This is a genomic window from Streptosporangium sp. NBC_01810, assembly GCF_035917355.1.
GTDB lineage: Bacteria > Actinomycetota > Actinomycetes > Streptosporangiales > Streptosporangiaceae > Streptosporangium.
In genome coordinates, this window is sequence record NZ_CP109070.1 from 6,337,817 (window position 1) to 6,392,467 (window position 54,651).

Genomic DNA, 54,651 nt, shown 5'->3' on the forward strand with positions numbered 1-54,651 from the left:
CCGCCTCCACGCGTGCGTGCAAGAGGGCGAAATGGTCCCATGACATGGTGATTCCTCCTGGAGTGTGCTGTCCGGGAGGAGTCTACGTGCACATACAATATTTGCTTTGCCATGCAAGCAACGTCGCGAAACAACCACGGAAAACCTGGATCTGCGTTGCCGCCGAGCCGGACCGGGTCCTGTCCTGGACCGGTGGTCAGCCGGAGCGCTCGACGACGTAGTCGCAGAGTGCCAGGTAGGCGGCGCGAGCCGGGATGTCGGGAAGGCCCGCGAGATCCTCGCGAGCACGGTCGGCCCAGTCGAGCAGCTCGGCGCGGGCATGTCCCATGGCGGTGTCGGCGCGGAGCAGACGCAGGGCCTCCTCGATGTCCTTCTCCGCCACCGGACCGGCCAGCAACTCACGCAGCCGGGCACTCTCGGGGTTGTCCGCCGCCAGGACGTAGAGCACGGGCAGGGTCCGGATGCCCTCGCGCAGGTCGGTGCCAGGCGTCTTGCCCGACTCGGCCGTCTCCGCGGCGACGTCCAGCAGGTCGTCACCGAGCTGCCAGGCGACCCCGATGGCCTCGCAGGCCCGGGTCAGTCGCTCGACCACTTCGGGCGTGGCACCGCTGAGCATGGCGCCGAACCGGCCGGAGGTGGCGATCAACGAGCCGGTCTTGTCGGCCAGCACCCCGATGTAGTGGGCCACCGGGTCCTCACCGGAGCGGGGGCCGATGGTCTCCCGGATCTGGCCGCGGACCAGGCGGGAGAACGTCTGCGCCTGGATCCTGATGACGTCGGAGCCAAGGTCGGCGAGGATCTCCGAGGCCTGGGCGAACAGGTAGTCGCCGGTCAGGATGGCCACGGTGTTGTCCCAGCGGGCGTTGGCCGACGGGGAGCCCCGGCGGACCGGGGCCTCGTCCATCACGTCGTCGTGGTAGAGCGTCGCCAGGTGGGTCAGCTCGATCACCACGGCCCCGGGCACCACTCCCGCCGCCGCGGGTGAGCCGAACTGGGCGGCGAGCAGGACCAGCATGGCCCGGAACCTCTTGCCGCCCGCCTCGATGAGGTGCTTGGACGCCTCCGTGACGAAGGCGTCCTCACTCTCCACCGAGGATCGCAGCAGTTTCTCGACCTCGGCCAGGCCGGTAGCGAGGTCCTGCGCCAACCGTTCGTCGGCAAACGGAAGATCAACAACCGGTGGCGCAGCCATGAACCGTTACTCCTCTAGCGTATGAACAGCGCGGACGCAGCCTGATCCGCGAGATCGAGCACCGGCTGCGGGAAAATCCCCAGCACTACCGTAGCCGCTGCGGCGAGAGCGACCACAGCCGAGGTGCCCACCGTGGGCGTCGCGATGGACGGCCCGTCGACGACAGGCTCGTTGAAGAACATCAGCACGATCACCCGGACGTAGAAGAACGCGGCGATCGCCGAGCTGACCACACCCACGATGACCAGCGGCAGAGCGTCTCCGGCGACCGCCGCCGAGAAGACGGCGTACTTGCCGAAGAAGCCGCTCGTGAGCGGGATGCCGGCGAATGCCAGCAAAAAGAAGGCGAAAACACCCGCGAGAACGGGAGCACGCTTGCCCAGACCGGCCCAGCGGGACAGGTGCCCGGCCTCGCCGCCCGCGTCACGGACCATGGTGACGACCGCGAAGGCGCCGACCGTGGTGAAGCCGTACGCGGCCAGGTAGAACAGGATGGCCGACAGGGCGAGCTTGTTCTGCTCGGCGGCGCCGATCGCGACGACGCCGGTGAGCAGGAAGCCCGCGTGCGCGATCGAGGAGTAGGCGAGCATGCGCTTGATCTCGGTCTGGGTGATGGCCAGGATCGCACCGACGATCATCGTCAGGATCGCGATGCCCCACATGACCGGCTTCCAGTCCCACTCCAGGCCGCCCAGGGCGACCCAGAAAACCCTCAGCACGGCGCCGAAGGCCGCCACGAGCACCGTGGAGGCCATCAGAGCGGTGACCGCGGTGGGCGCTCCCTGGTAGACGTCGGGCTTCCACGCCTGGAACGGCGCGGCTCCGATCTTGAAGAGCAGGCCGACGCCGAGCAGCGCCAGGCCGACCAGCAGCAGCGTCTCCTGGCCGCTGACCACGCTGAGCGCGGCGCTGATGGCCTTCAGGTCCACCGACCCGGCGTAGCCGTAGACCAGGGCCGTGCCGTACAGGAAGAAGGCCGAGGAGAACGCGCCGAGCAGGAAGTACTTGACCGAGGCCTCCTGCGAGAGCAGGCGGCGGTGGCGGGCCAGGCCGCAGAGCAGGTACAGCGGCAGGGACATGACCTCAAGGCCGACGAACATGGCCAGCAGGTCATTGGCGGAGGCGAAGAGCAGCATGCCGCCGACCGAGAACAGCAGCAGCGGGTAGACCTCGGTCTGGGCGTATCCGCTGAGGATCGCCTCCTCCTCGTCCGGGCTTCCCGGTACCGCCGCCGCCTGCGCGACGAACTGGTCCTCGTCGTTGATCAGAAGCGTGCTGACCAGCGCCAGGACGAGGATGATGCCCCAGATGAACAGGGAGGGCCCGTCCACCGCGACCGAGCCCATGGCCGCCGGGGCATCCGGCAGGCCGGTGACGCCGTTGAGGACGGTCATGACGAACGCGCCGAGCAGGGCGAGCAGCGTGAGCGGCATCTGGATCGACTTGCGCAGGTAGCGGGGCGCGAACGCCTCGGCCAGCACCCCGAGGACAGCCGCACCGAACACCAGCAGCATCGGCGCGAGCAGCGCGTACTCGATTGTCGGGGCTTGGATGGTGCCGTTCACTGGCCGGCCCCCTTCTTCTCTGCCACGGCGGGCGTGAACGGTTCGATGTGGACGCTGGAGATCGTCTTGTCGACCGCGGGATTGATCACGTCAAGCACCGGCTTGGGGAAGAAGCCCAAGGCGATGATCACCGCGACCAGCGGGCCCATCACCCAGATCTCACGCCGGTTGAGGTCGGGCATGACGTAGGCCGACTCCTTCGAGGGGCCGGTCATGGTGCGCTGGTACATCCACAGGACGTAGACGGCCGCCAGGACGACACCGCTCGTCGCGATGATCGCCGCGACCGGATAGCGCTCGAAGGTGCCGATCAGGACCATGAACTCGCTGACGAACGTGGACAGTCCCGGTAGGGAGAGCCCGGACAGGCCGGCGATCAGGAAGGTGCCGGCGAGCAGCGGGGCGACCTTCTGCACGCCTCCGTAGTCGGCGATCTGGCTGGAACCCCGGCGGTAGATCAGGAATCCGGCGACCAGGAAGAGCGCGCCGGTCGAGAAGCCGTGGTTGACCATGTAGAGGGTGGCGCCCGCCCCCGCGTCCTTGGTCATCGCGAAGACGCCCAGCGCGATGAAGCCGAAGTGCGAGATCGAGGTGTAGGCGATCAGGCGCTTCATGTCGGTCTGGCCGATCGCCACGATCGCGCCGTAGACGATGCCCACCACCGCCAGCACGATCACCAGCGGGGTGAAGAACTTCGACGCGTCCGGGAAGAGCTCCAGGCAGAAGCGGAGCATCCCGTACGTGCCGACCTTGTCCAGCACGCCCACCAGCAGCACCGCGGCACCGGCCGGAGCCTGCGCGGCGGCGTCGGGCAGCCAGGTGTGGAACGGCCAGAGCGGCGCCTTGACCGCGAACGCGATGAAGAAGCCCGCGAAGAGCCACTTCTGCGTGGTCGGGTCCTGGATGACGCCGATCAGCTCGGGGAACATGAACGTGCCCTTGTCGGCGATCACGTAGAGCGCGATCACCGCGACCAGCATGAGCAGGCCGCCGAAGAGCGAGTACAGCAGGAACTTCACGGCCGCGTAGGACCGCTGAACTCCGCCGTACGACCCGATCATGAAGTACATCGGGATGAGCATGGCTTCGAAGAAGACGTAGAAGAGGAAGACGTCGGTCGCCGCGAAGACGCCGATCATCATCGCTTCCAGCACCAGCAGCAGCGCGAAGTAGGTCTTCACCGAGCGCTTGGGCGTGGCCGCGGCCCCGGTTCCGTCGGCGTCGTGCCAGGAGGCGAGGATCACGATCGGCACGAGCACCGCCGACAGCGCGATCAGCACCAGGGCGATGCCGTCCACGCCGACGCCGTAGTGGACGCCGAACCTCGGGATCCACTCGTAGACCTCGGCGAACTGGAAGCGCGTCTCGGAGACCGGTTCGAACAGGTACGCGAGGGCGCCGGTGAGCGCCAGCACGACCAGCGAGACCACCAGGGCCAGCTGCTTGGCGAGCTTGTCACTCTTGACAAGGGAGACACCCACCGCGCCCAGAACGGGCACGGCAATCAGGGTCGAGAGCCAGGGCATCACATGTTCCCTACGTAGAGCAGCGCGCCAACGACCACGGCGGCACCGAAGAGGATGGACAACGCGTAGGACCGCACGTAGCCGGTCTGGATGCGGCGCAGCCGCCCGGAGGTCCCGCCGATCCCCGCCGCCAGGCCGTTGACCAGGCCGTCGATGCCGCGGTTGTCGAAGAACACCGCGAACCGGGCCAGCCACTGGCCGGGGCGCATGAACAGCGCCTCGTTCAGGGCGTCGCCGTACAGGTCACGGCGGGCGAACGTGGTGAGGAACGAGCCGCGCGGGGCGACCCGGGGCACCTCGGCGGCACCGTAGCGGAACCAGGCGTAGACGACGCCGACGGCGACCAGCGCGAGCGTGGTCAGGCCGGGGACGCTGAAGGGGTGGAACCCGGGGAGATGCTCGGGCAGACCGACCGCCGGGGCGAGGAAGCGCATGAGCCGGTTGTCCAGGATCAGGAAGGCGCCCAGGAAGACCGAGCCGATCGACAGCAGGATCAGCGGCACGGTCATCACGGAGGGCGACTCGTGCGGGTGCGCGTCGTCGGCCCAGCGCCGCTTGCCGAAGAAGGTCATGAAGACCATCCGCGACATGTAGAAGCCGGTGATGCCCGCGCCGACGACCGCGAGCCAGCCGAGGATCTGGTTGTGCTCCATGGCCGTCTCGATGATGCCGTCCTTGGTGAAGTAGCCGGACAGCAGCGGGAAGCCGATGATCGCGAGGTAGCCGATCATGAAGGTGGCCGCGGTGACCTTCATCACCGAGAACAGGCCACCGTACTTACGCATGTCGACCTCGTCGTTCATGGCGTGCATGACCGAGCCCGCCCCGAGGAACATGTTGGCCTTGAAGAAGCCGTGCGCGATCAGGTGCGCGATGGCGAAGGCGTAGCCCACCGGGCCGAGGCCCGCGCCGAGCATCATGTAGCCGATCTGCGACATGGTCGAACCGGCGAGGCCCTTCTTGATGTCGTCCTTGGCGCAACCGATGATCGCACCGGCGAGCAGCGTGGCCACACCGACGATCGTCACCACGAGCTGCGCGGTCGGGGCGGCCTCGAAGAACGCGCCGGAGCGGACGACCAGGTAGACGCCCGCGGTGACCATGGTCGCGGCGTGGATGAGTGCCGAGACCGGGGTCGGGCCCTCCATCGCGTCCAGCAGCCACGACTGCAGCGGCAGCTGGGCCGACTTGCCGCAGGCGCCGAGGAGCAGCAGCAGGCCGACCGCGGTGATCGTGCCCTGGGAGGCGGCGCCGGAGGAGATCGCCCCGCCGACGACACCCCCGGTGAGCTCGTTGAAGGCGACCGAGCCGAACGTCGTCCAGATCGTGAAGATCGCGATCAGCAGGCCGAAGTCGCCGACGCGGTTGACGATGAACGCCTTCTTGGCCGCGGCCGCCGCCGTGGGCTTGAACTGCCAGAAGCCGATCAGCAGGTACGAGGCGAGGCCCACACCCTCCCAGCCGACGAACAGGACGACGTAGTTGTCGGCCAGCACCAGCAGGAGCATCGCGGCGACGAACAGGTTCAGGTACGCGAAGAACCGGCGCCGACCCGGGTCGTGCGACATGTAGCCGATCGAGTAGATGTGGATCAGCGATCCCACACCGGTGATCAGCAGGGCGAAGCCGATCGACAGCGGGTCGATCAGCAGCCCCATGTCGGCGAGGCCGGGAATGAACTCGTAGAGCCTGACACCCTGGCGGCGCTGGGCCTCGGGCAGACCGAGCAGCTGGACGAAGGCGGCGACCGCCACCGCGAACGCGCCCAGGGACATCGCGACACCGAGGAGGTGACCCCAGCGGTCGGTGCGGCGCCCGAACAGCAGCAGGATCGCGGCACCGAGCAGCGGGAGCGCGACCATGAGCCAGGAGACTCCGATCACACCCCCGGAATGCTGGATGATCTCAGCGGGTTCCACGGCCACCTCTTAGTACTTCAGCAGGTTCGCGTCGTCCACCGACGCGGACCTGCGGGTTCGGAAGATCATCACGATGATGGCGAGGCCGATGACGACCTCGGCCGCGGCCACCACCATCACGAAGAACGCGATGATCTGGCCGTCCAGGTTGCCCTGCTGCCTGGCGAAGGCGACGAACGCGAGGTTGCAGGCGTTGAGCATGAGCTCCACGCACATGAACACCACGATCGCGTTGCGCCGTACCAGCACGCCGATGGCGCCGATCGCGAAAAGCAGCGCGGAGAGCACCAGGTAGTGAGTGGTCACTTGCCGTCCTCCTGCTGGGGCGCCGCGTCCTCCACCTGGACGGGCTTGTCGCCTGAGTCGGAATCGCGGTCTTGCTCCGCGTCCTTCTCCAGGACCTGCTTGATGAGCGCCGCCTTCACCGGGTCGGTCGGCGCGAAGCCGCCCTCCATCTCGTGCCTGGCGAGCACCCGGTTGATGGACTTGTCGGAGACCGTGCCGTCGGGCAGCAGGGCCGGCATGTCGATCGCGTTGTGCAGCGCGTAGGTGCCGGGTCCCGGCAGCGGCGAGGGCTGCGGACCGCTGAACCGGGCGCGGGCCAGGTCACGCTGGGTGGCCTTGGGCCGGATGCGCTCGCGGTGCGCCAGCACCATCGCGCCGAGCGCGGCGGTGATCAGCAGCGCCGAGGTGACCTCGAAGGCGAAGACGTACCGCGTGAAGATCAGCTGTGCCAGGGAGGGCACGTTGCCGCCCGCGGCCTTCGTGGCCTCGGCCAGGCCGGCGGGCGCGGCGAAGGTGGCGTTGCCGACCCCCAGGGCGAGCAGGAAGGCGAAGCCCAGGCCCGCGATCGCCGCCCAGATGCGCTGCCCCTTGATCGTCTCGACCAGCGAGTCGGCGGAGTCGACGCCGACGAGCATCAGGACGAACAGGAAGAGCATCATGACCGCGCCGGTGTAGACGATGATCTGCACCGCGGCGAGGAAGGGGGCGTCCTGCACCGCGTAGAGCACGGCCAGCGACAGCATGACGACGCCCAGCATCAGGGCCGAGTAGACCGCCTTGCGGCTGAAGACGAGCCCGAGTGCGGCCGATACCGAGACGACCGCCAGGATCCAGAACGTGATGGTCTCACCCATTGTTGCGTCCCAGCCGGTAGTAGTCCTCTTCGGTCTCGCCAAGGCGCATGGGGTGCGGCGGGATCTCCATGCCGGGACCGAGCGGTGCGAGCAGCATCTCCTTGGTGTAGATCAGGCTCTCACGGCTGGTGTCGGCGAGATCGTACTCATTGGTCATCGTCAGCGCCCGTGTCGGGCAGGCTTCGATGCACAGGCCGCACAGGATGCACCGCAGATAGTTGATCTGGTAGGTGCGCCCGTAGCGCTCACCGGGTGAGAACCGTGCCTCGTCGGTGTTGTCGGCACCCTCGACGAAGATCGCGTCGGCCGGGCAGGCCCAGGCGCACAGCTCACAGCCGACGCACTTCTCCAGACCGTCGGGCCAGCGGTTGAGCTGGTGCCGGCCGTGGAAGCGCGGAGCCGTGGGCCGCTTCTCCTCGGGGTAGTTGACCGTCTCGACCTTCTTGAACATCGTGTGGAAGGTCACGCCGAATCCCTTGATGGGATTCAGCCAATCAGTTGCTCCCACTGGGAACCTCCTTGCGCTCTACCCCGTGGTAGTGCGGCAGGTCGAGCGGCGGCACAGGGAAACCACCCGCGGTCGGCTCGGCTTGGAGTTGCTCGAACTCGGCTTCGACCAAGGCGGCCTTGGCCTCCTTGCGCTTCTGCAGCACGCTGTCGAAGCGCCACCAGATCCCGAGGCAGCCGATCATCACGAGTGCGGCCAGGATGAGCACGAACGACCGGTTGACATTGTCGATCTGCAGGGCCCTGACGGTGGCCACGAGCATGATCCACGCCAGGTTGATCGGGATGAGGACCTTCCAGCCGAGGGCCATGAGCTGGTCGTACCTGACGCGCGGCAGCGAGGCGCGGCACCAGACGAAGAAGGCGAAGACCAGCACCATCTTGGCGAAGAACCAGAGCAGCGGCCACCAGCCGGTGTTCGCCCCGTCCCACATGGAGATCGGCCACGGGGCCCGCCAGCCGCCCATGAACAGGGTGATGGACACCGCGGAGACCACGAAGACGTTGACGTACTCCGCGAGCATGATGACCGCGAACTTCAGCGAGTTGGAGTACTCGGTCTGGAAGCCGCCGACCAGCTCGCCCTCACCCTCGGGCAGGTCGAAGGGGACCCGGTTGGTCTCGCCCAGCATCGTGATGATGTAGATCAGGAAGGACGGGATCAGCAGGATCATGTACCAGGAGGGCATCGGGATCTCCAGGCCGCCCAGCCTGAACACCCCGCCCGAGGCCTGCGCCGCGACGATCTCCGAGGTGGACAGCGTCCCGGCGAACAGGAACACGCCCACGAACGACAGGCCCATCGCGATCTCGTACGAGACCACCTGGGCGCTGGCCCGCAGGCCGCCGAGGATCGAGTACGGGGAGCGCGAGCCCCAGCCGGCCAGCACGATGCCGTACACGCCGATCGAGGCCATCGCCAGCACCAGCAGCACCGCGACCGGGAGGTCGGTGAGCTGCAACGGCGTCTGGACGCCGAACATCGAGACCATCGGGCCCATCGGGATGACGGAGAAGGCCAGGAAGGCCGGGACCGCCAGGACGACCGGGGCGATGAAGTAGATCACCTTGTCGACGGTCCGGGGCATCAGGTCTTCCTTGAGCCCCATCTTCAGGCCGTCGGCCACCGACTGGAGCAGCCCGAACTTGCCCGCCCTGTTGGGGCCGTACCGGTTCTGCATGCGGGAGATGAGCTTGCGCTCGAACCACACGCCGAACAGCACGCCCAGCATCAGGACGATGAAGATGACGACGGCCTTGATGATGCTGATCCAGAGCGGGTCCTTGCCGAAGTCGGCGAGGGTCGGATCGGCCGCTAGAAGAGTCCGGGCATTCATTACCGCTCCTCGTTAGCTTCGCCGGCGGCGCTTGCCTCGCCGGCCGTAGTGCCCACCGCGCCGACCCTGACCACGTCACCGGCGACGGCGTGCAGGTCACGGGTGACCGAGCGGCCGTCGGAGTTGGCCGGCAGCCACACCACCCGGTCGGGCAGGTCCGCGATCCGCACGGGCAGGCTCAACGAGCCGTGCTCGGTGCCGACGACCACCTCGCCGCCCTCGGTGAGGCCGCACTCGGCGGCGGTGGCCTCGGACACCAGCGCCACGCCGGGACGGGCGGTGCCCGCCAGGTACGGCTCGCCGGCCTGCAGGCGGCCGTCGTCGAGCAGCAGGTGCCAGCTGGCCAGGACCGCCTCCCCCGCCTGCGGCCTGGCGGCCTCCTGACCGCTCACCCTGGGAGCGGGGGCCCTGGGGCCGCGCCACGCGCCGATCGCACCGATCTCGCGGCGGGCCGCGGCGGGGTCGGGCAGGCCGAGGTGCACGTCCATGGCGTCGGCGATCGCCGAGACGACCCGCAGGTCACTCATGATCCCCGGAACCCCGAGTGCCTCCTCGAAGGAGCGCCCGCGCCCCTCCCAGTCGACGAAGGTGCCCGACTTCTCGGCCACCACGGCGACGGGGAGCACCACGTCGGCGCGGTCGGTGACCGCGCTGGCGCGCTGCTCCAGGCTCACGATGAACGGGGTGTTCTCCAGGGCCAGCAGGGCCGCCTGCGGCGCGGCCAGGTCGTAGGGGTCGACACCCGCGACGACGAGGGCGTCGAGTTGCCCGTCGAGCGCCGCCGCCAGCATGGCGGTGGTGTCGCGGCCCTCGCCCTCGGGCAGCGAGGTGACGTCCCAGGCCCTGGCCACCTCGGCGCGGGCGGTCTCGTCGTCGACCGGGCGGCCGATCGGCAGCAGGTTCGGCAGCGCCCCGGCCTCGATGGCTCCGCGCTCACCGGCGCGGCGCGGGATCCAGGCCAGCCCGGCACCGCTGGACTCGGCGAGCCGCAGCAGTGCCGACAGCGCACCGGGCACGGTGGCGAGGCGCTCACCGGCCAGGATGATCGCTCCCGGCTGCCTGATCGCCTCGGCGGCCATCACGTCGACGGCGGCCAGGTCGTCCAGGACGGCGGTCTCGGTGCCCGGCACCGCCGGGATCAGCGTGCCGCCCATCTTGGCCAGCCCGGGGCCGGCGAACGGCGCGACGGAGAAGACCTTCAGCCCCTTCTTCCGCCATGCCTTGCGCAGGCGCAGGAAGACGATCGGCGACTCCTCGTCGGGCTCGAAGCCCGCCAGCAGCACCGCCGGAGCCTTCTCCAGATCGGCGTAGCGCACCTCGATGCCCTTGCCGGCGACGGCGTGCGCCAGGAAGCGCGCCTCCTCCTCGGAGTGCGGCCTGGCGCGGAAGTCGATGTCGTTCGTCCCGAGCGCGAGCCGGGCGAACTTCGAGTACGCGTACGCCTCCTCGACGGTGACGCGACCGCCGACGAGCACGCCCGCGCGCCCGCGCGCCGCGGACAGCCCCTTGGCGGCGGCGGCGAACGCCTCGGGCCAGGAGGCCGGGACCAGGCGACCCTCCTCGTCACGGACGAGGGGGGTCTTCAGCCGGTCGGGCTGGGTCGCGTAGGTGAAGGCCCAGCGACCCTTGTCGCAGTTCCACTCCTCGTTGACCTCGGGGTCGTCCCCGGCCAGGCGGCGGGTGACCTTGCCTCGCCGGTGGTCGGTGCGCAGGGAGCAGCCGCCGGCGCAGTGCTCACAGGCACTGGGCGTGGAGACCAGGTCGAACGGGCGGGCCTGGAAACGGTAGGCGGCACCGGTCAGCGCGCCGACCGGGCAGATCTGCACCGTGTTGCCGGAGAAGTAGGACTCGAACGGACGTCCGTCCGCGGCTCCGACCTGCTCCTTGGCCCCGCGCTCGAAGAAGTCGATGAGCGGGTCGCCGGCGATCTCGTCGGAGAAGCGGATGCAGCGCGCGCACTGGACGCAGCGCTCGCGGTCGAGCAGCACCTCCGAGGAGAGCGCGACCGGCTTGTCGAAGGTCCGCTTCTTCTCCACGAAGCGGCTCTCGCCCTGGCCGTTGGACATGGCCTGGTTCTGCAGCGGGCACTCGCCGCCCTTGTCGCAGACCGGGCAGTCCAGCGGGTGGTTCAGCAGCAGCAGCTCCATGACACCGCGCTGCGCCTTCTCCGCGACCGGCGAGGTGAGCTGGGTCTGGACGACCATGCCCTCGGCGACCTCGATCGCGCAGGAGGGCTGCGGCTTGGGGAACCCCCGGCCGTTGCCGGCGTCGGGGATGTCCACCAGGCACTGGCGGCAGTTGGCGGCCGGCTCCAGCAGCGGATGGTCGCAGAACCGGGGGATCTGGATGCCGAGCAGCTCGGCCGCCCGGATGATCAGCGTGCCCTTCGGGACGCTCACCTGGAAGCCGTCGATGGTGACGGTGACCAGGTTCACCGGCGCCTGCGCCGGAGTGGTGGCTTCGACGGTCATGGCGTCTCCTCCGTCGGCCTGGCGACCGAGACGGTGCTGTGCTTGCCGGTTGCCTTCCCGCGCGCGTTCACTTCGCCCCCCACACCGTGGACGGGGCGTGATCGAACGGGCAGCCGCCGATCTCGAAGTGCTTGAGGTATTCGTCGCGGAAGTACTTCACCGACGAGTGGATGGGGCTGGTGGCACCGTCACCCAGGGCACAGAAGGAGCGGCCCAGGATGTTGTCGGCGATGTCGGTGATCGTGGTCAGGTCCTCTTCGGTGCCCTGGCCCTTCTCCAGCCGCTTGAGCACCTGCTTGAGCCAGTAGGTGCCCTCCCGGCAGGGGGTGCACTTGCCGCAGGACTCGTGCGCGTAGAACTCGGTCCAGCGGAGCACGGCGCGCACCACGCAGGTGGTCTCGTCGAAGATCTGCAGTGCCCGGGTGCCGAGCATCGAGCCCTTGGCGCCGACGGACTCGAAGTCCAGCGGGACGTCCAGGTGCTCGTCCGTGAAGATCGGGGTGCTCGACCCGCCGGGGGTCCAGAACTTGATCCGGTGGCCCTCCCTGATGCCGCCCGACATCTCAAGCAGCTCGCGCAGCGTGATGCCGAGGGGAGCCTCGTACTGGCCTGGCCGGGTCACGTGGCCGCTCAGCGAGAAGATGCCGAAGCCCTTGGACTTCTCGGTGCCCATCCCGGCGAACCAGTCGGCGCCGTTGGCGATGATCGAGGGAACACTCGCGACCGACTCGACGTTGTTGACCACGGTGGGCGAGGCGTAGAGACCCGCCACGGCGGGGAAGGGGGGCTTGAGCCGAGGTTGGCCGCGATAGCCCTCCAGCGAGTCGAGCAGCGCCGTCTCCTCGCCGCAGATGTAGGCGCCCGCCCCGCTGTGCACGACGAGCTCCAGGTTGAAGCCGGTGCCGAAGAGGTCGGTGCCGAGGTAGCCCTTGGCGTACGCCTCGGCCACGGCCGCCTGCAGGCGGCGGATGACGTGCAGCACCTCGCCGCGCACGTAGATGAAGGCGTGGTTGGCCCGGATCGCGTACGCGGTGATGATGATGCCCTCGACCAGCGCGTGCGGGTTGGCCATCATCGTCGGGATGTCCTTGCACGTGCCGGGCTCGGACTCGTCGGCGTTGACCACCAGATAGTGCGGCTTGCCGTCCCCCTGGGGGATGAAGCCCCACTTCATGCCGGTGGGGAAGCCCGCGCCGCCTCGGCCGCGCAGCCCGGAGTCCTTGACGACCTGAATGACCGCGTCGGGATCCATGCCCAGCGCCTTCTTGGCCGCCGAGTAGTCGCCGTAGCCCTCCAGGGTGAAGGAGTTCGGCTGGTCCCAGTTCGCGGTGAGAACCGGGGTGAGAGTGGTCACTTCGTCTCCTCGCCTGGCAGCCCGTCGCTCCGTGACGAGGCCGCGCCGTGCCTACCTGCTCGCCCGTCGCGCCCGCACGCGCCGGCTCGCCCGATCATGTCGACCTCGCGCCCGTTCACGCCTCGGGAGCCTTCCACCCGTTGGCCTTAGCGATCTTCAGGCCCTCCAGTGAGGGACCCGCCGCCGAGGGGCCGTCACCGGCCAGACCGTCTGGCAGGCCCGAGAGTACCCGCGAGGCCTCCTTGAACGTGCAGAGCTTCTTCGGACCCCGGGTCGGCGAGGGCTCCTTGCCGTCCCTGAGGTCGTCGACGAGTTGCTTGGCCGAGGCCGGTGTCTGGTTGTCGAAGAACTCCCAGTTGACCATCATCACCGGAGCGAAGTCGCAGGCGGCGTTGCACTCCAGCCGCTCCAGCGAGATCTTCCCGTCCGGGGTCGTCTCGTCGTGACCGACACCGGCGTGCTCGGAGAGCTCGTCCCAGATCTGGTCGCCGCCCATGACCGCGCAGAGCGTGTTGACGCACACGCCCACGTGGTACCGGCCCATCGGCCTGCGCTTGTACATCGTGTAGAAGGTGGAGACGCCCACGACCTCGGCCTTGCTCAGTCCGAGTATCTCGGCGCAGAACTCGTGGCCGTTGTCGGAGACGTAGCCGTCCTCGGACTGCACCAGGTGCAGCAGGGGGAGCAGTGCCGACCGCGGCCTGGGGTAGCGGCCGATGATCTCCTTGGCGTCGCGCTCCAGGCGCTCGCGCACTTCCGGCGCGTACCCCTTGGTCATGGTCGCGCTCACCTCCTCGTTGCTCGACGGGGTGCTCTGCCCGCCCACCGGCGCACCGCCGGCAACCGCTCTCTCGTCGGGCGTGCTCATCGGTCGACGCCTCCCATCACCGGGTCGATCGAGGCCACCGCCGAGATGACGTCGGCGACCATGCCGCCCTCGCACGTCGCGGGCATGGCCTGCAGGTTCGTGAAGGACGGATCGCGGAAGTGCACGCGGTAGGGGCGGGTGCCCCCGTCGCTGACCACGTGGGCGCCGAGCTCGCCACGGGGCGACTCGACCGAGGCGTACGCCTGCCCCGCCGGGACCCTGAAGCCCTCGGTCACCAGCTTGAAGTGGTGGATCAGCGCCTCCATGGAGCCGCTCATGATGTGCGCGATGTGGTCGGGCGAGTTGCCCAGGCCGTCGGGGCCGAGCGCGAGCTGCGCGGGCCAGCCGATCTTCTTGTCGTCGACCATCACCCGGCCGCCCTTGAGCGGCCCCGAGAGACGGTCGAGAGCCTGCTCAATGATCTTGAGCGACTCCTCCATCTCGGCCACCCGTACCAGGTAGCGGCCGTAGACGTCGGCGGTCTTCTCCGTCGGGACGTCGAACTCGTAGGTCTCGTAGCCGCAGTAGGGCTGTGACTTGCGCAGGTCCCACGGCAGGCCCGCGGCCCGCAGCATCGGGCCGGTGACGCCCAGCGCCATGCAGCCGGTGAGATCGAGGTAGGCGACGTCCTTGGTCCGGGCCAGGTAGACCGGGTTCGCGTCGAGCATCTTGCGCATGTCCTTGATGCGCCCCGGCATGACCTTGAGCAGCTCGCCGACCTTGTCGACGGCGCCGGCCGGCAGGTCGACGGAGACGCCGCCGGGCCGGACGTAGGCCATGTTCATCCGCAGGCCGGTGATGTACTCCATCACGTCGAGCACCATCTCGCGCTCGCGGGACCCGAAGAGGAACGGCGTGGTCGCGCCCAGCTCCATGCCGAAGGTGCCGATGGCCACCATGTGCGAGGAGATCCGGGTGAGCTCCATCATCATCACCCGGATGGCCTGGGCCCGCTCGGGGACCCGGTCGGTGATGCCCAGCAGCCTCTCGACGCCCATGCAGTAGGCGGTCTCGTTGAAGATCGGCGCCAGGTAGTCCATCCGGGTGACGAACGTCGTCCCCTGGGTCCACGTCCGGAACTCGAGGTTCTTCTCGATGCCGGTGTGCAGGTAGCCGATGACCGTGCGCGCCTCGGTGACCGTCTCGCCGTCCAGGTTCAGGATCAGGCGGAGCACGCCGTGCGTGGACGGGTGCTGGGGCCCCATGTTGATGACGAGCTGCTCGTCCTGCTGGCCGGTGAGGGTTTCGAGCAGTTCCGACCAGTCGTTGCCGGAGACGGTGTAGACCGTGCCCTCGGCGGCCTCCTCGTTAAAGGTGCTCACGTGTAAGACCTCCTCTGGTCCGGCGCGGGAATCTCGGCGCCGCGGTACTCGACCGGGATGCCGCCGAGCGGGTAGTCCTTGCGCTGGGGGTGGCCGTCCCAGTCGTCGGGCATCATGATGCGGGTCAGCGCCGGGTGTCCGTCGAAGACGATGCCGAAGAAGTCCCAGGTCTCGCGCTCGTGCCAGTCGTGCGTCGGGTAGACGGAGACCGTGGAGGGAATGTGCCGGTCGTCGTCGGGGCAGGAGACCTCGACGCGCAGGCGGCGGTTGTGCGTGATCGAGCACAGGTGGATCACCGCGTGCAGCTCCTGACCCGCCAGGTGGGGGTAGTGCACACCGGACACGCCGAGCGAGAGCTCGAAGCGCAGGGCGGCGTCGTCACGCAGCGCCCTGACGACGTCGAGCAGGCGCTCGCGCCTGACGTGGAAGGTCAGCTCGCCGCGGTCGACGACCACGCGCTCCACCGCGTCGGCGAAGTCGCCGCCGAGGGCGCGCTCCAGCTCGTCGGCGACGGTGTCGAAGTAACCGCCGTACGGGCGGGGGGTGGAGAGCTCTGGCTTGCGCCGCACGACGAGGCGGCCGTAGCCCGAGGTGTCTCCGGTACCCGAGGTGCCGAACATGCCCAGGCGGGCGATGGGCTCCTCCGGGACCTCCGGGAGGTTTTCAGTGCTCATGTCGGTCGCCTACCGCTCCTCGTTCGCCGCGTGGGTTTCGCTTCTCATTTCGCGGTTCCCTGGTCGATCAGCGGCAACGTCCGTAGTGCCCGCAGTTCGAGCTCGTCGATCTGCTTGGCGCGGTGCGCGCCGAACTTCGTGTTCTGGATCTTGTCGTGTAGCTTGACGATCGCGTCGATGAGCATCTCGGGCCTCGGCGGGCAGCCGGGCAGGTAGATGTCGACGGGGACCACGTGGTCGACGCCCTGCACGATCGCGTAGTTGTTGAACATGCCGCCGCTGGAGGCGCAGACGCCCATGGCGATGACCCACTTGGGCTCGGCCATCTGGTCGTAGATCTGGCGCAGCACCGGGGCCATCTTCTGCGACAGCCGGCCCGCCACGATCATCAGGTCGGCCTGGCGCGGAGACGCCGAAGCGCGCTCCATGCCGAAGCGCGCCAGGTCGTGCTTGGGACCACCGGTGGACATCAGCTCGATGGCACAGCAGGCAAGACCGAAGGTGGCCGGCCAGACGGAGTTCTTACGTGCCCAGCCGGCGACCTGCTCGACCGTGCTGAGCATGAACCCGCTCGGAAGTTTCTCTTCAAGTCCCATATCTAGTCCCAGTCCAGACCCTTGCGGCGCCACACGTACGTGTAGGCCACGAGCACGGTGACGATGAACAGCATCATCTCGACCAGCCCGAACATCCCGAGCTGGTCGAACGCGACAGCCCACGGATAGAGGAAGATGATCTCGATGTCGAACACGATGAACAGCATCGCGGTGATCATGTACTTCAGCGGGAAACGGCCTCCTCCCACGGGCTGGGGCGTCGGCTCGATACCGCATTCGTAGGCGTCGAGTTTCGCGCGGTTCCAGCGCTTGGGACCGGTGAAGGGGGCGATCGTCACCGAGAAGATCGCAAATCCCGCCGCGAGAACGGCGAGCACCAGGATGGGTGCGTACAGCTCCATCGCTACGCCTCCTCTCCCATCTCCACGCGCGCCGGCGCGTAGCTCTGCATGTTGGTGTATTTCGAAAGTCCAGGCAGGGCGATCATCGCCCTGAGTCCCAGGTGTTCGGCGTTCGTTGAGCTCATGCCGGTGGCGCCACCTTCGACAGGGCGTTGATGATGCGGTCCGACGCATCACCCCGCCGGTCGGTGAGATTAGCAAGGAGTTTGAGGGCGAACCTCATCAAGCGGGGGTGCGGCAGCGCGTGACGCGTGGCGAAGTTCATCACACCGCGGTGCCCGATGAGCTCGACGAAGCCACGGCCAAGGGTGAAGTAGCCGCCGTAGGCGTCCTTCAGTGTATGCGGGTAGGCCCGCAGCACACGTTCCCGCTGGGCGGGGGTGACCCTGCCCAGCGCCTGGACGATCATCTCGGCCGCGACGTGGCCACTCTCCATCGCGTACGCGATGCCCTCGCCGTTGAACGGGTTGATCATCCCGCCGGCGTCGCCCACCAGCACCAGACCCCGCGTGTAGTGCGGCTGGCGGTTGAAGGCCATCGGCAGCGCGGCGCCCCTGATGGGGGCCGTCATGTTCTCCTCGACATAGCCCCACTCGGCCGGCATGCCCTTCACCCAGCGCTTGAGCAGGTCTCGGTAGTCCATGCCCTTGAAGGAGTCGCTGGTGTTCAGCAGCCCGAGGCCCACATTGGACGTGCCGTCGCCGACGCCGAAGATCCAGCCGTAGCCGGGCAGCAGGGTGTCGCCGTCCCACAGCTCCAGCCAGGTCTCCAGGTAGTCGTCGTCATGGCGGGGGCTCTTGAAATACGTCCGCACCGCGACGCCCATCGGGCGGTCCTCGCGCTTGTGCAGCCCCATCGCCAGGGAGATCCGGGTGGAGTTCCCGTCGGCGGCGACCACCAGCCTGGAGCGGTAGGCGACCTCCTCGCCGTTCTGCTTGGCGAGGACGCCGACGATGTGCCCGCTGCGGTCGTCCAGGATCGGGGCCGTGACGTTGACCCCCTGCAGCAGGCGGGCACCCGCCCTGACCGCGTTGCCGGCCAGGATCTCGTCGAAGTCCTGGCGGGTGCGGACCAGGCCGAAGTCCGGGTAGCTCGCCAGCTCCGGCCAGTCGAGTTCGAAACGCATCCCGCCGCCGACCACGCGCAGGCCCTTGTTACGGACCCACCCGGGGGCGTCGACGTCGATCCCCATGGCGATGAGCTGCTTGACCGCTCGGGGCGTCAGCCCGTCGCCGCAGACTTTCTCACGGGGGAAGGTGGTCTTCTCGAGCAGCAGGACGTCAAGTCCGGCCTGCGCGAGATGAAAAGCGGTTGTCGAACCGGCGGGCCCGGCGCCGACGACGATGACGTCGGCGTCAGCCTCAGCGACATTCCGCTGTCTGGCGGCTGGCACGGTCACGGGACCTGTCCTGTCCTACAAAGCTCTGGGGGCCTCGGGGTAAGGGGCCTTTTCGATCCTTTGTGAAGGGCTTCACAAACTTGTCGGCCCGAAGTCTAACGCCTTTGCGGGGCAAAGTGTCAGGTGGGTACTGCTATCGCCCGCCAATCTTCTACGCGGGCTTATACGCACGGTGGATGGCCACGATGCCCAGCGAGAGATTGCGCCAGGCGACCCGTTCCCAGCCCGCTTCCTGAATGATCTTCGCCAGCCCCGCCTGGTCCGGCCAGGCCCTGATCGACTCCGCCAGATACTCGTAGGAGTCGTCGTTGGAACCGAAGAGCTTGGCCGCCCGCGGCATCAGCCTCATCAGGTACTGCGAGTATACGAGGTCGAAGGACCTCGGCGTCGGGTGCGAGAACTCCAGGATCACCAGGCGCGCACCCGGCTTGGCCACCCGACACATCTCGCGCAGCGCCTGGCCGGTGTCCTGCACGTTGCGCAGCGCCGTGGAGATCGTCACCGCGTCGAACACGTCGTCGGCGAAGGGCAGCCGCAGCGCGTCACCCGCGATGAAGCTGACACCCCGCACTCCCCCTCCGGAAACGCCCGAGCCACCCCTCCGCCTGACCCCGGTGCTCAGCATGCCGAGCGAGAAGTCGGAGGCGATGGCGCGAGCGCCCAGCGAGGTGAACGAGTCGGTGGACGTACCGGTGCCCGCACCGAGGTCGAGGACCAGCTCGCCGGGGCCCGCGTCGACGGCCGCGGCGGTCGCCTTACGCCACAGCCGGACCTGGCCCAGGGATATAACGTCGTTGACAAGGTCGTACCGCCGGGCCGTGCGATCGAACATCGCGGCGACCTCATGCGGCTGCTTGTCCAGAGAAGCGCGCGTCATGACACCAAGCCTAGGCCCGCCCCGACAATCCACGGAAAGTAGTCATTCGATTACCCAGAGCATGCTAAAAATTGTCGAATGTTTGCCAGAACCGCTTACCTGCTAGCCACGACCCTGATCCTGGTCCCTCCCGGAATCGCCACCGCCGGCACCACGGAGCACAGCAGGGTCGTGCTGACCGATCCGGTGAACACCACTCCCCACGTGCTCGACGGGATCGTCAACGCCATCGCGCTGGTGGGCGGCACGGTGGTGGTCGGAGGCTCGTTCGGCGAGGTGCGCGAGGCCCGGAGCACGAGGGTGCTGTCGCGGGACAACCTTTTCGCCTACGACCTGGCCACCGGGCGGGTGCTGCCCGGTTTCGCACCGCGTCTCGACCGCCCGGTGCGGGCCCTGGCGGCGGGGGTCCACGACACCGTCTACGTGGGCGGCCGGTTCACCGCGACCGGCAGGACGCGGACGCGGGGTCTGGCCCTGCTCCGGCTGTCCGACGGATCCCCGGTGGCCCGCTTCGGCGCCCAGGTCCGCGGCGGAACGGTCACCAGCCTGGCCAGGCTCGGCCGCCACCTCTACGTCGGCGGCGACTTCACCGGCGTCGGCCCCGCCGCCCGTACGGCGCTGGCCAGGCTGGACGCCGTCACCGGCTCGGTCGACCCGACCTTCGCGATCAGGCCGGACGAGCCCAGGGGAGGAAGGGTCAGGGTCCACGCGCTCTCCCTCAGCCACGGCAGGCTGGCCGTCGGCGGCGACTTCGCCACCCTCGACGGCCTGTCACGCCCGCAACTCGGCCTGATCGACGTCGCCGCATCACCGGCCACTGTCGCGCCCTGGCGGACCGGCGCCTACCGGGGCAGGTGCATGGCCGACTTTCCCGGCTACCTGCGAGGCCTGGACTTCGCCCCCGACGGGAGCTACCTCGCCGTCGTCACGACCGGCGGCCCCGGGGGACGGGACAGGATGTGCGACACGGCCGCGCGCTTCGAGACCGGCGCTCGCGGCGAGGTTCGACCGACCTGGGTGAACCACACCGGGGGTGACTCGCTGTACGCCGTGGCGGCGACGGGGGCGGCGGTCTACGTCGGCGGCCACCAGCGCTGGCTGGACAATCCGCTCGGCCATGACTCGGCCGGGCCGGGAGCGGTGGCGCGCCCGGGGATCGGAGCGATCCACCCCCGCACCGGCAAGGCCATGACATGGAACCCGACGCGGGATCGTGGAATCGGAGTCAAGGCATTCCTGGCACACCCCGGCGGATTACTCGTTGGTAGTGACACAACCCGGCTTGGTCACGAGTACCATGCCCGAGTCGGCATGTTCCCCTTGCCGATCACTCCCGATTCTTAGTGATTCGCTCGCTTACCGCGTCCCTCTGCTTTGACAGCAGGACATAACTGGCCACACCACTGACCAGGAATGCGGCGACCAGCAGGAACAGGGGCTGACGCAGGCCGAGGATATAGAGCACTCCCAGGCTTACGGCGAGTAGACCGACCCGGGACGCGGTGTAAACGATGACAGGATGCACAACGTCGAGGCTACGTCACTCCGCTCACCCGAGCATGACCGCGGTGGTTGCACGAACACTCTTCGCATCGTCTGCGAGCGCTGCTAGTGTTCACAACAGGCCAGTTTCGTAAAGAAACACCCACGAGAGTCCCAAAGAGGCTCTATCATATAACAATCGGGCAGGCAGTAGATAACAACCCGTGATCTTTGTTGAAAACCACGGATAAATCAGGCTTCGCTCGGCACACTGGTTACCTGTCCGCCCGCTGGCAGGAAGCGGGATGCGAGGGGGAGAGATTGTGGAGAGTAGCAGCGAGCGTCTGCTGACGCCCGGAGAGGTTGCCGCCCTCTTCCGGGTCGACCCAAAGACGGTTACACGCTGGGCCGCGGCAGGCCGCATCAGCAGCATCCGTACCCCCGGAGGGCACCGGCGTTTCCGCGAGTCGGAAGTGCACGCCCTTCTGCGTGGAGAGGACGTCTTGACGGCCGAACGGCCGGCAGGCGAGTCCCCGCGCGTCTGACGACTTAGGACGTCACACCATCGGTGATCCTGCGCGCCTTACCCGGAAGCCGCAGGGTCACCGTGGAGTCGTGTGAAACCTCACACGACGCGGACGGTGACCAAGCCCGTACCTGAACCCGTCTAGGTCTCCTGCTCGGCCTTGAAAGCCAGGAACTCCCGCTCCAGGTCGTCGTTCTCCTCCAACCAGCGCCGCCGCCGCTCGGCCCACTCCTCCTCGGTGAGCGACTCGGCCAGCCAGCGGTCGTAGTCCGGATCCCCCGGAGACACCTCGACATAGGCGTTGCCGATCAGGCGCCCGTCGTCGCCGGCCAGGGTCTGCGGAACGCGCAGAGTACCGTCAGCGAGCCTGACGACGTACATCCCAGATCACCTAGATTCCGTAGCGCCGGTTGAAGAACAACATGACGTTGAGCGCCATCCTCGTGTCGCCACCCAGCATGTCGACCAGCGCGGGGCGCTGCCGGGAAACGATCGCCGAGAAGGCGTCGGCGAAGAACTCCTTGCGGCCCAGGTCGCCCGACTGCAGATGGAACCCCGAGGCCAGCTTGGGAACGCACTGGGCGTAGAGGGCGGCGAACTCCGGGCAGTCGGAGACCCAGTCACCGTGGGAGGCGTCCACATCGTCCAGAGCGTGCCCGACCTCGTGCATCATCACATCGGGGGTGGGCGAGGGCCGATCCCCCACCACGATCTTGCGATCGCCGTACGCTCCCGCGCAGACGTCCCAGGTCGCCCGGCCCGAGGGAAGCGGCGCACCGCGCAGGTACCCCATGTCGTCCAGATCGGGCACCCCGCCCGCGCCGACGTAGATGCCGTCGAGACCATCGGCCAGCTTGTCCTTCAGCAGCTCGGGCAACCTGGCCAGGCTCTCCACCGCCCGCACGACCTCCGGCGGCGGGATCTCCCACCGCGAGTCCCACTGCCGGTGCAGAATGCGCTCCAGGCGCCCGCAGTGGCGCAGGCCGTCACCCAGATCCGGAGTGTCAGGAGAGTTGGGTTGTGCCCGGGGACGCCCGTCGTCGAGCTCGAAGTCCTTCCAGGTGTACTGCGGGCGGTCGACCACCGGGGCCGTGACCGTCCCGACCCGGCGCTCCGCCTCGCGGGGAACCTCGCGGGGAACCTCACGCGGAGCCTCCCTGACAGCACTCTCCGCACGTGTGGCCGGACCTCGCTGCCACCACCGCCGCCGATGGCGGCCCTTGTCGCCCGATTGTGCCATCACACCCCCTGGGGAAGTGCCAACGGGCTCTACGTTAACCGTGTGAGCCCTCGCCAGTCATCCGCAACCGAGGGCTGACCGCAGCGGGGCTCACAATGGCTTACAGTTCGGGCATGCCCCTGCTTGTCGGTCTGGCGATACTCGCCTTCTGGCTCTACTGTCTGTTCGACGCCATCACCACACCCGACGAGGAGTCCAGAAACCTGCCCAAGCTCCTCTGGGTGCTCATCGTGGTGCTGCTGCCGACCATCGGAGGGCTCTTCTGGCTGCTGCTTGGCCGGCCGAACGGCCCCAGGGCGCCCCGCTCACTCCTGGCAGAGGACACACCACCGCGTCCCGAGGCCCCGAAGGGCCCCGACGACGACCCCGACTTCCTCAAGGACCTCGACCGCCGGCTGCGCGACGAGGACTGACCGGACGAACGACGACTGACCGGCCGATGCGGCCGGTCAGCGGGAGGCGCGGCGCCGAACTCAGGGAACCTCTGCGTAGGAGTGCAGGCCTCCCACGAAGATGTTCACCCCGACCAGGTTGAACAGCAGGCAGGCGCAGGCGACGAGCTGCACGATCGTGGCGGCCTTGCCCTTCCAGCCCGCGGTGGCCTTGGCGTGCAGGTAGGCGGCGTAGACGATCCAGGTGATGAAGGCCCAGATCTCCTTCGGGTCCCAGCCCCAATAGCGACCCCAGGCCTTGTCCGCCCAGAGCGACCCGGCGATGACGGCGAAGGTCCAGATCGGGAAGCCGATCACGATGGCCCGATGCGCGACCCGCTCCAACTGCGGCCGGGGCGGCAGCAGGACCGCGGTGTCCTTCCTGACCAGGTAGAGGATGCCGGCGATCCCGGCCATCAGGAACAGGCCGCTGGCGACGATCGCCGCCGACACGTGGATCAGGACCCAGTAGGTGTTGAGCGCGGGCACCACCGGACCGGCCTGCACCTCCAGGTACCGGACGGCGAAGCCGAGCCCGAGAGCCGCCGTGACCATGACGAACGCGCCGAGGAAGCGGACCCGGTAGCGGAGGTTCATGAACAGGAACGCGCTCACCGCCGCGAAGCACATGGCGACCACGAACTCGTACATGTTGCCCCACGGCCACCGGTCCACGGCCAGGCCGCGGGTGAGGAGGGACCCGAGGTTGGCGGCCCAGCCGAGCCAGCTCAGCCCGACGGCCACCATCCCCGCCCGCGCCGCCCGGGCGGAGGGCGTCCGGTCCACCGGACCCTCATCCTCCGCCGGGGCGGACTCCGATGCTCCCGGGGCAGCGCCGGCACCGACGGTGGCGAGCGCGGGCCGCTCCGCAGCACGGTCCTGCGCCGCCGCGGACCGGCTGAAGGCCAGGTCGAGGGCATAGGCGATCATTGCGAAGACGTAGAGCAGCACCGTCGCCAAGATGAGCTGATCGCTCAAGGTGGCGAGGCCGGCATCGACCTCAACGGGCATCCTTAACTCCTGGGTTGGGAATTCCTGGGTTCAAAACGGAGACGATCTCGGTGAACTCCTCGCCGAAATCGCCACCCTCGGTACGGGTGAGACCACCCACCTCGACCCGCCGGCTCTCCCCCTCGGGCCGACCGGCCTCGCCGTGGATCCGTACCCACACCCTGCGGCGACGGACGGTCAGGGTCAGCACGAGGCCGACCACGGCGAGGACCGAGGCGGCGAACGCCGGTATCCGGCCGGGATCGTAGGTGATCTGCAGGGCGATCCACTCCCTGACGCCGGTGAACTCGATGGAGCCCATGCCGCCCGGGAGCGTTAGCCTCTCGTTGACCGCCAGCGGGTCCGCCTTCATGACCAGCGGCTTCATCTTCTTCAGACTCGCCGGGTCGAGCTCGTAGACCGACTGCGGCCGGCCGTCCTTCAGGCCCAGGTCGCCGGCGAATGCACCGTAGACCTGGGCCGTGGGGTTGGCGGCGCCGGGGAAGACCGACACCCACTCCGAGCCCGCCGGGACCGTCGTCGGCAGGAAGCCGATCAGGATGCCGAGCTGCTCCGGCTGCGCGTCCGGGACCTTGATCACGCACTCGGAGGTGAAGTTGGCGGGCTGGACGACCAGGCAGGGCACCGGCCCGTCGAAGGCGACCTGGCCCTTGCCGTCGGTGATCCTGAAGGTCGGCGCGTAGCCGTGGTCGATCAGGTAGCTCTGCGTGCCGTTGACGTTCAGCGGCTCGTTGACCTTGAGGACGTAGTCGCGCGCGGGGGCGCCGGGGGCGTCCTCGACCTTGAGCCTGGCCTCGAAGTCGAGGGGCTGCCCGGTCTTCTCGCCCTTCGCGATGTAGCTCGCCTGGAAGTCCTCGACCGTGAAGGAGAACGGCTCCAGCGACTCGGCGTTCACCTGCTGCCCCGGCATGTAGCGGTCGTAGGCCGCGACCGTGTTGGCGAACCCCTCCCCCTCCACGACCAGCACGTTGCCCCGGTAGCCGTAGAGCGTGCCGATCCCGACCGCGATGAGCAGGCCGAGCAGGGCCACGTGGAACAGCAGGTTGCCGGTCTCGCGCAGGTAGCCCTTCTCCGCGGCGACCCAGCCGGGCCCCGTGGTCACCCGGAACCGCTTGGCACGCAGCCTGGCGGCGGCCTCCTCGACGGTCAGCGGGGCCTCGAAGGAGGCGTGCTGCGGCAACCTGCCCAGGTTGCGCGGCGCCGCGGGCGGCTTCCTGCGCAGCTCCCGCAGGTGGGTCGCGGTACGGGGGAGCACGCAGCCGATCAGGGACAGGAAGAGCAGAAGATAGATCGCGGCGAACCAGGGCGCCTTGAACACGTCGAACAGCCAGAACCTGTCCAGCCACTCGGCGAGCTGGGGGCTGTCCTCGAAGTACTGGAAGACCTTGGCGTCGGAGACGCCGCGCTGCGGCCAGATCGAGCCTGGAATGGACGCCAGGGCGAACAGGAACAGCAGGATCAGCGCGATCCGCATCGAGGTGAGCGTCCGCCAGAACCAGCGCGCCCAGCCGACGAACCCGATCCCCACGGACCCCCGTCCCGCGTTCTTCCCGCTCCTCCCGCTCGTCCCGTTGGCCTCGTGACTGCTCGCGGCCACCGTCTCCGTCTGCGGCTCGGCCACCGCTCGCTCTCCCGTCCCGGGGTCGATGTGCCCCATCAGATCACCGGCTCGAATCCGCCGACCCAGCCCTGGATCATCGCGACGAGCTGCTCCCAGAGCCCGGTGACGAGCAGGACGCCGACGACGACCAGCATCACGCCGCCCGCCCGCGTGATCAGCTGCGAGTGCCGGCGTACCGCCTTGAACGTCCGGAGGGCCCTGCTGTACGCCAGCCCTGCCACCACGAACGGCAGGCCGAGGCCGAGCGCGTACGCGAAGGCGAGTAGCGCGCCGCGACCGGCGCTCCCCTCGTTCAGGCCGAGGGTGAGCACGACCGCGAGGGTGGGGCCGATGCAGGGGGTCCAGCCGAGGCCGAACACCAGGCCGAGCAGGGGCGCCCCCGCCAGGCCCGCGGCGGGGAGCCGGTGGATGCGGAAGTCACGCTGCAGGCCGGGGACGACCCCCATGAAGGCCAGGCCGAGCACGATCGTCAGGGCGCCCAGCACCCGGGTGATGATCCCCGCGTTGCCGAACAGCACCGCGCCGAGCCCGCCGAAGAGCGCACCTCCGGCCACGAACACGGCGGCGAAACCGAGGACGAACAGCACGATGCCCGCGACCATGCGCCCCCGCCTGGGGTCGGCGCTCATGCCGGTCACGTACGACAGGTAGCCGGGCACGAGCGGCAGCACGCACGGCGACAGGAACGACACCAGTCCGGCCGCGACCGCTATCGGCAGCGCCAGCGCCAGCGAACCACTCGCGACGGTGCTCATGAGGTCGGCGATCATCGCGGGCCCAGCCGTCGCCCGGAGCCGTTATCTCTCATTACCGACCTTGGTCAGGGCGTCGAGGAGGTCGTTGTACTTGACCGCGCCGAGTGCCCTGGCGGCGATCCTGCCCTGGCGGTCGATGATCAGCGTGGAGGGAATGGCCGCGGGCGGGACGGTGCCCTGGAAGGAGAGCGCGACCTTGCCCGGCTGGTCGAAGATGCTCGGGTAGCCGGGCTTTTGGCTCCGTTCGAAGGCGAGCGCGTCGGCCTTACGGTCCTTGAAGTCGATGCCGAGGAACTCCACGCCGTCCGCCTTCGTCTTGGCGGAGATGTCCTTGAGCACCGGCGCCTCGGCCCGGCAGGGCGCGCACCAGGAGGCCCAGAAGTTGAGCACCACGACCTTGCCCTTGTGCGCGGCGAGCGTCGCGGTGCCCCCGTCGAGGGTCTCCCCCTCAACGGGCGGCGCGACCTTGCGGTCGGCGGCCTGGAACAGGGTGATCTTGCCGTCGCCCGCCACGAAGCGGGTGTCGCCGGTCTGCGGCTGAGACCCCTGGTTTCCGGCGCATCCGGCCACTGCGATGAGCAGCGCGACGGCAGCAAAGGATTGTGCGCGCATGAGTGACGGAGGCTCCCTGTACTACAACCGGTAGAGCAATCACTGTACCGGCGGGGTCAGGCGCCCGGCACAGTGGGGCGTTTGACGAGCGCCGCCGCGGGCTCGCTGTACCCCACGCTGATCAGACGGTCTCCCTCGAAGGCGAAGCTGGTGAGGCTGGCGAGACCGCACTGCCTGCGGCGCGGGTCGTGCGGCAGGCGCCTGCCCTCGGCGGCGAGCCGGATGGTCCAGATCGGGAGCTGATGGCTCACCATGATCGCCTCATGACCGCGCGCCGCCCTGCGAGCGGCGTTGATCGCACCGCTCATCCGGCTGAGCAGGTGGGTGTAGCGCTCTCCCCAGGAGGGGCGGAGCGGGTTCCACAGGTAGCGGTAGAAACGCGGGTTACGGAAGACGCCGTCGCCTCCGCCGACGGGGAGACCCTCGAAGATGTTCTCGGCCTCGATCAGCCGCTCGTCGAGCGTGACGTCCAGGTGGAAGGTCGCGGCGAGCGGGGCGGCGGTCTCCTGGGCGCGCTCCAGCGGGGAGGAGAACAGCGCGGTGACGTCGCGACCGGCGACCGCCTTGGCCACCGTCTCCGCCATCTGCACACCGTTGTCGGAGAGGTGGTAGTCGGGAAGCCTGCCATACAGGACGTTAGCGGGATTGTGCACCTCACCGTGGCGCAGGAGGTGAACGACGGTGGTCTCAGCCATGGTGTCGCCAGCCTACCCACAGGTACGGTCCCGCAGCCGGTCAGGTGGACCACTGGGAACGCGTGGCGAAAGTGAGTAGGGTCTGGGGCGTTTGCGGCTAAGGTTCCGCGGTCCGGCGGTCCGGAAGGGTCCCCCCGTGAGCCTGTTCGCCCTCGCCCTCATCCTCACCTCGGCCGTCGCCCACGCCTGCTGGAACCTGCTGAGCAAGCAGGCGGCCGACGCCGACGGCGTCGTCTTCGTCTGGATGGTGGCCGCCGCGTCCACGGCGGTCTGGACCCCGGTCGCGCCGATCATGCTCAACTACTTCGGCGACCTCGGCCGCACCCTCGTGCTGACCGCGCCGGTGCTCGGCGGCCGCCGCCGGAGCCTGATCCTGCCCATCTGGCGCGAGCAGCGGACGCGGGTGCTTGGTGCGGCGGTGCTGATGCCGCTCTCCTACCTGCTGGCGCTGACCGCGTTCACCTTCTCTCCGATCAGCGCGGTGGCCCCGGTACGGGAGGTCAGCGTGCTCGTCGCGGTGCTGCTCGGCGGCAGGTTGCTGGCCGAGGGCGACCTGACCAGGCGGCTCCTGGCCGCCTGCGTCATCGTCGGCGGCGTGGTGACGATCGCCCTCAGCTAGCGGTCACCGGGGGTGCCGCCGGCCCGGTGGGGTGGTCGGACATGGGACCGTGGAACTCGGCGGAGACGGCCTTCAGCGCCTCGACCGCGGCGCGGATCGCCGGGCGGCGGGCGGCGTCGCTGCGCCAGAGCGCGTAGAGCCTGCGGGTCGGACGCGACCTGATCGGGACGACCCGCACCCCGGAGGGGACGAAGTCGCGGCCCAGCCGGGGGATGATCGCGCATCCCTGCCCGGCCGAGACGAGAGCCAGCTGGGTGGGATACTCATCCGCCATGCAGGTGATGTCCGGCTCCAGCTCCGCCGAGCGCAGCGTGTAGACCAGCCAGTCATGGCAGATCGTGCCGGGTGAGGAGCTGATCCACTGCTCCCCGGACAGCTCGGACAGCTCGATCTCGGCGCGGCCCGCCAGCGGGTGGGACGCGGGCAGGATCGCGTCGGCGATGTCGTCGAGGAGCGTCGCCCGGGACAGTCCCTCGGGGATCGCCATCGGGCGGTTCATCCAGTCCTGGATCACCGCGAGGTCGAGCTCTCCCCTGGCCACCTCGCGGATCTGCCGCTCCGGCTCGCGTTCCATGAGCTGGAGACGCAGGTCGGGGTGGCGGGTGCGCAGGAGGGCCAGCGCGGCGGGCATCAGCCCCCTGGCCGCCGTGGGGAAGGCGCCGATGCCCAGCCGCCCCACGACCTCCCCGCGCAGCGCCTCGAAGTCGGCCTCCGCCGTCTCGACCAGCGCGAGGATGCGCTCGGCGTGGTCGGCGAGCAGCCCCGCCGCGTCGGTCAGCCGCACCCCGCGCCCGTTGCGCTCCAGCAGGGTCGCGCCGGTCTCCCGCTCCAGCTTGGCCAGCTGCTGGGAGACCGCGGAGGGGGTGACCATGAGCGCCTCGGCCGCCGCGCCCACCGATCCGTAGACGGAGACCGCGTGCAGCGCCTTGAGCCGGTTGAGATCCAACATGTAAGCAACCCTAAACGACAGATGCCGGAAATTCTCACCTGTACTGAAATATCGCCGAAAACGACGATGGCCACCTGTCACCGGCATGGCCGTCGCGTTAGCCGGGCCGACAGTGATCGCCGCCGCCCTGACCATCTCCGGCATCCTCTACACCGGCACCCGTCCCCGTACGCCCACCACGACCCCTACCCCCGTCCAGGCCGAGGTGAAAGCTCCCTGAAGCAGTCCGGTCACCACAGGTCCGGAATTACAGTGACCCGCATGGGTGCCGCACTCGACCACTGGCCTGCTCCACCCCCGGAGGGTTGGAACGCCGACGACCTCGACCGTCTTTCCGAGGGTCCCAACGGTGAACCCGGTTTCTTCGAGCGTGCCGAGCTGATCGACGGAGCCCTCGTCTTCGCCGCTCCCCAGACACGCTTCCACCAGCGCGTCCTCGCCGGTCTGGTAATCGGCCTGAAAGCCCGTTCCCCCGAGCGCCTCGCGGTCGTGAACCGGATGGACGTCAAGCTCGGCCACCGGATGCGCCCCTGCCCCGACATCGTGGTCGTCGACACGGAGGCCGCCGATGACGACGCCCGGACGTTCTACACCCCCGGCGAGGTGCACCTCGCCGTCGAGGTGGTCTCGCCCGAGTCCGAGGACCGCGACCGCAAGACCAAACCGTTCCGCTACGCCGAGGCGGGCATCCCACACTTCTGGCGGGTGGAGAACAACAACGGCTCCCCCGCCGCCCACGTCTACGAACTCGACCCCGCCACCCGCGCGTACAGCCTGACCGGCATCCACCACGACCGCCTGACCGTCCCGGTGCCCTTCCCCATCACCATCGACCTCGGCGACCTGCCCAGATAGACGCCCCGATCAGCCCAGGCGGTCGAACTCACCATCCTTGACACCTTCGATGAAGGTTCGCCACCCGTCAGGTGAGAAGACCAACGCTGGCCCCAAAGGGTCCTTGCTGTCACGAACGGCCGCGATGCCGGGGAGGTTGGCGGCGACCTCGACACAGTCGGCACCGCCGTTGCCACTGAGGCTGCTCTTGCGCCATATGGCGTTGGCCAGGGAGTGCTGGGACACCCGTGTTCCCCTTTACATCTGGAGACCCTCCCCAACCCGTCACACGGTCAGGGATGTGTGTCGAAGTCTCCAGTCTTGACGCGGCCGAGGAAGGCGGTCCAGTCGCCCGGGGAGAAGGAAAGTGTGGCGCCATGGGGATTCTTGGAGTCGCGGACGAGGTAACGGTTGCCTGCACGAGCTACTTCCACGCAGTTGCCGCCATCGGTGCTGTAGCTGCTCTTACGCCATGCGATATGGGGAGGATCTCCGTTTGGGGCCATCCCACGCTCCTTTCTCGGTAAGCACGATGCCATTAATCGATCATGGAGGAGATGAGGGTGGCAGACTCTTCGGCGGTGAGCGACCGGGTGATTAGATTATTGAACATCCAGGTATATTTCGCGAGCTCTTCGGCTTCTTCGAGGACCAGACCACTGACGGCCTGTTCGATATAGACGAGGGCCGGATCCGCAGGGTCGGGGAACTCCAGGATGACAAAAGGACCGTCCATGGCTGGGTGGGCTCCCCGTTCGAGGGGCAGCACCTGGATCGTGATGTTCGGCAGCTCGCTTCGCTGTAGCAGGAAGGCCAGCTGATCGCTCATCGTCGTCGCTCCGCCCACCTCGCGCATCAATACCGCCTGGTCGAGCACCGCGTGCAGATGGACCGGAGCATCCCGCGTCAGGAGCTGCTGGCGGGCAAGGCGAACGCCGACCTTCTTCTCAATGTAAGGCTGGCTGGGATTCATGGCCGCCGCCCCCATAACCGCTCGGGTGTAGGCCTCGGTCTGCAGGAGACCCGGGATGACCTGTGCCTCGTAGGTGCGGATCGTCGCCGCGTCGGCCTCAAGGCCGATGTAGGAGTCGAATCCGGTCTTCAGGGTGTCGCGGTGGCGGTGCCACCAGCCTTTCTGCCGGGACTCGCGTGCCAGCATGATCAGCTCTTGCCGAAGCCCGTCGTCGGTGACCTTGTAGTGGTCAAGCAGGTCGCTGACATCGCCGTGATGGACGCTCACCCGTCCGGTTTCGATCCGGGAGATCTTGGTACCGGACCATCCCAGGGCAGCGGCCACGTCGGTCCCGTTGAGACTGGCGGCTTCTCGCAGGCGCCGTAGTTCGATCCCGAGTCGGCGACGCCGAGCAGTGGGGCTGATGGCCATCGGCACCTCTCTCGTTGGGTCTCTCAGCTTGGCAAAGCCCTCCAGTGCGTGCACGCACAACCTACTTAAAGATTTCGCGTGAACGCGATTGCGCGAAAGCACTTGCTCGTGCATGCTCTGAGCGTACGACTGGTGACTCTGAGTAGGTGTAAGGTATCGAAAAGTAGTGATATGCCAGTCAAAATGGCAACAGAAGGGCTAGCTGTGAAGGAACGTGATCCACAAGAGCAGTTAATTCACCTGGTGCGGCTGGGCTGGGACCTGCGGGGCCTGGGGGTGGGCACCTCGCTGGTGTTGCCCCAGGTGGGGCAGCCGGTGCTGGAGATCATGTCCGGGGGTGAGACCCGGGTCCGGATCACCGTCATCCGTCGCGCCTGCGGCTGGGTGTTCGTCTGGCGGCCCTGGTGGGCCAGGGTGTGGCGGCCGGGCGAAGGGGTCTGGGCCGGGGCCGACAACGCCGCCGACGTCATCGTCTCGGCGGCGATCGCATGAACGCGCACCGGCAGACCGCCTGCCGCTACGAACGACAGCGAGCGACCGCGGGACGCTGGGCCGTGCTGCACCCGCTGGGCCACGCGGAGTTCGCGGGCCTGGCCTGCTCGGTCGCGACGGTCCGCGCCTGGGCACGAGACCTACTCACCGGCAGAGTTGCCGACACCACCCTCGACGACGTGGTGCTCCTGCTCAGCGAGGTCGTGACGAACTCCGTCGTCCACTCCGACTCCGGCCGCGCCGCCGGAGGATCGCTGACGGTCTGCCTGGGCCTGGGCGGCGGCATGGTGCACGCCGAGGTGATCGACGACGGCTCGGCGACCAGCCTCCCCTTCGTCCGCGCGACCGGTCTCGACAGCGACGGCGGACGCGGCCTGCTCCTGGTCGAGGCCATGGCCACCGCCTGGGGCACCCACCACGACCCCGAAGCAGGCACCGCCGTCTGGTTCCACCTCCCAACCACCGAAACCAACGGACCTGACGGACCCAGCTCCCTCTTCAGCTGACCCACCTGACCCACCTGACCGAAGCCCCTCTCCCGAGGCGTACCCCTCCCTCCGGTCACAGTGACGGTCCCTCCGGTCACGGTGGTGGCCCGAGTCGCGGTGTGCCCCACCAGACGATCACCCCCGCCCTTGAGCCAAAAATCACGACGGACCTGATGAACTGCGGTGAGCCCCCTGCGCTCCTTCCCGCACCGGTGCTTCAGCTACGGTGCTGGAACCAGAACGACCCCCGTACGGATCGCTTCAGCGTCAAAGAGCCCGATGGGCGGCCCGTAGGAAAGCGACTACGGCCCGCAGGGCGTACGGCGAGGCAAGGGGTGCGCGGAGGTGGGCGGGTGCTCCGGGCGGCTTATAAGAATCCGCAACCAGCGCGCCCGCCAGGCCGGAGGCCTGAACCCCCAGACCCGCCACCAACGACGGCCGCCCGGAGCACCCGCCCACCGGAGCGCGAACACACACCCGGCAGAGCAGCCGACCAACAAGGGAGCCCTGGCCATCCAGAACAACGGCCACCCGGGACACACACCCGGCAGAGCGAACCTGAACAGACCGCCCCGCTAACCGGAAACCTGGGCGGCGGCCTTGGCCGCGGCGGGAAGGGCTTCGGCGATGCGGGAGAGGGCCTCGTCGTCGTGGGCGGCGGACAGGAACCACGCCTCGTACGCCGACGGCGGCAGGTAGACGCCCTGGTCGAGCATCGAGTGGAAGAACGCCCGGTAGGCGGCGGTGTTCTGCCGCTGGGCGGTGTCGAAGTCGACGACCCGCTCTTCCGTGAAGAAGATGGAGAACAGGCTCCCGGCACGCTGCAGGCGGTGCGGCACCCCGGCGGCGGCCAGCGCGTCGGCGGCGGCGCGGCCGATGACCAGGGCCGCGGCGTCCACCCGGTCGTAGACCCCCTCGTCGCAGGCGCGCAGGGTGGCCAGGCCGGCGGCGCAGGCCAGCGGGTTTCCGGACAGGGTGCCCGCCTGGTAGACCGGCCCCTCGGGGGCGAGGTGGGCCATCACGTCGGCGCGACCGCCGAACGCGGCGGCGGGCAGGCCGCCGCCCATGACCTTGCCGAAGGTCATCAGGTCGGCGTCGACCGGGTCGAGCCCGTACCAGCCGGCCTCCGACACCCGGAAGCCGGTGAGCACCTCGTCGATGATCAGTAGGGCGCCGTGTGCGGTGCACAGTTCCCGCAGCTTGGCGTTGAACCCGTTCAGCGGCGGGACGACGCCCATGTTGGCCGGGCACGCCTCGGTGATCACGCACGCGACCTCGGCGCCGAACGCCTGGAACGCCTCGGTGACCGCCTCGATCGAGTTGTAGGGCAGCACCACGGTGTCGGCGGCCGAGGCGCCGGTCACGCCGGGGGTGTCGGGCAGGCCGAAGGTCACCAGCCCGGAACCGGCCGAGGCGAGCAGGGCGTCGACATGGCCGTGGTAACAACCGGCGAACTTGATGATCTTGGACCGGCCGGTGAAGCCGCGTGCCAGCCGCACGGCGGACATGGTGGCCTCGGTACCGGAGCTGACCAGGCGGATCTTCTCCACCGGGTCGACCCTGTCGACGATCTCCTCGGCGAGCTCGACCTCGCCGGCTGTCGCCGTACCGAACGAGGTGCCGTCGCGCAGCGCCTCCTGCAGAGCCTCGATCACGGCCGGGTGCCGGTGGCCGAGGATCATCGGCCCCCACGAGCAGACCAGGTCGACGTAGCGGTTGCCGTCCACGTCGGTGATGTAGGGCCCCTGCCCCGAGGCCATGAAGCGCGGCGTGCCGCCGACGGCTCCGAAGGCGCGGACCGGGGAGTTGACACCTCCCGGGACGATCTCACGTGCGCGGGCGAACAGGTCCTCGGAGTTCTCAGTACGGCTCACGCCCACAAGGGTAGTCACCGCGGGGCGAGCCCCCGCCTGCGGCGTTCCCCCCGAGGGAAGGCCTCTCCGGGTTCCAGGCCGCGCGTTCACGCCCCCTGAGGGACGGGCTGCCCGACCCTTCCCCGCCAAACACACCCTCGAACCAGTAAGGCCCAGAAAATTCACTCCAGAACGGGACATCTGCCCCGGGACAGCGGGACATCGTGTGGGAGATCCTTCCCTCATGGCAGTCACGACGCCCCCCGCACAGCCGCCCGCGGCCCGGTCACCCGGCGTCCACGCCGTGCTCAACGGTGTCCTGGTCTACGGCGCGCTGGCGCTGGTCACCGGTGGGATCTACTCCGGGCTGACCTGGCTGACCGGCACGCTGTCCGGCGGGGAGGACCCGGTGGCCGGGCTCGTCGCGGCACTGATCGTGGGCGCGGTCTTCCGCCCGGCACGGCTGCGCCTGCAGCGTGCCGTGGACCGGCTGCTCCAGGTCGAGCGTGACCCCTACCGGGTGGCCGACCGGCTGAGCCGCACCCTGCAGGAGGCCGTCGACCCCGCCGAGGGGCTGGCCACCGCCGCAGTGCTGGTCCGCCAGGCGCTGCACGCCGACGGCGTGGCCGTCGAGGTCCACGGCGGGACCGTCGTCGACGGCGAGCTGGGGGAACGGCCGGTCGAGACTCCACTGGTCTGGCATGGGGAACCGGTCGGACGGCTGCTCAGCAGCGGTCCCGCCACCTCTTTGGACCTGCTGAACGTGCTGGCCAGGCACCTGGCCGAGCTGGCGCACGCCGTACGGCTCACCGCGGACCTTCGGCGGTCCAGAGAGCACATCCTCACCACCCGGGAGGAGGAACGGCGCAGGCTCCGCCGCGACCTGCACGACGGGCTGGGGCCGACGCTGGCCAGCCTGGCAATGACCGTGGACGAGGCCAGGCTCCGGCTGGAGCGGGATCCCGAGGCCGTGGAGGGGCTGCTGGTCCGCGTGCGTGACCAGATGGGCACCGCGATCGTCGACGTCAGGGACCTGGTGTACGGCCTGCGCCCGCCCGCGCTGAAAAACCTCGGCCTGGCCGGCTCGCTGCGCTCGCTGGCCGACGCGCCGGGACCCCGGGTGGACGTCGCGCTGGTCGGCCCGCTGGGCGACGTGCCCCCGGCCGTGGAGGTGGCGGCCTACCGGATCGCCCAGGAGGCGCTCACCAACGTCCGCCGCCACGCCCAGGCCACCACCGCCCTCGTACGAGCCGAGGTGGTACGAGCCGAGGTGGTACGAGCCGAGGGCGAGCACATCGAGCCCGCGGGCACCGGCGGCGGGCCCGGCGGCATGGCAGACGATGCGGCGGCGGGCGGCGAGTTGCGGCTCTCGGTCGCCGACGACGGGATCGGCCTGCCGGAAAAGGTCCGCGGCGGTGTGGGCCTGCTCTCCATGCGTGAGCGGGCGGCGGAGACGGGTGGCTCGTGCACGATCGGGCCGCGTCCGGGCGGCGGCACCGAGGTCGTCGCCCGGCTGCCCCTCGGAACAGACCCGGCACGACCTCCCCCGCGAGCAGAAGCACCGCTATCTCCTCCGGAAACGGAGTCGGTCCGCCCTCCTCCACGGACGAAAACTCCATGACCTCACCCACGGACAACGGAGCCGGCATGACCTCCCCCGCGACCGCAAGCGCCGTGCCCACCTGCATGGACGAGGACTCCACGACCTCGTCCGTGACCGGAGGCCCTGCGGAGGATCGGCGGCGAAGGGCGTTGGCCGTTCTCGTCTGGACCGGTGCGGTGCTGGCGCCGATCTGCAACCTCCTGGCGATCTGGCTGGCCGAACTGAGCGCCTCGACCTGGAATGACCGCTTCATCACCCTGGATCCGACGGTCGTCCTGTTCCCGGCCGCCGGCGCGTTCCTCATCACGCGCCGGCCCCGGCTGCTCGTCCCCTGGCTGCTCTGGGCCAGCGGAGTGGTCGGCGGCCTCTACTACCTGATCTACAGCGCCGCCCACTGGTTCTACCTCACCGACCCCGGAGGGATCACCCCTTACCTGGCGTGGCTGGCGCTCTGGCTGTGGCTGTGGCACGTTCCGGTGTTCATCTCGCTGCTGCCGCTGCTCTTCCCCGACGGCCGGCTGCCCTCCCGGCGCTGGCGGCCGATCCTGTACGCCAACCTGGTCCTCATGGTCGGGCACTCGCTGTTCCTGGGACTGGCCCCGGATCCCGAGTTCGAGAGCCAGCTCCCGGTCGCGAACCCCTTCGGCGTCGAGGCGCTGCGTGAGATCTCACCGGCCGTGGAGTCGTACATCGGCGCCCCGATGATGGCGCTCACCGCGCTCGGCGTGCTCTCACTGGTCTTCCGCTACCGGGCGGGCGACACCGAGCTCCGGCGCCAGGTCGCCTGGTACGTCGGCGCGCTGGTGGTGCTCCTGGCCTCCTGGATCCTCCGGGTGGCGACCGGCTCCTGGTTGCTGATGGCCACGGAGACCCTCTTCATGGCCGGAGTGCCCCTGTCGATCATCGCGGCGGTGCTGCGCTACCGCCTCTACGGCATCGACGTCGTGCTCAACCGGGCGCTGGTCTACGGCTCCCTCGTCGCGGTCACCGGAGGTGTCTACTTCGGGCTGATCTGGCTGGCCGGCGCCCTGGCCAGCGACCTGGGCCAGGGCATCGGGCTGATCTCGGCGCTGGCCGTGGGCGGGGTCTTCCACCCGGCGCGGCTACGCCTGCAGCGGTTGGTGGACCGGGTCTTCGCCGTCGAACGTGACCCCTACCGGGTCGTCGGCCTGCTCGGCCGTACCGGGCAGGGGGCGCAGGATCCGGCGGCGGCCCTCAGCGAGGCCGTGGTCGCGATCCGCGGGGCGCTGGGAGCCGGCGGGGTCGGCGTCGAGGTCCGCACGGGACGGGGCGGGGCGACGCGCGTGTTCACCGACGGGGAGCTTCGGCCCGGGGCGCAGGAGGTGCCGCTGTTCTGGCACGCGGAGCGGGTCGGAACCCTGCTGGTGGCGGGGGCCCGGCCGGGCCGCGAGCCGATGGAGGTCCTCGCCAGGCACCTCGCCGAGCTGGCACACGCCGTACGGCTCACCGCCGACCTGCACCGCTCCCGGGAACGCATCCGGTCCACCCGCGACGAGGAACGCCGCAGGCTGGGCAGGGAGCTGCACGACGGGCTCGGCCCGGCACTGACCAGTGTCACCTTCGCCCTCGACGAGGCACGGAGAAGGCTCGACACCGACCCGCGGGCCGTCGAGAAGCTGCTGGTCCGTGTCCGCGAGGAGATGATCGCGACGATCGCGTCGGTCCGCGAGCTGGTGTACGGCCTGCGCCCGCCCGCACTGGACGACCTGGGCCTGGAGGGCGCGCTGCGGGTGGCGGCCGGGGAGACCGCGGTGACCGTGGACGGCCCGCTGGACGACCTGCCCGCGGCCGTCGAGGTCGCCGCCTACCGCATCGCCCAGGAGGCGCTCACCAACACCCGCCGCCACGCCGGCGCGGCCACCGTCCTCATCCGGCTGCGCCGCCTGCCTGGCGAGCTGCGCGTGGAGGTCGCCGACGACGGGGTCGGCCTGCCCGAGAATCCGGTCGCGGGCGTCGGGCTGACCTCGATGCGCGAGCGGGCGGCCGAGGTGGGAGGCTCATGTGTGATCGGCCCTCGGCCGGGCGGCGGCACGGAGGTAATCGCCAGGTTGCCGGCGGAGGAGACCGAATGATCACCGTACTGATCGTGGACGACCACCCGGTCTTCCGGCAGGGTCTCCGCGGCCTGCTCTCGGTCATGGACATCGAGGTCGTCGGGGAGGCCTCCAACGGTCAGGAGGCCGTGGCGCTGGCCGCCGAACTCCAGCCCGACGTGGTCGTGATGGACCTGCAGATGCCAGGCGGCAACGGCATCGAGGCGACCAGGACGATCATCAGGACCAGCCCTCGGATCGGGGTGCTGGTGCTGACCATGTTCCGTGACGACGACTCGGTCTTCGCCGCCATGCGCGCCGGAGCGCGCGGTTACCTGCTCAAGGAGGCCGGTGCCGAGGAGATCGGCCGCGCCGTGCACGCCGTCGCCGCGGGCGAGGCCATCTACGGTCCCGAGATCGCCCGCCGCGTCCTGGCCTACTTCACCGGCATACCCGATCCGTCACGCAGCGTCTTCCCCGAGCTCACCGAGCGGGAGCGGGAGGTGCTCGGGCTGGTCGCCCAGGGCAAGGGCAACAACGAGATCGCCGGGATCCTCTTCCTGTCCGGCAAGACCGTGCGCAACCACGTCTCCAACATCTTCATGAAGCTCCAGGTGGCCGACCGCGCCCAGGCGATCGTCCGCGCCCGCGAGGCCGGCCTGGGCGGCTCCCCCTAGGGCGGTGACCACGAGCCTTTACCAGGCGTCCCGGACGCGGGGCGCGACTCAGTCGCAGGTGTCGGCGAGCTGGTCGAGGACGCGGAGCGGGTCCGGCAGCGGGCGGCCGTCCGGCGGGCGCAGCCACGAGCTGTGCCCGCCGCTGGGCAGGAGCGAGGGCGGGGCGAGAACGTAGCTGTCGCGGCAGTGCCAGCGCAGGCCGGGCATCTCGTCGATGGTGGACGGGCCGAAGTCCAGGGCGCAGGACCACCACTCGTCCTCGTCGTCGGAGGCGTTGCGGGTGGCCACATAGAACAGGGCCCGGTCGCCGTTTACGGCGACCGGGCCCGAGGCGGCTCCGGTGGAGTCCATGTTCGCGAGGGCGGTGTGCCCCGCGGCGAGCGGTACGTCGAACACGTCGAACACCCGCCCCGTGGGGAGGATCACATTCGCCTCGGGTTCGTACCGCCACCAGTTGGTGAGGAGGGTGGGGTCGGTGGTGGCCTGCATCTGCCAGGCAGGCGAGAGCGGGTGGGATCCCGGGTCGGGACAGCCGACGCGGTCGCAGGAGCAGGAGCGCGAACCGCCTTTCAGTGGCCGCGCGCCGGGACAACTCGCCCAGCCCAGCGCGGCGTACTCCAGCACAGAACTGATCATCTGCTTCGGATGGCCATGTCGCCTGTTTCGACGAACCATCGGTACCCCGACCATTGTGTCCTCCGTCGTCCGCGCATCCCGCGTACCACCCGGATGCGACGACCTGTCCACACTCTGGTCAGTGGGAACGTCAAACCCCCCAGGGTCTACGCCACCTGGGACACATCCGCACCGGTTATCGCACTCTAACGCACACGTATCCCCGCCAAGTGACGAACCTCCAGTTCTCGGTACGTGCCGTCGATCTCATCTCAGCTTCGCGGCGACCTCGGTCGCCCAGTAAGTGAGGATCATGTCGGCCCCCGCCCTGCGGATCGCGACCAGCGACTCCATGATCGTCCGATCCCGGTCGATCCAGCCGTTCGCGGCGGCGGCCTCGACCATGGCGTACTCGCCGCTGACCTGGTACGCCGCCACCGGCACGTCCACAGCGTCGCGCACCTGGCGCAGGATGTCGAGATAGGCCAGGGCGGGCTTGACCATGACGGCGTCGGCGCCCTCGTCGAGATCCAGGCGCACCTCGCGCAACGCCTCCCCGACCGGTCCCGCCGCGTCCTGCTGGTAGGCGTTGCGGTCGCCGAACCGCGGAGCGCACTCGGCCGCCTCGCGGAACGGGCCGTAGAACGCCGAGGCGTACTTGGCCGAGTACGCGAGGATCGGGACCTGCTCGAAGCCGTCGCCGTCCAGCGCGGCCCTGATCGCCGCGACCTGGCCGTCCATCATGCCGCTCGGTGCGATCACCTGCGATCCGGCCCGTGCCTGGGCCACCGCCGCGGCCGCGTAGCGCTCCAGGGTGGCGTCGTTGTCGACCTCCCCCTCCCCGGTCAGGATGCCGCAGTGCCCGTGGTCGGTGAACTCGTCCAGGCAGGTGTCGGTCATCACGACCAGCGTGTCGCCCACGTCTGCGACCAGATCGGCGACGGCTCGCTGGACGATCCCCTCCGGGTCGTCGGCCGCCGACCCCCGGCCGTCCTTCACCGCGGGGATGCCGAACAGGATCAGCCCGCCCACCCCTGCCTCGGCCGCCTCGTGGGCGGCCTTGCGCAGCGAGTCACGGGTGTGCTGAAACACCCCCGGCATCGAGCCGATCGGGTTCGGCTGGTCGATGTCCTCCTTCACGAACATCGGCAGCACCAGTTCCGCCGGGTGCAGCCGGGTACCGGCCACCATCCGGCGCATCGGTGCCGTGCGGCGGAGCCTTCGCGGGCGTGCGACAGGGAACTGGGCCGTCATGTCTCCCCCTCCCCCCGGCCGGTCGGGGACTGCGGGCCGGAGGAGCTCGATGTGTGTTCCGGCCCGCCGCCTGCCGGGGCGCCGCCGGTCACGGCCCGGCGCGCTCGCGCGAGACCGTCGAACACGGTCTGCCCGCCCTTTTCGCGCGGGCAGCCGCCGTATTCAAGGTTACTTTGCGCGGCGCCGGGCCCCTCTTCGGGTCTGCGAGGGCCTGCGGGGGACGTCCCCCGCCATGACCGCGGCCTGCCGCTGCTTGGCACCGTACTCCGCCAGCGCCGCCGCGAGGGCGGAAGTCGAGGGTTTGTCGGCCATGACGTCGACCCTGAGCCCGAATTCCTCCGCCGTCTTCGCGGTCTGCGGACCGATCACGGCGATGACCGTGACGTTGTGCGGCTTGCCCGCGATGCCGACCAGGTTGCGGACGGTGCTCGACGAGGTGAACAGCACCGCGTCGAACCCGCCGCCCTTGATGGCCTCGCGGGTGGGGGCGGGCGGCGGCGCGGCGCGGACGGTCCGGTAGGCCGTCACGTCGTCGCACTCCCAGCCGAGCTCGATCAGTCCGGCCACCAGCGTCTCGGTCGCGATGTCGGCACGCGGCAGCAGCACCCGGTTGATCGGGTCGAGCATCGAGTCGTACGGGGGCCACTCGACCAGCAGCCCCTCCGACGACTGCTCGCCGGACGGCATCAGGTCGGGCCTGACGCCGAACTCCACCAGTGCCCGCGCGGTGCTCTCGCCCACGGCCGCGACCTTGAGCCCGGCGAACGCGCGGGCGTCCAGGCCATACTCCTCGAACTTCTCGCGCACCGCCTTGACCGCGTTCGCGCTGGTGAAAGCCACCCACTCGTAGCGCCCCGTGACCAGGCCCTTGATTGCCCGATCCATCTGCTGCGGGGTGCGCGGCGGCTCGACGGAGATCGTGGGGACCTCCTCGGGCACCGCGCCGTACGAACGCAACTGATCGACCAGAGCGGCCGACTGCTCCTTGGTCCTGGGCACGAGCACCCGCCAGCCGAACAGCGGCTTGGTCTCGAACCACGACAGCCGGTCGCGCATGCCGACGGCCTCGCCGACCACGATCAGCGCGGGCTCGACCATCCCGGCGTGCTTGAGATCGGGCGCGATCCGGCCCAGCGTGGTCACCACGGTGTGCTGCTCGGTAGTGGTGCCCGCGCTGCTGATCGCCACCGGCGTCGAGTCCGGACGGCCCGCCGCGATCAACGCCTTGCCGATCGAGACGGCCTCGGCGACGCCGTTGTAGATCACCAGGGTGCCCGCTCCCGCGGCGTACCCGGACCAGTCGTTGATCTGGGTCGCGTCCACGACCCGGAACTCGGGCACCGATACCGCGGCCGGTATCCCGGCATAAGTGAGCACCGCCGTGGCCGGGGGCACGCCGGGCACGATCTCGAAGTCCACCTCCGCCTTGGCACAGGCCGCCACCTCAGCGGTGATCGAGGAGAAGAACATGGGGTCGCCCGCGCACAACCGCACGACACAGCTGCCACCCTTGGCTGCCTTGACGGCCTTCAGCGAGACGGCGCCCTCCTCTGCCACACCGATGATCTCGACGCCCTCACGACAGTGGCGTAGCAATGAGCCGTACGCCTCCTGGTCGAGGATGACGATGTCCGCTCTGGAGAGCAGATCGGCACCGCGTAGCGTGAGCAACCCCTCATCGCCGGGACCCGCGCCGACAAAGGCGACGAACCCGGACGGACGCTCGAAGGTGGTACTTCCGGAGCTCAATGTGCTTGCTCCCCTATCAACGTGCCGGCCCCTTCGGCGATCATCTCGGCCGCGAGGTCGCGGCCGAGATCCATGGGCGCAGAAGAGCTGCCGACGGCGGACTTGCGCACCGCCCGCCTGCCGTCGACGGCGACGGCGGCGGCGGTCAAAATCAGATCGTGCCCGTGCTCGGCCGCGTACGTGCCCAGCGGGGCGGCACACCCGGCCTCCAGGGTATTGAGCACCGCGCGCTCGGCGGTGACCTCGGCGCGAGTGCGCGCATCGTCGAGCACGCTCAGCAACTCGACCATATCCGCCCTGTCGGAGCGGCACTCCACGGCCAGTGCTCCCTGCCCGGGAGCGGGCAGCATCTCCTCGACCTCGAAGATCTGGGAGATCTCGGCCTCGCGGCCCAGCCTGCCGAGCCCGGCGGCGGCGAGCACGACCCCCTGTAGCTCGCCCGAGGTCACCTTGGCGATCCGGGTCTCGGCGTTGCCTCGGATGGGAACATAGTCGAGGTCCGGACGGATCATCCTAAGCTGGGCGATCCGGCGCGGGGAGCCCGTGCCGATCTTCGCACCGGATGGCAGGTCGGCCAGCTTGGTGACGCTCACCAGGGCGTCCCTGGGGTCGTCACGCGGCGGGATCGCCGCGATGACCACCCGCGGGTCGGGTGTGGTGGGCAGGTCCTTCAGCGAGTGAACCGCGAAGTCGATCTCGCCTTCGATCAGCTTGTCACGCAGCGCGCTGACGAAGACGCCCGTGCCGCCGAGCTGCGTGAGATCGCCCTTGGTCACGTCGCCCAGGGTGACGACGCCGACGAGCTCGACGGCCCTCCCGGTCAACTCGGTGAGGCGGGTGGCGACCAGGCCCGACTGCGTGGTCGCCATGACGCTCCGCCTCGTTCCCAGCCGGAGCGGAGGAGAAACGCTGCTCACAAGCCTGCCTCCTTCTTGCTCGGCTCGGTGTTCTTACCCGGCTCGACGTCGATCGTCTCGATGCGCCGCACCGCTTCGGGCACCTTCGGGTCAAGATTGAACAGCTCGCGGAGTGCTTCCGCATAATGATCGCCCGCCGGAGACTCCGCCAGCTGCTTGACACGCACGGTGGGCTCGTGGAGCAGCTTGTCGACCACGCGCCTGAGCGTCTGGGTGACCTCGGCCCTGATGCGTCCGTCGAGTTCGGGAACCCGGGCGGCGAACCGCTCAAGCTCCGTCTCGACCACCTGCGCCGCCTTGCTCCGCAACGCCACCACCGTCGGCGTGACGCGCGCGGCGCGTTCGGCCGACAGGTAGGCGGCGACCTCCTCGGCGACGATGTCGCGCACGGCGGTGACCGCCTCGGCTCGACCACCGTCGTCGGTGCCGGCGTCGGCCCCGCTCTCCTGCATGGACTCCAGGTCGACCAGCGTCACACCGGGCAGCCGCCGTACGGCGAGGTCGACGTCGTGCGGCAGGGCCAGGTCCAGTATGAACATCTGGTGGGGGGTCACCATGTCGGCCGTGATGACCACGTCGGCGGCGCCGGTGCAGGAGATGACCAGGTCGACCCCTGCCATCTCCCTCTCCAGGTCGCCGAACTCGGCGGCCCGGCCGCCGACCGTCTGCGCCAGCCGCACCGCACGGTCGTGGGTCCGGTTGACCACCACGATGTCGGTGAGGCCCGCCCGCTGCAGGGTCGCGGCCGACAGCGCGCTCATCGAGCCCGCGCCGACCACCAGGGCCCGCTTCTCGGCGAGAGGGCCGAGGACTCGCTCGGCGAGCGTGAGCCCGACCCCGACGAGGGAGGCGCCGGCCCGGTCGATGCCGGTCTCGGTGTGGGAGCGCTTGCCCACCCGCAGTGACTGCTGGACGAGCTCGTTGAGCGTCGGGCCGAGCGTGCCCTCCTCCTGGGCGAGCCTGAGCGCCGAACGCACCTGACCGAGGATCTGCCCCTCGCCCAGGACCATCGAGTCGAGGCCCGAGCCGACCGAGAACAGGTGCTCGATCGCGCGGTCCTCGTAGTGCACGTAGAGATGGGCGGCCAGCTCGTCCATCGGGACGCCGGAATGGGTGCTGAGCAGCCAGGAGATCGACGTCACCGCGGCGTGGAACCGGTCGACCTCGACGTAGACCTCGACCCGGTTGCAGGTCGAGACGACCATGGCCTCGGTGACGTGGACGTCCCGCTGAACGTCCTGGAGCAGCTTCACCAGCGAGTCACCGGAGACGGAGACCCGTTCCAGCAGGGCCACCGGGGCCGTGCGGTGGCTCAGGCCGACGACGAGAACGCTCATCGGCCCTCCACCGCCTTTCCCGAGAAGGCACGGTCCGCCCTCGTCGTCTCCGCGTTCGTCATACGTGTCATAGTGATCATGCTCGTCTTGGTCGCCCGGGAAAGCCGGAAGAGTGCGTGCCCGTCGGCTCGTACGCGGTGCTTCTTCACAGGTCCACCGCCTCGGGCCACTCCTCGGCCATCGCGGGCCCCCCAGTCATCCGATCCGTCTTGCGTTGCTCGTGGAACGCAAGGATCTGTAGTTCAATCGATAGGTCGACTTTACGGATGTCGACACCTTCTGGAACAGAAAGTACAACGGGGGCAAAGTTCAGGATGCTGGTGACCCCCACGGCAACGACCCGGTCGGCCACCTGCTGGGCCGCCACGGCCGGTGTCGCAAGCACCACGATCGACACTCCTCGCCGCCTTATCACGGCTTCCAACTCGTCGATGTGCTCCACATTCAATCCCGCGATGTGGTCGCCCACCACTTCGGGGTCCGCGTCGAGCAGCGCCGCGACCCTGAATCCCCGGGAGACGAACCCGCCGTAGTTGGCGAGCGCACGACCGAGGTTACCCACTCCGACGATGGCAACGGCCCAGTCCTGGGTGAGGCCCAGCTCGCGGGAGATCTGATAGATCAGATATTCGACGTCGTAGCCGACCCCGCGGGTGCCGTACGACCCGAGGTGGGAGAGGTCCTTGCGGAGCTTGGCGGAGTTGACGCCGGCCGCGGCGGCCAGGTCCTCCGAGCTCACGGTCGCCAGGCCACGCTCGGCCATGCCGTTCAGCGCACGCAGATAGAGCGGCAGCCGGGCGACGGTCGCCTCGGGTATGCCGCGTTCGCGGGCTTGGGACATACGGCGGATCACGTGCCGGAGCTCCAGGGGGACAGGCGACCGGCGCGGCCCGGACGCGACGGATGACGAGGTGAGGCCACTGTCATTCAGGTTAGTCCTTTTGTGAACCGGTGCACAAAGTGAGTGTTCACAATCTTGACCAAACCCCCCACCGGTTCGTGGCACACCCCCCTCATCAGGGCCCTGACCTGGGCATCCGGCAGGTCTCCGCACGACCGTCACCGGGTCCCATCCGCTCGCGACGCAGGCCCGCACGGCGCCGTGACTCGGCTACCGTGGCGGTCATGTCACCCCGAGACCATCGCGTCACCCTGCTCGGCAAGCCCGGTTGTCACCTGTGCGACGACGCACGGGCGGTGATCGAACGGGTCACCGCCGAGCTCGGCGTCCCGTGGGAGGAACGCGATATCACGGCCTCCGAAGAGGACCAGGCCCGCTACTGGGAGATGATCCCGGTCACCTTCGTCGACGGCGTGCAGCACGACTTCTGGCGTGTCGACGAGCACCGCCTCCGCGCCGCCCTCGGCGCCTGAGACGTTTCACATGATCCGGCGCGCGGACGACCACCGCCCGCGCGCCGCGTTCACGGCCTGAAGGCCGTCGGGAGCGGCATCACCTTCGCGGCGTTCATGGTGAGCTCGATGACGTTGGTGACGAGCACCATCGGCTGGCGCTCGGTGACGAAGCGCTCCGTATGCGACTGGCGCTGATGGTCGGTGTAGGCGACCTCGTCACGGTAGATCTCGTAGACGATGCGCTGGAGCGGCGCCGACTTCACCGAGTGGCAGGCGTAGATGAGCGTGTCCGGCTCGGATCGGCGTACCGCCTCGACGGTCTCCTCGGCGAGCCGGTCGAACCTCTCGCCGGTGCCGTCGAGGAGTGTGAAGACGGTCAGCATGCCGAAGATGCTCGGTGAGGGGCGGCCGGAGCCGCCCGGCAGGTCACCCAGGTTGCCCGGACCGCCCGGCAGGTCACCCGGGTTGCCCAGGCCGCCCAGGTTGCCCGGACCACCCGGGTTGCCCAGGCCGCCCAGGTTGCCCGGGCCGCCCGGATACATGGCACCGGCCCGGGGGGCTGCGCCGAAGGCCTGGTCATAGCCGAAGGGGCCCGCCTGGTCGTAGCCTCGGACACCCCCTCTCCCCTGGCTCTGGCCTTGCCACTGCCCCTGGCCCGGGGAGGGCGCGCCGCCGAAAGCCTGCTCGGCGGGCATGGGCTGGAGGCTGCCCGGGTGGCCGAACTCACCGGTGACCGGCCCCACGGGGTGGCCGAACTCACCGGTGACCGGCCCCACGGGGTGGCCGAACTCACCGGTGACCGGGCCGGACTGCCTGCCGGAACCGGAAGCCCCGTGCCTTCCGAACTCGTGGGCCGGGATGTCGTACTCGCCGGTCGCCGGGCCTGAGGGCGACATGCCGAACTGACCGGTGACCGGAGGCTGCCCCCCGGGAGCACCGCCCCGTCTGCCGGGGTCGGCACCGGACGGCTGGCCGGGGGCCGGCATGCCGTACTCACCCGCCATGAACATCCCGGTGGCGGGTCCGCCGAACCTGTCGTCGTGCTGGAAGGGCTGCTGCCCCATGCGCGCCGCGTAGTCGACGTCCTGGTCGCCCGCGCGGTACTCGGCGACGAGGTCGCCGAGCCCGGAGCGGCGGGGAGGCTCCTCGGCCAGGGCTCGGCCGCCGGGGGCCTCCTGGGACATCCTGTGTCCGGCGACCTGCACGTCGCGGGGCTGGTACTCGGGGGGCCGGAGTGTCGGGAGGCGGTTCTCCCAGTCGTCGTCCGCAGCCTTCTCCTCGTCGTCCTCGTAGGGCGCGAGCGGGCGGAGCATGGCGTACCAGACGGCGGCGGCGGTGACGAAGAGCAGCAGCGCGGTGAACATTCCGGGCACCGCGAAGCTGACGGCTCCCACCAGGGCGAGACCGGTGGGGCCGAGCACCAGGAGCGCGTGCATGTTGTCGGCGTCGTAGTCGTCGCCGCCGCGCCAGCGCACGACCGCGAGCAGCAGTCCGGCCAGCAGCACGATCGTGACGATCACGTGGACGACAAGCAGCAGGTATTCCGACGGCACGTCCCAGTGGCGGCTACCCAGCGGGAGGACCTTGGCGAAGTCCTTGTCCTGCAGGACCGGGTCGACCGCCAGGATCACCGTCGCGATCACAGTGAGTGCGATCCCCAGGAGCCATGAGGCGAACCTGGCCGCGCCCTTACGGGCCAGCAACTGGATGACTCCGACAGCCAGCCACAATGGCGCCAGCATGGATCCAGTCAGTTGATAAACACGAAATGTTCCTGCCCCGAACCCGGTTAGGTAGCCGACGGCGATTACTCCGAGTGAGACGGAGAGAGACGCCGTCGTGATGCTCCAGGCGATCAGCCAGCCCTTGGGCTCACTGCGAAGGCGGCTGATGAGAGCACCGGTGGCGATGACGGCGAGCAATGCACCGGCGAAGGCGATGACAGCGACGAGGACTTCCATGGTGTCTCCAATGCTGCCGGACATTACCCCCTAACCGGTAGCCGAACCCTCGGTCGGCTCCCGGAGTCGGCGTGAAACAACCGACCCCACACCATATCTGGCGATTACCCCCAGTCACGGCGCTTCGAAGTGGATTGTGGAATTACCGCTTGGTTTCCTAGAGTGATCAGGCACGCCGTACCCCCTTTTCCCCTCAGGGATACCGGATGCCTGAAACGTGGCCGCTCGCCGGGCACCTCCCCACGACCGTCGGGATGGCCCAGCCCGTCCGCAGTAGTGACCTCACTCTGCGTGAGGACGCCTCCGAAGAACTCCGGAGGCTCGTTTTGCGTGCCAAAACCGGAGACACGGATGCTTTTGGCACGCTCTATGATCGCTACCTCACCCTGGTCTACCGCTATGTCTATTTCCGGGTCGGCTCACACCCGCTGGCCGAGGATCTCACGAGCGAGACCTTTCTCCGCGCGCTCCGCCGGATCACTGACTTCACGTGGCAAGGGCGTGATTTCGGGGCCTGGCTCGTGACCATCGCGAGGAACCTGATCACCGATCACTTCAAGTCCGGCAGGTACCGTCTTGAGGTCACAACGGCCGAGGTGATCGACACCCCGCTCGACGGCCCGCACATCCCGGAGAACGCCGTCGTCATCTCGATGATCAGCGACCGGGTGCTCGGCGCCGTCCGTGACCTGGGCCCCGAGCAGCAGGAGTGCGTGGTGCTGCGTTTCCTGCACGGCATGTCGCTGGCGGAGACCGCGCTCATCATGGGCAAGAAGAGCGGCGCGATCAAGGCGCTGCAGTTCCGCGCGATCCGGTCCCTGGCCCGCGCGCTCCCCTCGGACCTGGGCTGACACCGCCTCCCTGCCTCGTCCGCACCCCTTCCCCCATCCCGAGACGCCCCGGGAGGCACCGGAAGCCTCCAGGAGACTCCGGGCAGGCCCCGAGCCACCCCGGGGCACCCCGGGACCCCGAGACACCCCAGGAGTGGGAGCCGACGGGGAGAATCCCCGGTCCGGCCGTGCCCGGAAGGATTGTTCACCATGCCGATGCCGGTGCAGCGCGTAACCTGGCGTGCGGAGTCGTCGTTAGGCAAGTGATACCGATGGATCATGAGCCGGGGGCGGCAGGGAGCGTTCATGGGGAAGTGGCTGCCTGGAATCTCGCGGAGATCGCAGGCTCACATCCAAAACCGCGTGTCGCGCCTCGGCAACCGCATGGCGGCCGTCCCCCATCCCGAGTTCCACGCCAGGCTCCGCGAGCAGCTCACGCAGGGGCCTCCCGGAGAGGACCTCTCGGAGCGGCCGCCGACCGGCCCACGGCACTCCCGGCGCAGGCCTGGTACGGGACTGTTCACCCAACTGCTAAGCGTCGCCCTGGTGGCCTCGATGGTCACCTCCGGCGTATGGACCTACCGGTCGATGCCCGGCGACACCTTCTACCCGCTCAAGCGCGCCGCCGAGAGGACCCTGTTCCACCTGAGCACCGACGACGCCGAACGCGCCGAACGCTCCTTCGGCTACGCGGAGACCCGTGCCCGCGAGGTCGAGAAGCTCCTGGGCGGCGAGCGCGAGTACATGATCGGAGAGACCCTCCAGGCAATGGAGGACACCACTCGCTCCGCGGTGACCTCCCTCAAACAGGTACGGCGCCGTGACGCCTCGAGCGCCAGGGAACTCAAGCGCTTCGTCCAGAAACAGCGCACCCAGATCAGCGGGATGCTCCCCAAGATGGACGCCGAGGACCAGCGCAAGGCCCACGTTTACCTCAACTACATCGACGGTCTGGCGCCGCCCGAATAGTCTGTTCCTTCGGAAGCCGTGCCGGTCCGGATCTCGGCTCGCGCGATGCCGTATGACACCGAGATGCCACATTTGGCTAACATCACGGCTACCGATCTCTCCCCCATGTCCCGGTTAAGCTGAGGTGCTATGAGGCGGCTACTACGACGACGGGGCGAAACGACGACGGCCGAGGAGAAAGCGGCCGGGGAGGTCGCGGCCGCAGCCGCCGTGGCGATGCCGATGGCCGAACCCGACCCGGTGGCCGCCGCCTTCTTCGACGTCGACAACACCATGATGCGCGGCGCGTCCATCTACCATTTCGCCCGGGGCCTCGCCTCCCGAGGCCTGTTCACCAGCAAGGACCTGTTCAGGTTCGCGCTCGGCCAGATGGTCTTCCGGGTCCGCGGCGACGAGAACCCCGCCCACATCGCAGAGGCCAGGGAGACCGCGCTGGCGTTTGTGGCGGGCAGCAAGGTCGAGGAGATCATCCGGCTGGGCGAGGAGATCTACGACGAGGTGATGGCCGACCGTATCTGGGCGGGCACCCGCGCCATCGCGCAGGCACACCTCGACGCCGGTCAGCGAGTCTGGCTGGTCACCGCGACCCCGGTGGAGCTGGCCCGCGTGATCGCCCAGCGCCTCGGCCTGACCGGTGCCCTCGGCACCGTCGCGGAGACCGAGAACGGCGTCTACACCGGCCGCCTGGTCGGCGACCTGCTCCACGGCCCCGCCAAGGCCGAGGCCGTCAGGGCTCTGGCCCGCAGGGAGGGGCTCGATCTGACCCGCTGCTCCGCCTACAGTGATTCGGCCAACGATCTGCCGTTGCTCTCCCTGGTCGGCCGCGCCACCGCGATCAACCCCGACGCCGAGTTGCGCGACTTCGCCAGGGAGAACGGCTGGGAGATAAAAGACTTCCGCACGGGGCGTAAGGCGACCTTGATCGGCCTGCCCATCGCGGCGGGCGCCGGGGCCCTCGCGGGGAGCGTCGCCGCCGCCATCGCCCTGCGCCGCCACTACCGTTCCGGCGACTGACCCGCGCGTCGCCCCGCCGCTCACAGGACGGCCTGGCCCGGCTCCGGTCAGCCTGCCGTACGAGCGACCGTGATCCGGTCCGGCAGCGCGGACGGTTCCCGTCGCGGGAAGTGCCGGCAGTGCCTCAGGAGAAGGGCGGGAAGGCGTGGCCACGCTGGAGCCGGAGTTCGTCCAGCTGCTGCTGGATGATCTCCCGGACCTGGTCGGTGAGGTTGAAGACCAGCATCGGGTCATCGGCGTCGGCCGGGTCGAACTCGTCGGTACGGATCGGCTCACCGAAGCCGATCATCCACTTGGACGGGAGCGGGACCAGCCCGAGGAGCCCGAACCAGGGGAACAGCGGCGTGATGGGCAGGTAGGGAAGACCTAGCGCCCTGGCCAGGAAACGCATATCGCCGATCTTGGGGTAGATCTCCTCGGCACCCACGATGGCGCAGGGAACGATCGGCACGCCCGCGCGGATGGCGGAGGCGACGAAGCCGCCCCGCCCGAAGCGCTGCAACCGGTAGCGGTCGGAGAACGGCTTGCCGACCCCCTTGAATCCCTCGGGAAAGACACCGACGAGCTCGCCCTTGCGGAGCAGCCGGTCGGCGTCCTCGCGGCAGGCGAGGGTGTGGCCGGTCTTGCGGGACAGGTGACCGAGCACCGGAAGCCGGTAGACCAGGTCGGCCCCCAGGAGCCGGAGCGCGCGGCGCGCGGGGTGGTCGTCGTGCAGGGCCACCTGAAGCATGAGCCCGTCGAGCGGGAGGGTGCCCGAGTGATTGGCCACGACCAGGGCACCGGAGTCATCGGGCACGTTGTGCAGGCCGACGGTCTCGGTGCGGAACCAGTGGCGGTACAGCGGGCGGATCAGCTCCAGCAGCACCCTGTCGGTGAGCTCCGGATCGAACCCGAACTCGTCGACCTCGTAGTCTCCGGTCACCCGGCGCCGTAGGAAGTCGAGCAGCTCGGCCGGCCTCTGATCGTCGCCTCCACCCGTCGGCACCCCGAGGAAAGGATCGTCCGACGCCTCATCGGAGACGCGGGCGCGGGTGATGGGGATGACGTCGGCCTCCCCGCTCTCATTCGCCGCCTCGCTCATTTCGCCACCGCGCTCATTTCGCCACTGCCCGGGACAACATGTCCATCATGGCGAGGGGCAGGCCGCCGGCCAGGTCTCGCGCGCGGACGAAATCCTCGAAGGCGGCGGCGGTGGAGAACTTCGGCCTCCAGCCGAGAGCCGCGGACAGCAGGGTGGTGTCGACCACACGTCCGTGACACATCAGGCGGAGTTGCTCGGGGGAGAAGTCGACCAGCCCCGTACCGCGGGCGAGGTCGCCCATGAGGCGGAAAACGACAGAGGGCACCGGCACCGGGAGCAGGCCCATCCTGCGCGCGCACTGCGACAGCAGCAGCACACCGTCCCCGGCCACGTTGAACGTGCCGGGGTGGTCCTCCGTCGCCATCCGCCGCAGCACCTCGACCGCGTCGTTCTCGTGAACGAACTGCAGCCGCGGGTCGAACCCGAACACGGTCGGCAGGACGGGTTGGGCGAAGTAACGCGTCAGCGGGGAGTCGACGCCGGGGCCCATGAAGTTGGCGAATCTGAGCGTCGACACGACCACGTCACGGCGCCGTCTGGCGAAGCCCCGGACGTAGCCCTCCACCTCGGAGGCGTCCTTGGCATAGCCGTGGCTTGGCGGCTCCCCCGGCTCGGCGTTCTCGGTGAAGACCGCGGGGTCGTGCGAGGAGGAACCGTAGACGGCGGTGGTGGAGCGCATGACGACGCGGCGGACCGTCGCGGACCGCTGACAGGCACCGAGCAACTGCATGGTGCCGATGACGTTGTGCTCCTTCATGAGCGCCCGGCCACCGCTCCGGGGAGGAGCGCTCACCAGGCTCATGTGAACGACGGTGTCGATGTCGGCGGCCGCGATCACCTGCGCGATGTCGGGGCTGCGCAGATCGACGCGGACGAACTCCGTCCGGCCGAGAGGTACGCCGCCATCACGTGAGAGCGAAGGCGGCGGCACCGTATCCACTCCGATGACCCGGTCGATATCCGGGTCATCCGCGAGAACGCTCGCCACTCGGGCGCCGATGTGGCGCGAGACCCCGGTGACAAGCACGGTGTGGGTCATCGGCGCCTCGCAGATCCGCGCTGTTACTTCTTGTTACGCCGCTGGATGCGGGTCTTCTTCAGAAGTTTGCGGTGCTTCTTCTTCGCCATGCGCTTGCGGCGCTTCTTGATCACAGAGCCCACGGGACCCCCAGGTAGCTGGTAGCCGAGATTGCCGAACCGGTGCGCGATAGCACACCGGCACAACAGACTACCGGCGATCCACGGTAGATCGCCCCCGGGGGACCCCGAGCACATCAACTCACGACGTGGCGAACACGTCGCTACCTCGACGAGACAGAGACCTGCCACATACCTGTCGGACCGGAAAACTTGCTTCGGTCAGACCGGAAGAGACAGGACTCGCGAGCCGTCCAGCGCGCCTCGCCCACCTCGCGGCCGGATGTTCCTCCACCGGCCGCCCGGCTCCGCGCGCCGAGCCCCCTGTCTCAACCTGCCTCGATGTAGGCATCCCTGAGATAATCGTGCACCGCCTGTTCGGGCACCCGGAAGGATCGACCGACCCGGATGGCCGGCAGCTCGCCCGAATGCACGAGTCGGTACACAGTCATCTTGGACACCCTCATGACAGTGGCCACTTCTGCCACCGTCAGGAACTTCACCTCGCTGAGAGGTCTTTCGCCTGCACCCATCGGACGCCTCTTCCGCACGTGTATCCGGGTTATCCCCACTGGTGCCATTGCTCACGCACGTGTACTGCCGTCAGCGTAAGCCGGGAGGCCGGGCACGCAAACCCCCTATTTTCTCAGCCCTCGGAGCCTCGCGTCAGCGAAACCGACAAAATCGCTGGCCAGCAGCCGGACCGTGCCCCTGCTTTTGATCTTGGAACGGACCAACTGTCTCCTATTAGAGTCGCCCACAATCGCCAAAAAGTTGGCAAACGGTCGGCGAGCTCTGTGGAATGCAGGCGCGAAATGCCGGTATAAGGATGCCCTAATTTGCGCATCCCCCGTCTCAGAGGGCTCGCGCGACCCTCTTGACCAGGTGGTGTGTCAGCGGCTCGTAATACCTCGGTAGCACGTTGTCATCAAGCGGGACGGTCACCGCGATCTTGCCCTCGGCCTCCCCGACGAAGAGCGCGGGGTCGTTGCTGTCGGCGAATCCGACGGTGAGGATGCCCGCCTCGCCCGCCGCTCCGGCCCAGCCGTGGTCGGCGATCACCAGATCGGGACGGTCCGCGCCAAGTTCGGCGATCATGGCCCGCATCGGGGCCGGGTCGTGGGTGTGCACGAAGGCGCCCTTGTCGTCGAGCATCGCGACATCGTCCAGATAACGGATCTTGCGCCTGCGGCCGAACCCGCTCCCCCAGTACGACCAGCCCTCGGCCGGGCTCATCAGGACCGCCCCGCACGCCCTGAGCATCCGGGCCAGAGCCAGGTGAACGGTGAGCAGGCCGGTGGGGTGCCCGGTGGCGATCAGGATCTGCGGATTGCCCCTGCCGAGCACTCCCGCGATCGTGTCGCCCATCTTCTCGACCGCCTCGATCGTACGGTCGGGGTCGATGGTGTCCTGGCCCTCCCGGTGCAGCGGATCGGCCACCACCCCGGCGGACTTGACCATCAACTCCAGCACGTCCCGATAGGACCAGGCGCCGTCCACGGTCAGCCCGAACAGGTAGTGCGGATCACGGTTGGCCAGCGACCGGTAGTGGTCCAGGTTGTTCTCCCGGCTGGTCGCCACATCACCGGCGATCCGGGTCCGAACCAGGTGCTCACGAAGCTCGGCACGGGTCAACGGCGACGCTGCGCGTCGCGGCTCGGGTGCTGGAGTCCGGTGACTTCCCTCGTCACTCATCCGCTTCACTCATCCGCTTCGCTCCTTCGCTCCTCAGTCCGGTCACCGGCGCGTCCTCACGGCTGACCGGCTTGTCGGCTTGTCGGCTGACCGGCTTATCGACTGACCGGCTTGTCGGCTTGTCGGCTGACCGGCTTGTCGGCTGACCGGCTTGTCGGCTGACCGGCTTATCGACTGACCGGCTTGTCGGCTTGTCGGCTGACCGGCTTGTCGGCTGACCGGCTTGTCGGCTGACCGGCTTGTCGGCTGACCGGCTTGTCGGCTGACCGGCTTGTCGGCTGACCGGCTTGTCGGCTGACCGG

At 69.0% G+C, this 54,651-nt stretch carries 59 protein-coding genes (1 of these 59 running past the window's edge); 15 read left to right on the forward strand and 44 right to left on the reverse strand.

What is annotated here, in order from left to right; translation table 11 throughout:
- The 19 genes from OIE13_RS28265 to OIE13_RS28355 all read right to left on the reverse strand — a co-directional run.
- On the reverse strand, positions 1-46 hold the beginning of the coding sequence (locus OIE13_RS28265) for a MarR family winged helix-turn-helix transcriptional regulator (RefSeq protein ID WP_326634900.1). Its footprint begins 356 nt before the window's first position; the window shows 46 of its 402 coding nt (coding positions 1-46); its start codon is at positions 44-46; the stop codon falls past the left edge of the window.
- A gap of 150 nt (positions 47-196) precedes the next feature.
- Entirely contained in the window at positions 197-1,192 is a 996-nt protein-coding gene (locus OIE13_RS28270) for a polyprenyl synthetase family protein (protein WP_326634898.1), read from the reverse strand.
- 14 nt (positions 1,193-1,206) lie between these two features.
- Positions 1,207-2,757 (reverse strand): NADH-quinone oxidoreductase subunit NuoN, encoded by a 1,551-nt coding sequence (nuoN, locus tag OIE13_RS28275; protein WP_442816007.1) that lies wholly within the window; start codon positions 2,755-2,757, stop codon positions 1,207-1,209.
- Complete coding sequence (locus tag OIE13_RS28280) at positions 2,754-4,283, reverse strand: NADH-quinone oxidoreductase subunit M (protein ID WP_326634896.1); 1,530 nt, start codon at positions 4,281-4,283, stop codon at positions 2,754-2,756. The genes nuoN and OIE13_RS28280 overlap by 4 nt, the downstream gene beginning before the upstream one ends.
- Entirely contained in the window at positions 4,283-6,145 is a 1,863-nt protein-coding gene (gene nuoL / locus OIE13_RS28285; protein ID WP_326646951.1) for an NADH-quinone oxidoreductase subunit L, read from the reverse strand. The genes OIE13_RS28280 and nuoL overlap by 1 nt, the downstream gene beginning before the upstream one ends.
- Positions 6,146-6,211: 66 nt before the next feature.
- The gene (gene nuoK / locus OIE13_RS28290; RefSeq protein WP_326634893.1) at positions 6,212-6,508 is read right to left on the reverse strand and encodes an NADH-quinone oxidoreductase subunit NuoK; all 297 of its coding nucleotides are present in this window, start codon (positions 6,506-6,508) and stop codon (positions 6,212-6,214) included.
- Positions 6,505-7,341: an NADH-quinone oxidoreductase subunit J gene (locus OIE13_RS28295; protein WP_326646831.1), complete on the reverse strand. Its 837-nt coding sequence runs from the start codon at positions 7,339-7,341 to the stop codon at positions 6,505-6,507. The genes nuoK and OIE13_RS28295 overlap by 4 nt, the downstream gene beginning before the upstream one ends.
- On the reverse strand, positions 7,334-7,849 hold the full coding sequence (gene nuoI, locus OIE13_RS28300) for an NADH-quinone oxidoreductase subunit NuoI (RefSeq protein WP_326646830.1): 516 nt from the start codon (positions 7,847-7,849) through the stop codon (positions 7,334-7,336). Before nuoI ends, OIE13_RS28295 begins: the two co-directional genes overlap by 8 nt.
- On the reverse strand, positions 7,836-9,185 hold the full coding sequence (nuoH, locus tag OIE13_RS28305) for an NADH-quinone oxidoreductase subunit NuoH (protein WP_326646829.1): 1,350 nt from the start codon (positions 9,183-9,185) through the stop codon (positions 7,836-7,838). Before nuoH ends, nuoI begins: the two co-directional genes overlap by 14 nt.
- Positions 9,185-11,656: an NADH-quinone oxidoreductase subunit G gene (locus OIE13_RS28310; protein ID WP_326828946.1), complete on the reverse strand. Its 2,472-nt coding sequence runs from the start codon at positions 11,654-11,656 to the stop codon at positions 9,185-9,187. The genes nuoH and OIE13_RS28310 overlap by 1 nt, the downstream gene beginning before the upstream one ends.
- A gap of 67 nt (positions 11,657-11,723) precedes the next feature.
- Complete coding sequence (gene nuoF, locus OIE13_RS28315; RefSeq protein WP_326828947.1) at positions 11,724-13,010, reverse strand: NADH-quinone oxidoreductase subunit NuoF; 1,287 nt, start codon at positions 13,008-13,010, stop codon at positions 11,724-11,726.
- A 115-nt stretch (positions 13,011-13,125) separates the two neighbouring features.
- On the reverse strand, positions 13,126-13,788 hold the full coding sequence (gene nuoE, locus OIE13_RS28320) for an NADH-quinone oxidoreductase subunit NuoE (RefSeq protein ID WP_326646950.1): 663 nt from the start codon (positions 13,786-13,788) through the stop codon (positions 13,126-13,128).
- 86 nt (positions 13,789-13,874) lie between these two features.
- A complete protein-coding gene (locus OIE13_RS28325) occupies positions 13,875-15,200 on the reverse strand; it encodes an NADH-quinone oxidoreductase subunit D (protein ID WP_442811706.1) in 1,326 nt (441 codons plus the stop codon).
- Entirely contained in the window at positions 15,197-15,874 is a 678-nt protein-coding gene (locus OIE13_RS28330; protein WP_030916692.1) for an NADH-quinone oxidoreductase subunit C, read from the reverse strand. Before OIE13_RS28330 ends, OIE13_RS28325 begins: the two co-directional genes overlap by 4 nt.
- Positions 15,875-15,918: 44 nt before the next feature.
- Positions 15,919-16,470 (reverse strand): NuoB/complex I 20 kDa subunit family protein, encoded by a 552-nt coding sequence (locus tag OIE13_RS28335; protein ID WP_326646826.1) that lies wholly within the window; start codon positions 16,468-16,470, stop codon positions 15,919-15,921.
- Between the two features lie 2 nt (positions 16,471-16,472).
- Positions 16,473-16,832 (reverse strand): NADH-quinone oxidoreductase subunit A, encoded by a 360-nt coding sequence (locus OIE13_RS28340; RefSeq protein ID WP_326646824.1) that lies wholly within the window; start codon positions 16,830-16,832, stop codon positions 16,473-16,475.
- A 2-nt stretch (positions 16,833-16,834) separates the two neighbouring features.
- Positions 16,835-16,957 (reverse strand): hypothetical protein, encoded by a 123-nt coding sequence (locus OIE13_RS28345; RefSeq protein ID WP_326646823.1) that lies wholly within the window; start codon positions 16,955-16,957, stop codon positions 16,835-16,837.
- Positions 16,954-18,231, reverse strand: coding sequence for a geranylgeranyl reductase family protein (locus tag OIE13_RS28350; protein ID WP_326646822.1), 1,278 nt, complete (start codon positions 18,229-18,231; stop codon positions 16,954-16,956). Before OIE13_RS28350 ends, OIE13_RS28345 begins: the two co-directional genes overlap by 4 nt.
- A gap of 151 nt (positions 18,232-18,382) precedes the next feature.
- Positions 18,383-19,108 (reverse strand): demethylmenaquinone methyltransferase, encoded by a 726-nt coding sequence (locus OIE13_RS28355; RefSeq protein WP_326646821.1) that lies wholly within the window; start codon positions 19,106-19,108, stop codon positions 18,383-18,385.
- Positions 19,109-19,186: 78 nt separating this feature from the next.
- On the opposite strand from OIE13_RS28355, the gene OIE13_RS28360 reads away from it, so the two are divergent.
- Positions 19,187-20,452, forward strand: coding sequence for a delta-60 repeat domain-containing protein (locus OIE13_RS28360; protein ID WP_326646820.1), 1,266 nt, complete (start codon positions 19,187-19,189; stop codon positions 20,450-20,452).
- Here OIE13_RS28360 and OIE13_RS28365 read toward each other — a convergent pair.
- A complete protein-coding gene (locus tag OIE13_RS28365) occupies positions 20,436-20,633 on the reverse strand; it encodes a DUF4229 domain-containing protein (RefSeq protein ID WP_326646819.1) in 198 nt (65 codons plus the stop codon). The two genes, OIE13_RS28360 and OIE13_RS28365, sit on opposite strands and share 17 nt — an antisense overlap.
- Before the next feature lie 262 nt (positions 20,634-20,895).
- Here OIE13_RS28365 and OIE13_RS28370 point away from each other — a divergent pair, with 262 nt between their 5' ends.
- Positions 20,896-21,135, forward strand: coding sequence for a BldC family transcriptional regulator (locus OIE13_RS28370; protein WP_012887349.1), 240 nt, complete (start codon positions 20,896-20,898; stop codon positions 21,133-21,135).
- Between the two features lie 122 nt (positions 21,136-21,257).
- Here OIE13_RS28370 and OIE13_RS28375 read toward each other — a convergent pair whose 3' ends face one another.
- Positions 21,258-21,497 (reverse strand): hypothetical protein, encoded by a 240-nt coding sequence (locus OIE13_RS28375; protein WP_326646818.1) that lies wholly within the window; start codon positions 21,495-21,497, stop codon positions 21,258-21,260.
- Positions 21,498-21,507: 10 nt separating this feature from the next.
- Positions 21,508-22,356 carry a hypothetical protein gene (locus OIE13_RS28380; protein ID WP_326646817.1) on the reverse strand — a complete coding sequence of 283 codons (849 nt, stop codon included), beginning with the start codon at positions 22,354-22,356 and terminating at the stop codon, positions 21,508-21,510.
- Positions 22,357-22,469: 113 nt separating this feature from the next.
- Between OIE13_RS28380 and OIE13_RS28385 the strand changes: the two genes are divergently transcribed.
- Positions 22,470-22,769: a PLDc N-terminal domain-containing protein gene (locus tag OIE13_RS28385; RefSeq protein ID WP_442811705.1), complete on the forward strand. Its 300-nt coding sequence runs from the start codon at positions 22,470-22,472 to the stop codon at positions 22,767-22,769.
- A 60-nt stretch (positions 22,770-22,829) separates the two neighbouring features.
- Here the strand turns inward: OIE13_RS28385 and ccsB are convergent, their stop codons facing one another.
- The 5 genes from ccsB to OIE13_RS28410 are packed head-to-tail and all read right to left on the reverse strand — an operon-like array spanning position 22,830 to position 27,481.
- Positions 22,830-23,798 carry a c-type cytochrome biogenesis protein CcsB gene (ccsB, locus tag OIE13_RS28390; protein ID WP_326646815.1) on the reverse strand — a complete coding sequence of 323 codons (969 nt, stop codon included), beginning with the start codon at positions 23,796-23,798 and terminating at the stop codon, positions 22,830-22,832.
- Complete coding sequence (gene resB / locus OIE13_RS28395; protein WP_326828948.1) at positions 23,788-25,455, reverse strand: cytochrome c biogenesis protein ResB; 1,668 nt, start codon at positions 25,453-25,455, stop codon at positions 23,788-23,790. Before resB ends, ccsB begins: the two co-directional genes overlap by 11 nt.
- Entirely contained in the window at positions 25,455-26,174 is a 720-nt protein-coding gene (locus OIE13_RS28400) for a cytochrome c biogenesis CcdA family protein (protein WP_442811704.1), read from the reverse strand. Before OIE13_RS28400 ends, resB begins: the two co-directional genes overlap by 1 nt.
- Positions 26,175-26,216: 42 nt before the next feature.
- Positions 26,217-26,786: a TlpA family protein disulfide reductase gene (locus tag OIE13_RS28405; protein WP_326646812.1), complete on the reverse strand. Its 570-nt coding sequence runs from the start codon at positions 26,784-26,786 to the stop codon at positions 26,217-26,219.
- Between the two features lie 56 nt (positions 26,787-26,842).
- The gene (locus OIE13_RS28410) at positions 26,843-27,481 is read right to left on the reverse strand and encodes a histidine phosphatase family protein (protein ID WP_326646811.1); all 639 of its coding nucleotides are present in this window, start codon (positions 27,479-27,481) and stop codon (positions 26,843-26,845) included.
- Positions 27,482-27,617: 136 nt separating this feature from the next.
- Between OIE13_RS28410 and OIE13_RS28415 the strand changes: the two genes are divergently transcribed.
- Positions 27,618-28,100: a hypothetical protein gene (locus OIE13_RS28415; protein WP_326828949.1), complete on the forward strand. Its 483-nt coding sequence runs from the start codon at positions 27,618-27,620 to the stop codon at positions 28,098-28,100.
- On the opposite strand, the gene OIE13_RS28420 is transcribed toward OIE13_RS28415, so the two are convergent.
- Positions 28,093-29,049, reverse strand: a complete 957-nt coding sequence (locus OIE13_RS28420; RefSeq protein WP_326646809.1) for a LysR family transcriptional regulator — start codon at positions 29,047-29,049, stop codon at positions 28,093-28,095. The two genes, OIE13_RS28415 and OIE13_RS28420, sit on opposite strands and share 8 nt — an antisense overlap.
- 85 nt (positions 29,050-29,134) lie before the next feature.
- Here OIE13_RS28420 and OIE13_RS28425 point away from each other — a divergent pair, with 85 nt between their 5' ends.
- Positions 29,135-29,269 carry a hypothetical protein gene (locus OIE13_RS28425; RefSeq protein WP_326646808.1) on the forward strand — a complete coding sequence of 45 codons (135 nt, stop codon included), beginning with the start codon at positions 29,135-29,137 and terminating at the stop codon, positions 29,267-29,269.
- A 41-nt stretch (positions 29,270-29,310) separates the two neighbouring features.
- Positions 29,311-29,904, forward strand: coding sequence for a Uma2 family endonuclease (locus OIE13_RS28430; protein ID WP_326646807.1), 594 nt, complete (start codon positions 29,311-29,313; stop codon positions 29,902-29,904).
- 9 nt (positions 29,905-29,913) lie between these two features.
- Here the strand turns inward: OIE13_RS28430 and OIE13_RS28435 are convergent, their stop codons facing one another.
- From OIE13_RS28435 to OIE13_RS28445, 3 genes are read right to left on the reverse strand one after another with little or no spacing between them, the layout of a single operon-like run.
- Complete coding sequence (locus OIE13_RS28435) at positions 29,914-30,129, reverse strand: DUF397 domain-containing protein (protein ID WP_326646806.1); 216 nt, start codon at positions 30,127-30,129, stop codon at positions 29,914-29,916.
- 47 nt (positions 30,130-30,176) lie between these two features.
- Positions 30,177-30,422, reverse strand: a complete 246-nt coding sequence (locus tag OIE13_RS28440; RefSeq protein ID WP_326828950.1) for a DUF397 domain-containing protein — start codon at positions 30,420-30,422, stop codon at positions 30,177-30,179.
- Complete coding sequence (locus OIE13_RS28445; protein ID WP_326828951.1) at positions 30,422-31,381, reverse strand: helix-turn-helix domain-containing protein; 960 nt, start codon at positions 31,379-31,381, stop codon at positions 30,422-30,424. The genes OIE13_RS28440 and OIE13_RS28445 overlap by 1 nt, the downstream gene beginning before the upstream one ends.
- A gap of 90 nt (positions 31,382-31,471) precedes the next feature.
- On the opposite strand from OIE13_RS28445, the gene OIE13_RS28450 reads away from it, so the two are divergent.
- Positions 31,472-31,759 (forward strand): hypothetical protein, encoded by a 288-nt coding sequence (locus tag OIE13_RS28450; RefSeq protein ID WP_326646803.1) that lies wholly within the window; start codon positions 31,472-31,474, stop codon positions 31,757-31,759.
- Positions 31,756-32,265, forward strand: a complete 510-nt coding sequence (locus OIE13_RS28455) for an ATP-binding protein (RefSeq protein ID WP_326646802.1) — start codon at positions 31,756-31,758, stop codon at positions 32,263-32,265. The genes OIE13_RS28450 and OIE13_RS28455 overlap by 4 nt, the downstream gene beginning before the upstream one ends.
- A 557-nt stretch (positions 32,266-32,822) precedes the next feature.
- Here the strand turns inward: OIE13_RS28455 and hemL are convergent.
- Positions 32,823-34,121, reverse strand: a complete 1,299-nt coding sequence (gene hemL, locus OIE13_RS28460; protein WP_326646801.1) for a glutamate-1-semialdehyde 2,1-aminomutase — start codon at positions 34,119-34,121, stop codon at positions 32,823-32,825.
- 223 nt (positions 34,122-34,344) lie between these two features.
- Between hemL and OIE13_RS28465 the strand changes: the two genes are divergently transcribed.
- Genes OIE13_RS28465 through OIE13_RS28475 form a run of 3 tightly spaced genes read left to right on the forward strand, consistent with a single transcriptional unit; the run spans position 34,345 to position 38,434 of the window.
- Positions 34,345-35,721 carry a sensor histidine kinase gene (locus tag OIE13_RS28465; protein WP_326828952.1) on the forward strand — a complete coding sequence of 459 codons (1,377 nt, stop codon included), beginning with the start codon at positions 34,345-34,347 and terminating at the stop codon, positions 35,719-35,721.
- Between the two features lie 26 nt (positions 35,722-35,747).
- On the forward strand, positions 35,748-37,796 hold the full coding sequence (locus OIE13_RS28470; RefSeq protein WP_326828953.1) for a sensor histidine kinase: 2,049 nt from the start codon (positions 35,748-35,750) through the stop codon (positions 37,794-37,796).
- A complete protein-coding gene (locus OIE13_RS28475) occupies positions 37,793-38,434 on the forward strand; it encodes a response regulator transcription factor (protein WP_326646798.1) in 642 nt (213 codons plus the stop codon). The genes OIE13_RS28470 and OIE13_RS28475 overlap by 4 nt, the downstream gene beginning before the upstream one ends.
- A gap of 48 nt (positions 38,435-38,482) precedes the next feature.
- Here the strand turns inward: OIE13_RS28475 and OIE13_RS28480 are convergent, their stop codons facing one another.
- From OIE13_RS28480 to OIE13_RS28505, 6 genes are all read right to left on the reverse strand, one after another.
- The gene (locus OIE13_RS28480) at positions 38,483-39,124 is read right to left on the reverse strand and encodes a bifunctional DNA primase/polymerase (protein WP_326646797.1); all 642 of its coding nucleotides are present in this window, start codon (positions 39,122-39,124) and stop codon (positions 38,483-38,485) included.
- 192 nt (positions 39,125-39,316) lie between these two features.
- Positions 39,317-40,303, reverse strand: coding sequence for a porphobilinogen synthase (gene hemB / locus OIE13_RS28485; protein ID WP_326646796.1), 987 nt, complete (start codon positions 40,301-40,303; stop codon positions 39,317-39,319).
- 168 nt (positions 40,304-40,471) lie between these two features.
- Positions 40,472-42,052 carry a bifunctional uroporphyrinogen-III C-methyltransferase/uroporphyrinogen-III synthase gene (locus OIE13_RS28490; RefSeq protein WP_326646794.1) on the reverse strand — a complete coding sequence of 527 codons (1,581 nt, stop codon included), beginning with the start codon at positions 42,050-42,052 and terminating at the stop codon, positions 40,472-40,474.
- Positions 42,049-42,969 (reverse strand): hydroxymethylbilane synthase, encoded by a 921-nt coding sequence (gene hemC / locus OIE13_RS28495; RefSeq protein ID WP_326646793.1) that lies wholly within the window; start codon positions 42,967-42,969, stop codon positions 42,049-42,051. The genes OIE13_RS28490 and hemC overlap by 4 nt, the downstream gene beginning before the upstream one ends.
- Complete coding sequence (locus OIE13_RS28500) at positions 42,966-44,306, reverse strand: glutamyl-tRNA reductase (protein WP_326646792.1); 1,341 nt, start codon at positions 44,304-44,306, stop codon at positions 42,966-42,968. Before OIE13_RS28500 ends, hemC begins: the two co-directional genes overlap by 4 nt.
- A gap of 145 nt (positions 44,307-44,451) precedes the next feature.
- Positions 44,452-45,147: a redox-sensing transcriptional repressor Rex gene (locus OIE13_RS28505; RefSeq protein ID WP_326828954.1), complete on the reverse strand. Its 696-nt coding sequence runs from the start codon at positions 45,145-45,147 to the stop codon at positions 44,452-44,454.
- Positions 45,148-45,431: 284 nt separating this feature from the next.
- Between OIE13_RS28505 and OIE13_RS28510 the strand changes: the two genes are divergently transcribed.
- The gene (locus OIE13_RS28510; RefSeq protein WP_326646790.1) at positions 45,432-45,680 is read left to right on the forward strand and encodes a glutaredoxin family protein; all 249 of its coding nucleotides are present in this window, start codon (positions 45,432-45,434) and stop codon (positions 45,678-45,680) included.
- Positions 45,681-45,730: 50 nt separating this feature from the next.
- Here OIE13_RS28510 and OIE13_RS28515 read toward each other — a convergent pair whose 3' ends face one another.
- On the reverse strand, positions 45,731-47,623 hold the full coding sequence (locus tag OIE13_RS28515; protein WP_326828955.1) for a putative quinol monooxygenase: 1,893 nt from the start codon (positions 47,621-47,623) through the stop codon (positions 45,731-45,733).
- A 206-nt stretch (positions 47,624-47,829) separates the two neighbouring features.
- On the opposite strand from OIE13_RS28515, the gene OIE13_RS28520 reads away from it, so the two are divergent.
- From OIE13_RS28520 to OIE13_RS28530, 3 genes are all read left to right on the forward strand, one after another.
- Positions 47,830-48,474, forward strand: coding sequence for a sigma-70 family RNA polymerase sigma factor (locus tag OIE13_RS28520; protein WP_326646788.1), 645 nt, complete (start codon positions 47,830-47,832; stop codon positions 48,472-48,474).
- A gap of 342 nt (positions 48,475-48,816) precedes the next feature.
- The gene (locus tag OIE13_RS28525; RefSeq protein WP_326646787.1) at positions 48,817-49,422 is read left to right on the forward strand and encodes a DUF5667 domain-containing protein; all 606 of its coding nucleotides are present in this window, start codon (positions 48,817-48,819) and stop codon (positions 49,420-49,422) included.
- Positions 49,423-49,551: 129 nt separating this feature from the next.
- Entirely contained in the window at positions 49,552-50,436 is an 885-nt protein-coding gene (locus OIE13_RS28530) for an HAD family hydrolase (RefSeq protein WP_326646786.1), read from the forward strand.
- Positions 50,437-50,560: 124 nt separating this feature from the next.
- On the opposite strand, the gene OIE13_RS28535 is transcribed toward OIE13_RS28530, so the two are convergent.
- The 5 genes from OIE13_RS28535 to OIE13_RS28555 form a co-directional block, all read right to left on the reverse strand.
- On the reverse strand, positions 50,561-51,517 hold the full coding sequence (locus tag OIE13_RS28535) for a lysophospholipid acyltransferase family protein (RefSeq protein ID WP_326646785.1): 957 nt from the start codon (positions 51,515-51,517) through the stop codon (positions 50,561-50,563).
- 13 nt (positions 51,518-51,530) lie between these two features.
- Positions 51,531-52,556 carry an NAD-dependent epimerase/dehydratase family protein gene (locus OIE13_RS28540; protein ID WP_326646784.1) on the reverse strand — a complete coding sequence of 342 codons (1,026 nt, stop codon included), beginning with the start codon at positions 52,554-52,556 and terminating at the stop codon, positions 51,531-51,533.
- A gap of 23 nt (positions 52,557-52,579) precedes the next feature.
- Positions 52,580-52,678: a 30S ribosomal protein bS22 gene (locus OIE13_RS28545; protein WP_018654693.1), complete on the reverse strand. Its 99-nt coding sequence runs from the start codon at positions 52,676-52,678 to the stop codon at positions 52,580-52,582.
- A gap of 305 nt (positions 52,679-52,983) precedes the next feature.
- Positions 52,984-53,187 carry a helix-turn-helix domain-containing protein gene (locus tag OIE13_RS28550; RefSeq protein WP_012887307.1) on the reverse strand — a complete coding sequence of 68 codons (204 nt, stop codon included), beginning with the start codon at positions 53,185-53,187 and terminating at the stop codon, positions 52,984-52,986.
- Between the two features lie 322 nt (positions 53,188-53,509).
- Positions 53,510-54,349, reverse strand: a complete 840-nt coding sequence (locus OIE13_RS28555) for a phosphatase (RefSeq protein ID WP_326646781.1) — start codon at positions 54,347-54,349, stop codon at positions 53,510-53,512.
- Positions 54,350-54,651 lie beyond the last annotated feature (302 nt).

Excerpts from the sequence above, each read along its gene's own strand:
- OIE13_RS28380 (WP_326646817.1), bottom strand. The coding sequence starts at position 22,356 with ATGGCACAATCGGGCGACAAGGGCCGCCATCGGCGGCGGTGGTGGCAG.
- OIE13_RS28355 (WP_326646821.1), bottom strand. The coding sequence starts at position 19,108 with ATGACGCGCGCTTCTCTGGACAAGCAGCCGCATGAGGTCGCCGCGATG.
- OIE13_RS28520 (WP_326646788.1), top strand. The coding sequence starts at position 47,830 with ATGCCTGAAACGTGGCCGCTCGCCGGGCACCTCCCCACGACCGTCGGG.
- OIE13_RS28475 (WP_326646798.1), top strand. The coding sequence starts at position 37,793 with ATGATCACCGTACTGATCGTGGACGACCACCCGGTCTTCCGGCAGGGT.
- hemB (WP_326646796.1), bottom strand. The coding sequence starts at position 40,303 with ATGACGGCCCAGTTCCCTGTCGCACGCCCGCGAAGGCTCCGCCGCACG.
- ccsB (WP_326646815.1), bottom strand. The coding sequence starts at position 23,798 with ATGCCCGTTGAGGTCGATGCCGGCCTCGCCACCTTGAGCGATCAGCTC.
- OIE13_RS28505 (WP_326828954.1), bottom strand. The coding sequence starts at position 45,147 with ATGTCCCAAGCCCGCGAACGCGGCATACCCGAGGCGACCGTCGCCCGG.
- OIE13_RS28555 (WP_326646781.1), bottom strand. The coding sequence starts at position 54,349 with ATGAGTGACGAGGGAAGTCACCGGACTCCAGCACCCGAGCCGCGACGC.
- nuoL (WP_326646951.1), bottom strand. The coding sequence starts at position 6,145 with ATGGTCGCGCTCCCGCTGCTCGGTGCCGCGATCCTGCTGCTGTTCGGG.
- OIE13_RS28480 (WP_326646797.1), bottom strand. The coding sequence starts at position 39,124 with ATGGTCGGGGTACCGATGGTTCGTCGAAACAGGCGACATGGCCATCCG.
- OIE13_RS28375 (WP_326646818.1), bottom strand. The coding sequence starts at position 21,497 with ATGTACGTCGTCAGGCTCGCTGACGGTACTCTGCGCGTTCCGCAGACC.
- OIE13_RS28455 (WP_326646802.1), top strand. The coding sequence starts at position 31,756 with ATGAACGCGCACCGGCAGACCGCCTGCCGCTACGAACGACAGCGAGCG.
- OIE13_RS28330 (WP_030916692.1), bottom strand. The coding sequence starts at position 15,874 with ATGAGCACTGAAAACCTCCCGGAGGTCCCGGAGGAGCCCATCGCCCGC.
- OIE13_RS28335 (WP_326646826.1), bottom strand. The coding sequence starts at position 16,470 with ATGGGACTTGAAGAGAAACTTCCGAGCGGGTTCATGCTCAGCACGGTC.
- resB (WP_326828948.1), bottom strand. The coding sequence starts at position 25,455 with ATGGGGCACATCGACCCCGGGACGGGAGAGCGAGCGGTGGCCGAGCCG.
- OIE13_RS28400 (WP_442811704.1), bottom strand. The coding sequence starts at position 26,174 with ATGAGCACCGTCGCGAGTGGTTCGCTGGCGCTGGCGCTGCCGATAGCG.
- OIE13_RS28535 (WP_326646785.1), bottom strand. The coding sequence starts at position 51,517 with ATGAGCGAGGCGGCGAATGAGAGCGGGGAGGCCGACGTCATCCCCATC.
- OIE13_RS28385 (WP_442811705.1), top strand. The coding sequence starts at position 22,470 with ATGCCCCTGCTTGTCGGTCTGGCGATACTCGCCTTCTGGCTCTACTGT.
- OIE13_RS28470 (WP_326828953.1), top strand. The coding sequence starts at position 35,748 with ATGACCTCCCCCGCGACCGCAAGCGCCGTGCCCACCTGCATGGACGAG.
- OIE13_RS28530 (WP_326646786.1), top strand. The coding sequence starts at position 49,552 with ATGAGGCGGCTACTACGACGACGGGGCGAAACGACGACGGCCGAGGAG.
- OIE13_RS28510 (WP_326646790.1), top strand. The coding sequence starts at position 45,432 with ATGTCACCCCGAGACCATCGCGTCACCCTGCTCGGCAAGCCCGGTTGT.
- OIE13_RS28445 (WP_326828951.1), bottom strand. The coding sequence starts at position 31,381 with ATGCACGAGCAAGTGCTTTCGCGCAATCGCGTTCACGCGAAATCTTTA.
- nuoH (WP_326646829.1), bottom strand. The coding sequence starts at position 9,185 with ATGAATGCCCGGACTCTTCTAGCGGCCGATCCGACCCTCGCCGACTTC.
- OIE13_RS28540 (WP_326646784.1), bottom strand. The coding sequence starts at position 52,556 with ATGACCCACACCGTGCTTGTCACCGGGGTCTCGCGCCACATCGGCGCC.
- OIE13_RS28550 (WP_012887307.1), bottom strand. The coding sequence starts at position 53,187 with ATGGGTGCAGGCGAAAGACCTCTCAGCGAGGTGAAGTTCCTGACGGTG.
- OIE13_RS28340 (WP_326646824.1), bottom strand. The coding sequence starts at position 16,832 with ATGGAGCTGTACGCACCCATCCTGGTGCTCGCCGTTCTCGCGGCGGGA.
- OIE13_RS28295 (WP_326646831.1), bottom strand. The coding sequence starts at position 7,341 with ATGGGTGAGACCATCACGTTCTGGATCCTGGCGGTCGTCTCGGTATCG.
- nuoE (WP_326646950.1), bottom strand. The coding sequence starts at position 13,788 with ATGACCAAGGGGTACGCGCCGGAAGTGCGCGAGCGCCTGGAGCGCGAC.
- OIE13_RS28465 (WP_326828952.1), top strand. The coding sequence starts at position 34,345 with ATGGCAGTCACGACGCCCCCCGCACAGCCGCCCGCGGCCCGGTCACCC.
- OIE13_RS28360 (WP_326646820.1), top strand. The coding sequence starts at position 19,187 with ATGTTTGCCAGAACCGCTTACCTGCTAGCCACGACCCTGATCCTGGTC.
- OIE13_RS28425 (WP_326646808.1), top strand. The coding sequence starts at position 29,135 with ATGGCCGTCGCGTTAGCCGGGCCGACAGTGATCGCCGCCGCCCTGACC.
- OIE13_RS28500 (WP_326646792.1), bottom strand. The coding sequence starts at position 44,306 with ATGAGCGTTCTCGTCGTCGGCCTGAGCCACCGCACGGCCCCGGTGGCC.
- OIE13_RS28440 (WP_326828950.1), bottom strand. The coding sequence starts at position 30,422 with ATGGCATCGTGCTTACCGAGAAAGGAGCGTGGGATGGCCCCAAACGGA.
- OIE13_RS28430 (WP_326646807.1), top strand. The coding sequence starts at position 29,311 with ATGGGTGCCGCACTCGACCACTGGCCTGCTCCACCCCCGGAGGGTTGG.
- OIE13_RS28410 (WP_326646811.1), bottom strand. The coding sequence starts at position 27,481 with ATGGCTGAGACCACCGTCGTTCACCTCCTGCGCCACGGTGAGGTGCAC.
- OIE13_RS28345 (WP_326646823.1), bottom strand. The coding sequence starts at position 16,957 with ATGAGCTCAACGAACGCCGAACACCTGGGACTCAGGGCGATGATCGCC.
- OIE13_RS28270 (WP_326634898.1), bottom strand. The coding sequence starts at position 1,192 with ATGGCTGCGCCACCGGTTGTTGATCTTCCGTTTGCCGACGAACGGTTG.
- OIE13_RS28405 (WP_326646812.1), bottom strand. The coding sequence starts at position 26,786 with ATGCGCGCACAATCCTTTGCTGCCGTCGCGCTGCTCATCGCAGTGGCC.
- OIE13_RS28280 (WP_326634896.1), bottom strand. The coding sequence starts at position 4,283 with ATGCCCTGGCTCTCGACCCTGATTGCCGTGCCCGTTCTGGGCGCGGTG.
- OIE13_RS28420 (WP_326646809.1), bottom strand. The coding sequence starts at position 29,049 with ATGTTGGATCTCAACCGGCTCAAGGCGCTGCACGCGGTCTCCGTCTAC.
- OIE13_RS28515 (WP_326828955.1), bottom strand. The coding sequence starts at position 47,623 with ATGGAAGTCCTCGTCGCTGTCATCGCCTTCGCCGGTGCATTGCTCGCC.
- OIE13_RS28370 (WP_012887349.1), top strand. The coding sequence starts at position 20,896 with ATGCGAGGGGGAGAGATTGTGGAGAGTAGCAGCGAGCGTCTGCTGACG.
- OIE13_RS28310 (WP_326828946.1), bottom strand. The coding sequence starts at position 11,656 with ATGACCGTCGAAGCCACCACTCCGGCGCAGGCGCCGGTGAACCTGGTC.